57 protein-coding genes and 1 tRNA gene (1 of these 58 only partly in view) are annotated in these 54,837 nt (G+C 73.8%); 31 read left to right on the forward strand and 27 right to left on the reverse strand.

Annotated elements, in window-relative coordinates; translation table 11 throughout:
- Window positions 1–68: 68 nt before the first annotated feature.
- A complete protein-coding gene (locus ACI1MP_RS28605) occupies window positions 69–710 on the forward strand; it encodes an NAD(P)-dependent oxidoreductase (protein WP_380336771.1) in 642 nt (213 codons plus the stop codon).
- A gap of 115 nt (window positions 711–825) precedes the next feature.
- Here the strand turns inward: ACI1MP_RS28605 and ACI1MP_RS28610 are convergent, their stop codons facing one another.
- Window positions 826–1,608 carry a dioxygenase gene (locus ACI1MP_RS28610; RefSeq protein WP_380336768.1) on the reverse strand — a complete coding sequence of 261 codons (783 nt, stop codon included), beginning with the start codon at window positions 1,606–1,608 and terminating at the stop codon, window positions 826–828.
- A gap of 124 nt (window positions 1,609–1,732) precedes the next feature.
- Between ACI1MP_RS28610 and ACI1MP_RS28615 the strand changes: the two genes are divergently transcribed.
- Complete coding sequence (locus ACI1MP_RS28615) at window positions 1,733–2,197, forward strand: MarR family winged helix-turn-helix transcriptional regulator (RefSeq protein ID WP_380336765.1); 465 nt, start codon at window positions 1,733–1,735, stop codon at window positions 2,195–2,197.
- Window positions 2,198–2,224: 27 nt separating this feature from the next.
- Here the strand turns inward: ACI1MP_RS28615 and ACI1MP_RS28620 are convergent, their stop codons facing one another.
- On the reverse strand, window positions 2,225–3,319 hold the full coding sequence (locus ACI1MP_RS28620; RefSeq protein WP_404869784.1) for a WD40/YVTN/BNR-like repeat-containing protein: 1,095 nt from the start codon (window positions 3,317–3,319) through the stop codon (window positions 2,225–2,227).
- Window positions 3,320–3,483: 164 nt separating this feature from the next.
- On the opposite strand from ACI1MP_RS28620, the gene ACI1MP_RS28625 reads away from it, so the two are divergent.
- Complete coding sequence (locus ACI1MP_RS28625) at window positions 3,484–4,239, forward strand: pirin family protein (protein WP_404869785.1); 756 nt, start codon at window positions 3,484–3,486, stop codon at window positions 4,237–4,239.
- 269 nt (window positions 4,240–4,508) lie between these two features.
- On the opposite strand, the gene trxA is transcribed toward ACI1MP_RS28625, so the two are convergent.
- Window positions 4,509–4,889 (reverse strand): thioredoxin, encoded by a 381-nt coding sequence (gene trxA / locus ACI1MP_RS28630; RefSeq protein WP_043913135.1) that lies wholly within the window; start codon window positions 4,887–4,889, stop codon window positions 4,509–4,511.
- Window positions 4,890–5,116: 227 nt separating this feature from the next.
- On the opposite strand from trxA, the gene ACI1MP_RS28635 reads away from it, so the two are divergent.
- The 5 genes from ACI1MP_RS28635 (at window position 5,117) to ACI1MP_RS28655 (ending at window position 7,735) form a co-directional block, all read left to right on the forward strand.
- Entirely contained in the window at window positions 5,117–5,668 is a 552-nt protein-coding gene (locus tag ACI1MP_RS28635) for a hypothetical protein (RefSeq protein WP_380336758.1), read from the forward strand.
- A gap of 339 nt (window positions 5,669–6,007) precedes the next feature.
- Entirely contained in the window at window positions 6,008–6,496 is a 489-nt protein-coding gene (locus tag ACI1MP_RS28640; RefSeq protein WP_198520529.1) for a sigma-70 family RNA polymerase sigma factor, read from the forward strand.
- A complete protein-coding gene (locus ACI1MP_RS28645; RefSeq protein WP_380336755.1) occupies window positions 6,493–7,206 on the forward strand; it encodes an anti-sigma factor family protein in 714 nt (237 codons plus the stop codon). The genes ACI1MP_RS28640 and ACI1MP_RS28645 overlap by 4 nt, the downstream gene beginning before the upstream one ends.
- An 81-nt stretch (window positions 7,207–7,287) precedes the next feature.
- Window positions 7,288–7,458: a hypothetical protein gene (locus ACI1MP_RS28650; protein ID WP_157815602.1), complete on the forward strand. Its 171-nt coding sequence runs from the start codon at window positions 7,288–7,290 to the stop codon at window positions 7,456–7,458.
- 31 nt (window positions 7,459–7,489) lie between these two features.
- Window positions 7,490–7,735, forward strand: a complete 246-nt coding sequence (locus tag ACI1MP_RS28655) for a DUF1876 domain-containing protein (RefSeq protein WP_043913131.1) — start codon at window positions 7,490–7,492, stop codon at window positions 7,733–7,735.
- 29 nt (window positions 7,736–7,764) lie between these two features.
- On the opposite strand, the gene ACI1MP_RS28660 is transcribed toward ACI1MP_RS28655, so the two are convergent.
- Entirely contained in the window at window positions 7,765–8,970 is a 1,206-nt protein-coding gene (locus ACI1MP_RS28660) for an NAD(P)/FAD-dependent oxidoreductase (protein WP_404869786.1), read from the reverse strand.
- Between the two features lie 346 nt (window positions 8,971–9,316).
- Between ACI1MP_RS28660 and ACI1MP_RS28665 the strand changes: the two genes are divergently transcribed.
- Window positions 9,317–10,090, forward strand: coding sequence for a VOC family protein (locus ACI1MP_RS28665; RefSeq protein ID WP_404869787.1), 774 nt, complete (start codon window positions 9,317–9,319; stop codon window positions 10,088–10,090).
- A 111-nt stretch (window positions 10,091–10,201) separates the two neighbouring features.
- On the opposite strand, the gene ACI1MP_RS28670 is transcribed toward ACI1MP_RS28665, so the two are convergent.
- The gene (locus ACI1MP_RS28670; protein WP_404869788.1) at window positions 10,202–10,975 is read right to left on the reverse strand and encodes a DUF2470 domain-containing protein; all 774 of its coding nucleotides are present in this window, start codon (window positions 10,973–10,975) and stop codon (window positions 10,202–10,204) included.
- 77 nt (window positions 10,976–11,052) lie between these two features.
- Window positions 11,053–11,679, reverse strand: a complete 627-nt coding sequence (locus ACI1MP_RS28675; protein ID WP_404869789.1) for a TetR/AcrR family transcriptional regulator — start codon at window positions 11,677–11,679, stop codon at window positions 11,053–11,055.
- Window positions 11,680–11,848: 169 nt separating this feature from the next.
- On the opposite strand from ACI1MP_RS28675, the gene ACI1MP_RS28680 reads away from it, so the two are divergent.
- From ACI1MP_RS28680 to ACI1MP_RS28690, 3 genes are read left to right on the forward strand one after another with little or no spacing between them, the layout of a single operon-like run.
- Entirely contained in the window at window positions 11,849–12,604 is a 756-nt protein-coding gene (locus ACI1MP_RS28680; protein ID WP_100586818.1) for an SDR family oxidoreductase, read from the forward strand.
- Window positions 12,601–13,404: an SDR family oxidoreductase gene (locus tag ACI1MP_RS28685; protein ID WP_404869790.1), complete on the forward strand. Its 804-nt coding sequence runs from the start codon at window positions 12,601–12,603 to the stop codon at window positions 13,402–13,404. The genes ACI1MP_RS28680 and ACI1MP_RS28685 overlap by 4 nt, the downstream gene beginning before the upstream one ends.
- Window positions 13,401–14,369 (forward strand): NADPH:quinone oxidoreductase family protein, encoded by a 969-nt coding sequence (locus ACI1MP_RS28690; protein WP_404869791.1) that lies wholly within the window; start codon window positions 13,401–13,403, stop codon window positions 14,367–14,369. The genes ACI1MP_RS28685 and ACI1MP_RS28690 overlap by 4 nt, the downstream gene beginning before the upstream one ends.
- Window positions 14,370–14,414: 45 nt before the next feature.
- Here ACI1MP_RS28690 and ACI1MP_RS28695 read toward each other — a convergent pair whose 3' ends face one another.
- The 5 genes from ACI1MP_RS28695 to ACI1MP_RS28715 form a co-directional block, all read right to left on the reverse strand.
- Complete coding sequence (locus tag ACI1MP_RS28695) at window positions 14,415–15,644, reverse strand: acyl-CoA dehydrogenase family protein (RefSeq protein ID WP_404869792.1); 1,230 nt, start codon at window positions 15,642–15,644, stop codon at window positions 14,415–14,417.
- Between the two features lie 3 nt (window positions 15,645–15,647).
- Complete coding sequence (locus tag ACI1MP_RS28700) at window positions 15,648–16,667, reverse strand: phosphotransferase family protein (RefSeq protein WP_380336734.1); 1,020 nt, start codon at window positions 16,665–16,667, stop codon at window positions 15,648–15,650.
- 129 nt (window positions 16,668–16,796) lie between these two features.
- A complete protein-coding gene (locus ACI1MP_RS28705; RefSeq protein ID WP_404869793.1) occupies window positions 16,797–18,248 on the reverse strand; it encodes a catalase in 1,452 nt (483 codons plus the stop codon).
- 156 nt (window positions 18,249–18,404) lie between these two features.
- Window positions 18,405–18,929 carry a DUF6529 family protein gene (locus tag ACI1MP_RS28710; RefSeq protein ID WP_380336733.1) on the reverse strand — a complete coding sequence of 175 codons (525 nt, stop codon included), beginning with the start codon at window positions 18,927–18,929 and terminating at the stop codon, window positions 18,405–18,407.
- Between the two features lie 16 nt (window positions 18,930–18,945).
- Complete coding sequence (locus tag ACI1MP_RS28715) at window positions 18,946–20,142, reverse strand: hypothetical protein (RefSeq protein ID WP_404869794.1); 1,197 nt, start codon at window positions 20,140–20,142, stop codon at window positions 18,946–18,948.
- A 229-nt stretch (window positions 20,143–20,371) separates the two neighbouring features.
- Between ACI1MP_RS28715 and ACI1MP_RS28720 the strand changes: the two genes are divergently transcribed.
- Complete coding sequence (locus ACI1MP_RS28720; protein WP_404869795.1) at window positions 20,372–21,337, forward strand: ATP-binding cassette domain-containing protein; 966 nt, start codon at window positions 20,372–20,374, stop codon at window positions 21,335–21,337.
- Window positions 21,334–22,152 (forward strand): ABC transporter permease, encoded by an 819-nt coding sequence (locus tag ACI1MP_RS28725; RefSeq protein WP_100586810.1) that lies wholly within the window; start codon window positions 21,334–21,336, stop codon window positions 22,150–22,152. The genes ACI1MP_RS28720 and ACI1MP_RS28725 overlap by 4 nt, the downstream gene beginning before the upstream one ends.
- A gap of 23 nt (window positions 22,153–22,175) precedes the next feature.
- Here ACI1MP_RS28725 and ACI1MP_RS28730 read toward each other — a convergent pair whose 3' ends face one another.
- Both ACI1MP_RS28730 and ACI1MP_RS28735 read right to left on the reverse strand, forming a co-directional pair.
- Window positions 22,176–22,418, reverse strand: coding sequence for a hypothetical protein (locus ACI1MP_RS28730; protein ID WP_100586809.1), 243 nt, complete (start codon window positions 22,416–22,418; stop codon window positions 22,176–22,178).
- A gap of 103 nt (window positions 22,419–22,521) precedes the next feature.
- Entirely contained in the window at window positions 22,522–22,881 is a 360-nt protein-coding gene (locus tag ACI1MP_RS28735) for a hypothetical protein (protein ID WP_404869796.1), read from the reverse strand.
- A gap of 211 nt (window positions 22,882–23,092) precedes the next feature.
- Here ACI1MP_RS28735 and ACI1MP_RS28740 point away from each other — a divergent pair, with 211 nt between their 5' ends.
- A complete protein-coding gene (locus ACI1MP_RS28740) occupies window positions 23,093–24,418 on the forward strand; it encodes a cytochrome P450 (protein ID WP_404869797.1) in 1,326 nt (441 codons plus the stop codon).
- Here ACI1MP_RS28740 and ACI1MP_RS28745 read toward each other — a convergent pair.
- The 4 genes from ACI1MP_RS28745 to ACI1MP_RS28760 all read right to left on the reverse strand — a co-directional run bounded on the left by ACI1MP_RS28745 (window position 24,399) and on the right by ACI1MP_RS28760 (window position 28,739).
- Window positions 24,399–25,427, reverse strand: coding sequence for an NAD(P)/FAD-dependent oxidoreductase (locus ACI1MP_RS28745; RefSeq protein ID WP_380336953.1), 1,029 nt, complete (start codon window positions 25,425–25,427; stop codon window positions 24,399–24,401). The two genes, ACI1MP_RS28740 and ACI1MP_RS28745, sit on opposite strands and share 20 nt — an antisense overlap.
- Window positions 25,424–25,942: an isoprenylcysteine carboxyl methyltransferase family protein gene (locus ACI1MP_RS28750; protein WP_404870844.1), complete on the reverse strand. Its 519-nt coding sequence runs from the start codon at window positions 25,940–25,942 to the stop codon at window positions 25,424–25,426. The genes ACI1MP_RS28745 and ACI1MP_RS28750 overlap by 4 nt, the downstream gene beginning before the upstream one ends.
- A 5-nt stretch (window positions 25,943–25,947) precedes the next feature.
- Window positions 25,948–27,015, reverse strand: coding sequence for a type III polyketide synthase (locus tag ACI1MP_RS28755; RefSeq protein WP_404869798.1), 1,068 nt, complete (start codon window positions 27,013–27,015; stop codon window positions 25,948–25,950).
- Window positions 27,016–27,098: 83 nt separating this feature from the next.
- Entirely contained in the window at window positions 27,099–28,739 is a 1,641-nt protein-coding gene (locus ACI1MP_RS28760; protein ID WP_404869799.1) for a serine/threonine-protein kinase, read from the reverse strand.
- A 161-nt stretch (window positions 28,740–28,900) separates the two neighbouring features.
- On the opposite strand from ACI1MP_RS28760, the gene ACI1MP_RS28765 reads away from it, so the two are divergent.
- Entirely contained in the window at window positions 28,901–29,719 is an 819-nt protein-coding gene (locus ACI1MP_RS28765) for a UbiA family prenyltransferase (RefSeq protein ID WP_157815600.1), read from the forward strand.
- Between the two features lie 12 nt (window positions 29,720–29,731).
- Here the strand turns inward: ACI1MP_RS28765 and ACI1MP_RS28770 are convergent, their stop codons facing one another.
- The gene (locus ACI1MP_RS28770; RefSeq protein ID WP_100586805.1) at window positions 29,732–30,280 is read right to left on the reverse strand and encodes a GNAT family N-acetyltransferase; all 549 of its coding nucleotides are present in this window, start codon (window positions 30,278–30,280) and stop codon (window positions 29,732–29,734) included.
- Between the two features lie 98 nt (window positions 30,281–30,378).
- On the opposite strand from ACI1MP_RS28770, the gene ACI1MP_RS28775 reads away from it, so the two are divergent.
- Window positions 30,379–31,227 carry an aminoglycoside phosphotransferase family protein gene (locus ACI1MP_RS28775; protein ID WP_380336710.1) on the forward strand — a complete coding sequence of 283 codons (849 nt, stop codon included), beginning with the start codon at window positions 30,379–30,381 and terminating at the stop codon, window positions 31,225–31,227.
- 82 nt (window positions 31,228–31,309) lie between these two features.
- On the opposite strand, the gene ACI1MP_RS28780 is transcribed toward ACI1MP_RS28775, so the two are convergent.
- The 4 genes from ACI1MP_RS28780 to ACI1MP_RS28795 all read right to left on the reverse strand — a co-directional run bounded on the left by ACI1MP_RS28780 (window position 31,310) and on the right by ACI1MP_RS28795 (window position 35,372).
- Window positions 31,310–32,050, reverse strand: a complete 741-nt coding sequence (locus tag ACI1MP_RS28780) for an SDR family NAD(P)-dependent oxidoreductase (RefSeq protein ID WP_404869800.1) — start codon at window positions 32,048–32,050, stop codon at window positions 31,310–31,312.
- Between the two features lie 64 nt (window positions 32,051–32,114).
- The gene (gene hemC / locus ACI1MP_RS28785) at window positions 32,115–33,038 is read right to left on the reverse strand and encodes a hydroxymethylbilane synthase (protein WP_380336706.1); all 924 of its coding nucleotides are present in this window, start codon (window positions 33,036–33,038) and stop codon (window positions 32,115–32,117) included.
- 22 nt (window positions 33,039–33,060) lie between these two features.
- On the reverse strand, window positions 33,061–33,504 hold the full coding sequence (locus ACI1MP_RS28790; RefSeq protein WP_404869801.1) for a hypothetical protein: 444 nt from the start codon (window positions 33,502–33,504) through the stop codon (window positions 33,061–33,063).
- 302 nt (window positions 33,505–33,806) lie between these two features.
- Window positions 33,807–35,372, reverse strand: a complete 1,566-nt coding sequence (locus ACI1MP_RS28795) for an alpha-amylase family glycosyl hydrolase (protein ID WP_404869802.1) — start codon at window positions 35,370–35,372, stop codon at window positions 33,807–33,809.
- A gap of 105 nt (window positions 35,373–35,477) precedes the next feature.
- Here ACI1MP_RS28795 and ACI1MP_RS28800 point away from each other — a divergent pair, with 105 nt between their 5' ends.
- Entirely contained in the window at window positions 35,478–35,612 is a 135-nt protein-coding gene (locus ACI1MP_RS28800) for a BBE domain-containing protein (protein WP_387997386.1), read from the forward strand.
- 70 nt (window positions 35,613–35,682) lie between these two features.
- The gene (gene ddaH / locus ACI1MP_RS28805; protein ID WP_404869803.1) at window positions 35,683–36,492 is read left to right on the forward strand and encodes a dimethylargininase; all 810 of its coding nucleotides are present in this window, start codon (window positions 35,683–35,685) and stop codon (window positions 36,490–36,492) included.
- A 57-nt stretch (window positions 36,493–36,549) separates the two neighbouring features.
- Here ddaH and katG read toward each other — a convergent pair whose 3' ends face one another.
- On the reverse strand, window positions 36,550–38,778 hold the full coding sequence (katG, locus tag ACI1MP_RS28810; protein ID WP_404869804.1) for a catalase/peroxidase HPI: 2,229 nt from the start codon (window positions 38,776–38,778) through the stop codon (window positions 36,550–36,552).
- 191 nt (window positions 38,779–38,969) lie between these two features.
- Between katG and ACI1MP_RS28815 the strand changes: the two genes are divergently transcribed.
- Entirely contained in the window at window positions 38,970–39,392 is a 423-nt protein-coding gene (locus tag ACI1MP_RS28815; RefSeq protein WP_043913093.1) for a Fur family transcriptional regulator, read from the forward strand.
- On the opposite strand, the gene ACI1MP_RS28820 is transcribed toward ACI1MP_RS28815, so the two are convergent.
- A complete protein-coding gene (locus ACI1MP_RS28820) occupies window positions 39,350–40,783 on the reverse strand; it encodes an MFS transporter (protein ID WP_404869805.1) in 1,434 nt (477 codons plus the stop codon). The two genes, ACI1MP_RS28815 and ACI1MP_RS28820, sit on opposite strands and share 43 nt — an antisense overlap.
- Before the next feature lie 92 nt (window positions 40,784–40,875).
- On the opposite strand from ACI1MP_RS28820, the gene ACI1MP_RS28825 reads away from it, so the two are divergent.
- Entirely contained in the window at window positions 40,876–41,226 is a 351-nt protein-coding gene (locus ACI1MP_RS28825) for a MerR family transcriptional regulator (RefSeq protein ID WP_380336689.1), read from the forward strand.
- A gap of 101 nt (window positions 41,227–41,327) precedes the next feature.
- Here ACI1MP_RS28825 and ACI1MP_RS28830 read toward each other — a convergent pair whose 3' ends face one another.
- Window positions 41,328–44,177 (reverse strand): hypothetical protein, encoded by a 2,850-nt coding sequence (locus ACI1MP_RS28830; protein ID WP_404869806.1) that lies wholly within the window; start codon window positions 44,175–44,177, stop codon window positions 41,328–41,330.
- A 651-nt stretch (window positions 44,178–44,828) separates the two neighbouring features.
- Window positions 44,829–44,916: transfer RNA gene (locus tag ACI1MP_RS28835), tRNA-Leu, on the reverse strand.
- 405 nt (window positions 44,917–45,321) lie between these two features.
- On the opposite strand from ACI1MP_RS28835, the gene ACI1MP_RS28840 reads away from it, so the two are divergent.
- Window positions 45,322–45,846, forward strand: a complete 525-nt coding sequence (locus ACI1MP_RS28840; RefSeq protein WP_380336648.1) for an ATP-binding protein — start codon at window positions 45,322–45,324, stop codon at window positions 45,844–45,846.
- A gap of 10 nt (window positions 45,847–45,856) precedes the next feature.
- Here ACI1MP_RS28840 and idi read toward each other — a convergent pair whose 3' ends face one another.
- Complete coding sequence (idi, locus tag ACI1MP_RS28845) at window positions 45,857–46,462, reverse strand: isopentenyl-diphosphate Delta-isomerase (RefSeq protein ID WP_043913068.1); 606 nt, start codon at window positions 46,460–46,462, stop codon at window positions 45,857–45,859.
- Window positions 46,463–46,879: 417 nt separating this feature from the next.
- Between idi and ACI1MP_RS28850 the strand changes: the two genes are divergently transcribed.
- From ACI1MP_RS28850 to hpnE, 9 genes are all read left to right on the forward strand, one after another.
- Window positions 46,880–47,635, forward strand: coding sequence for a sugar phosphate nucleotidyltransferase (locus ACI1MP_RS28850; protein ID WP_100586796.1), 756 nt, complete (start codon window positions 46,880–46,882; stop codon window positions 47,633–47,635).
- Window positions 47,623–48,684 (forward strand): iron-containing alcohol dehydrogenase family protein, encoded by a 1,062-nt coding sequence (locus ACI1MP_RS28855; RefSeq protein ID WP_380336645.1) that lies wholly within the window; start codon window positions 47,623–47,625, stop codon window positions 48,682–48,684. Before ACI1MP_RS28850 ends, ACI1MP_RS28855 begins: the two co-directional genes overlap by 13 nt.
- Window positions 48,662–49,492: a CDP-alcohol phosphatidyltransferase family protein gene (locus ACI1MP_RS28860; RefSeq protein WP_363473219.1), complete on the forward strand. Its 831-nt coding sequence runs from the start codon at window positions 48,662–48,664 to the stop codon at window positions 49,490–49,492. The genes ACI1MP_RS28855 and ACI1MP_RS28860 overlap by 23 nt, the downstream gene beginning before the upstream one ends.
- Complete coding sequence (locus ACI1MP_RS28865) at window positions 49,489–50,373, forward strand: glycosyltransferase family 2 protein (RefSeq protein ID WP_043913064.1); 885 nt, start codon at window positions 49,489–49,491, stop codon at window positions 50,371–50,373. The genes ACI1MP_RS28860 and ACI1MP_RS28865 overlap by 4 nt, the downstream gene beginning before the upstream one ends.
- Before the next feature lie 119 nt (window positions 50,374–50,492).
- Entirely contained in the window at window positions 50,493–51,434 is a 942-nt protein-coding gene (locus tag ACI1MP_RS28870) for an ABC transporter permease (RefSeq protein ID WP_380336641.1), read from the forward strand.
- Window positions 51,427–52,239, forward strand: coding sequence for an ABC transporter ATP-binding protein (locus tag ACI1MP_RS28875; RefSeq protein WP_083462434.1), 813 nt, complete (start codon window positions 51,427–51,429; stop codon window positions 52,237–52,239). Before ACI1MP_RS28870 ends, ACI1MP_RS28875 begins: the two co-directional genes overlap by 8 nt.
- A 189-nt stretch (window positions 52,240–52,428) precedes the next feature.
- Window positions 52,429–53,349, forward strand: coding sequence for a squalene synthase HpnC (gene hpnC / locus ACI1MP_RS28880; RefSeq protein WP_404869807.1), 921 nt, complete (start codon window positions 52,429–52,431; stop codon window positions 53,347–53,349).
- A 41-nt stretch (window positions 53,350–53,390) separates the two neighbouring features.
- Window positions 53,391–54,248, forward strand: a complete 858-nt coding sequence (hpnD, locus tag ACI1MP_RS28885) for a presqualene diphosphate synthase HpnD (protein WP_404870845.1) — start codon at window positions 53,391–53,393, stop codon at window positions 54,246–54,248.
- A 94-nt stretch (window positions 54,249–54,342) separates the two neighbouring features.
- Window positions 54,343–54,837, forward strand: partial view of a hydroxysqualene dehydroxylase HpnE gene (gene hpnE, locus ACI1MP_RS28890; RefSeq protein ID WP_380336635.1) — the start only. It continues 933 nt past the right edge of the window; the window shows 495 of its 1,428 coding nt (coding positions 1–495); its start codon is at window positions 54,343–54,345; the stop codon falls past the right edge of the window.

Raw genomic sequence — 54,837 nt, forward strand, 5'->3', positions numbered from 1 at the left:
GGTGGCTCGGGTCCGGCCGACGTGTTCTGATGAGGCGTCAGGCGGTCGGAGTGGGAGGTCGGTCCGGTATGCGGGTGGTGGTGGTCGGGGCCAACGGGGAGATCGGTCGGTGCGTGGTGACCGAGGCGATGGCGCGGGGGCACCGGGTGACGGCGGTGGTGCGGCGGCCGGAGGAGTACCAGGGGCTGGCGATCAGCGTGGAGCGCGGGGACGTGCTGGAGCCGGCGGACGTGGCGCGGGTCGCGGCGGGGGCCGAGGCGTTGGTGAGTGCGGTCGGCGGCGGGGACGGCCCGGGCCGGGGGCGGCTGATCGAGCCGGCGGCGCACGCGCTGGTCGCGGGGCTGCGTCAACTCGGCGACAGCGCACCGAGGTTGCTGGTGGTCGGAAGCGCGGGCAGCCTGACCACCTCGGCCGGGGCGAGGCTGTGGGACGAGCCGTCGGTGACGCCCCGCCAGCTGGAGGTGATGCGGGCGCACGGCCGCGCACTGGAGTACCTGCGCACCGTCAGCGACCTGGACTGGACGGTGCTCAGCCCGCCGCAGAGCCTGCTGCCGGGCGAGCGCACCGGCGACTACCGCACCGCCGCCGACGAACTGGTCGCCACCCCGGACGGCCTGTCCACCATCTCGCTGCCGGACTTCGCGACCGCCCTGGTGGACGAACTGGAGACGCCCCGCCACCACGGCGAGCGCTTCACCTGCGGCTACTGAAGCCCGGCGGGGCGATGGGCAGCAGGCAGTGGCGCGCCCGGAGCCACGCGGCGTTCGGTCGTCGATCACGGTGCCCCCTCCGGCGAGCCATGATGCCGGAGGGGGTGACGGACCGTCAGCCGAGCTGGATCGAGCGCTTGGCGAGGCCCATCCAGAAGCCGTCGATGACGCTGCGCTGTTCGCCGAGGTCGGCCTCGCCCGCGCCGAGGGTGACGAAGAGCGGGGCGAAGTGCTCGGTGCGGGGGTGGGCGAGGCGGCCGGCGGGGGCCTTGTGCTCGAAGTCGAGCAGGGCGTCGAGGTCGCGGGCCTCCAGGGCGCGGCGGCCCCAGTCGTCGAACTCGGCCATCATGGAGGTGACCCGGCCGTCGGGGGAGAGGGCGCGCAGGTTGTGGGTGAAGAAGCCGGAGCCGACGATCAGCACGCCCTCGTCGCGCAGCGGGGCGAGCTTGCGGCCGATGGCCAGCAGCTGCTCCGGGTCGAGGGTGGGGAGCGAGACCTGCAGGACGGGGATGTCCGCGCCGGGGTACATCTCGACCAGCGGGACGTACGCGCCGTGGTCCAGGCCGCGGTCCGGCACGTCCTGCACGGGGGTTCCGGCGGTGCGCAGCAACTTGCGGACGGAGTCGGCGAGTTCGGGCGCGCCCGGGGCGGCGTACCGCACCTGGTAGTAGTGCTCGGGGAAGCCCCAGAAGTCGTACACCAGGGGGATGGTCCGCACCGCGCCGATCGCCAGCGGGGCCTCCTCCCAGTGCGCGGAGACCATCAGGATCGCCTTGGGGCGGGGCAGGTCGGCGGACCAGGCGGCGAGCTGGCCGGGCCAGATCGGGTCGTCGGCGAGCGGGGGTGCGCCGTGCGAGAGGTAGAGAGCGGGCATGCGCTCGGGGGTGGCGGTGCTCATGGGTCCGTCCTCCTGGCGTGGTCCGGCGTTCCGGTGCGGTCGCAGCCGTGGTTCAAATTTGAACCGAACGCTTTCGACGGTACACCTCGGTTCAAATTTGAACAACCGGAGTAGGATGCGGAGCATGGACGAACCCCGTTGGCTCGACGAGACCGAGATGGCCGCCTGGCGCGGATTCGTCGAGGCCACCAACCTGGTCGCCCGCCGACTGGAGCGCCAGCTCAAGGACGACGCGGGGCTGTCGCACACCCAGTACGAGATCCTGGTGCACCTGTCCGCCGCCCCCGACGGCTCGCTGCGGATGACCGACCTGGCCGACCGGCTGGTCACCTCCAAGAGCGGCCTGACCTACCAGGTCACCCAGCTGGAGAAGGCCGGACTGGTCGGCCGCCGCTCCTGCGCCAGCGACGTGCGCGGCGTGTTCGCCGAACTCACCGAGCAGGGGCGGCAGGCGCTGCGGGCCGCCGCCCCGGGGCACGTCGCCGCCGTCCGCGAGACGCTGATCGACGTGCTCACCCCGGAGCAGCTGGCCGCCCTGGCGGCGAGTCTCGGCGCCGTCGCCGACCGCCTGCGCGCCGCCGACGCCTGAACCGGCCGGCCGCGCCCGAGTGCGGCGTCAGATCGCTGCGGCGCGGACGCAGAGCACGTCCGGCAGGTGCGAGGTGAGCAGTGACCAGCTCTCGCCGCCGTCCGCCGAGCCGTACACCTCGCCGTTGCGGTTGCCGAAGTAGACGCCCGCCGGGTCGGCGTCGTCGGTGCACAGGGCGTCGCGCAGGACGACGCCGTAGTGGTTCTCGTGCGGCAGGCCGGTCTCCAGCGGCTGCCAGGTCTCGCCCGCGTCGGTGGTGCGGAAGACCCGGCAGCGGCGGTCCACGGGCAGCCGGGCGTAGTCGGCGTCCAGCGGGAACAGGTACGCGGTGCCCGAGGTGTGCGGGTGGGCGGCCACGCCGAAGCCGAAGTCGGCGGGCAGGTCGCCGGCGATCGACTTCCAGGTCCGGCCGGCGTCGTCGCTGCGGTACACCCCGCCGTGGTTCTGCAGGTAGAGCCGGTCGGGATCGGTCGCGTCCCGGGCGATCTTGTGCACGCACTGGCCGTACTCGGGGAAGCGGTCCGGCAGGAAGTCGGCCTTGATGCCGGTGTTGGACGGCTCCCAGCTGCGCCCGCCGTCGGCGGTGCGGTAGACGCCGCCGGAGGAGACCGCCACCGTCAGCGCGTCCGGGTCGCGCGGGTCGGTCAGGACGGTGTGCATGCCCTGGCCGCCGAAGCCGGCGCCCCAGTGCTCGCGCTGCGGGTGGTCCCAGAGCGCGTCGACCATGGTGAAGCTCTCGCCGCCGTCGGTGGAGCGGAACAGCGCGGCCGGTTCGGTGCCCGCGTACACCACGCCGGGCGCCTCCGGGCCGGCCGGCTGCAGCTGCCACACCCGCTCCAGCGAGGCGCCCGTCCGCTCGGGGAAGCGCACCGCCGGCTTCGACGGCTCCTGCCACTCGGCGCCCAGGTCGTCGGACCACCACACCGACGGCCCCCAGTGGCTGCTGTCCGCCGCGACCAGCAGCCGGGTCCGCCCGCCCCGGCGGTCGATGCCCACCGAGTAGATCGCGTTCATCTGGAAGTGCGGGCCGCTGAACTCCCACTTCTCGCGGCCCGAACTGCGGCCCAGGAAGAGGCCCTTCTGCGTGCCGACGGCCAGCAGGACATCCCGTACGTCGCTCATCGTGAACCACCCGGAACTCGGTTGTGCGCGGTCCCGCAGCAGTCTCCCCCGGGGGTCGGACGGGTGCACGGCAGCGCGCCGCGACGGCCGGCCGGGGTGTCGGGGAATGCGTGGAGGAGGGTGATGGTTTACAATTCAACAAAGCCCCGACGAAGGAGGACCCGATGGCATCCACGATCGACCTGCGCCGCGCCGACCAGCGCTTCCACACCCGCGCCGGCTGGCTGGACTCCAAGCACTCCTTCTCGTTCTCGCACCACTGGGACCCGGCCAACACCCACTTCGGCCTGCTGCTGGTCTCCAACGACGACATCGTCGCCCCCGGCACCGGCTTCGAGACCCACCCCCACCGGGACATGGAGATCATCACCTGGGTGCTCGACGGCGGCCTGGTCCACCAGGACTCCGAGGGCCACAACGGCGTCATCTACCCCGGGCTCGCCCAGCGGATGAGCGCCGGCACCGGCATCCTGCACAGTGAGAAGAACGACTCCTGGACCATCACCGGCGAGCCGCAGCACCAGGAGCCGGTCCGCTTCATCCAGATGTGGACCATCCCGGACGCCGCCGGCATCGTCCCCGGCTACGAGCAGCTCGACATCAACGACCAGCTCGGCCAAGGCGGTTGGACCACCCTCGCGTCCGGCATGGGCAAGCACTCCAACCAGCGGGCGATCGGCATCCGGCAGAAGCACGCCGCGCTGCACGTCGCACGCATCCGCCCGAACGAGACGCTGGAACTCGCCACCGCCCCGTTCGTCCACCTCTACGTGGCCCGCGGCGAGGCCGCCGTCGAAGGCGCCGGCCTGCTGCACGAGGGCGACGCGCTGCGCATCACCGGCGCCGAGGGCCAGCGGGTGACCGCCGGACCGGACGGGGCCGAGCTGCTCCAGTGGGAGATGAACGCCACCCTCGACTGAGTCGGGACACCCCCCAGGCCCGTCGTGCGGCCTCCGAGCCGCCCGGCGGGCCTCCGTGCTGCCCGGAAACGGTGGCTGTGCGGGAGCGGTGGCTGTGCGGGAGCGGTCGTTGAACGGAAACGGCCGTCGTACGGGTGCGGTCGTCAAGCGGTCGCTGCGCGGGCACGACGGCTGCGCGGGTGCGACGAACGGGCACGACGAAGGGGCACCGGGAGGAATCCCGGTGCCCCTTTCGTGCCGTCATGCCGTCAACCGGCCTGCGGTGCACGTCAGTTCTGCGAGGCCTTCTGGGCCTCGACGCCCGCGTGCACCTCCGCCATGTCGAGCTTGCGGGCCTGGCCGATCAGGTCTTCCAGGGCCGCCTCGGGGAGCGCGCCCGGCTGGGCGAAGACCAGGACGCCCTCGCGAATGATCGCCAGCGTCGGGATCGACCGGATCTCGAACGCGGCCGCCAGCTCCTGCTGCGCCTCGGTGTCGACCTTCGCGAAGGTGATGTCCGTGTGCTTCTCGGCGGCCCGCTCGAAGACCGGCGCGAACTGGCGGCAGGGACCGCACCAGGCCGCCCAGAAATCGATCAGGACGAAGCCCTTGCCGTCCTCACCCTGGACCACCTCGTCGAAGTTGTCCTTGGTCAGTTCCACCGTGCTCATCGCTGCCACCTGCCTTTCACAGCCGGGTATCTCCGGAGCGGGCCCGGTCTCGGACCCACGGCCGTCACAACCCCGCCACCTGGGGAACTATTCCGGGCGCCCGACTTCCACTGAACGTTCCGGACCCGCCGTACGTACCCCCGGGCGAACCGGTCGAACCCCGGGCCCGGAAACCCCGGCATCCCGGTGGTCCGGCCGACCCGCACCCTCCCGGACGGGAGCCCGCCATGACCACCACCGGCCGAACGGCCCCCAACGGCCGCCGCGTCACCATGTTCGCCGCCGGTGCCCTGGCTGCCGCCGCCCTGATCGCCGGCTGCGGCAGCAGCAGCGGCGGCGGCAGCAGTTCGTCCTCCACCATGCACAGCGGCAGCCAGACCCAGGCCACGCTGATGACCGAGCACAACGGCACCCTCGGCACCCTGGTCACCGACGGGCAGGGGTTCACCCTGTACCGCTTCGACCAGGACACCAACAACCCGTCGGCCACGCACTGCACCGGCGACTGCGCCACCCTCTGGCCGCCCGAACTCACCACCGGCAGCGGCGCGCCCGTCCTCAAGGGCATCGACGCCAAGCTGGTCTCCACCGTCACCCGCCCCGACGGCACCCATCAAGTCACCCTGAACGGCTGGCCGTTGTACCGCTACGCCCCCGACACCAAGCCCGGCCAGACCAACGGCCAGGGCGTCGGCGGCACCTGGTGGGCGACCACCCCGACCGGCGACAAGGCGATGGCCGGCACCGCGCCGAGCATGCCGTCCGGCGGCGGCTACTGACCGGCCGCGCGGTGCCGACGGAGCCGGTGCGCCATGGACGAGCGGATGACAGCCGGAGCCGAAGGAGTGCGGCGCGGGCGCCCGCGCCGCACCCCCGCCACGGTTATCGACACCGGCCGGGCCGGACTTGAGAACCCCGGCCCGGCCCGCACCGCACACCGCCGGCCGCGCGCCCCGCAGCCGCGGGCCGCGCACCCGCCGTCCCCGATCGACCCGTGCGCGCACCCGCGCGAGGATGGCGCCGTGGCCGAGCACCCCCGTACCACCGGTCACGACGACGGCGCCGCCACCGCGCCGACCGCCGGACACACCGGCGGCCCCGCCGCCGAGGACCGGCTGATGCGCGCCCTGTACCGGGAGCACGCCCGCCCGCTGTACGGGATGGTGCTGCACCTGGTCGGCGGCGACCGCCAGCGCGCCGAGGACGTCGTCCAGGAGACCCTGGTCCGCGCCTGGCGGCACCTCGACCGGCTCGACACCGACCGCAACAGCCTGCGGCCCTGGCTGGCCACCGTGGCCCGGCGGATCGTCATCGACGACCGGCGCGGCCGGAGCGCCCGGCCCCGCGAAGTCCCCGACGGCGAACTGGAACGGCTCCCCGCCGAGGACGAACTCGACCGCGTGCTGCGGCTGATGACCCTCACCGACGCGCTCGACTCGCTGTCCGAGGCGCACCGCGGCGCGATCACCGAGACCTACCTGCGCGGCCGCACCGCCACCGAGGCCGCCGCCGTCCTCGGCGTCCCGCCCGGCACCGTCCGGTCCCGGCTCTACTACGCCCTGCGAGCCCTCCGGCTCGCCCTGGAGGAACGGGGAGTGACGCCATGACCACCCCCCACGACGACCTCGGTCCGCACGGCGACCTCGCCGCCCACCTGCTCGGCGTGCTCGAACCCGAGCAGGAGGCCCGGTTCGCCGAACACCTCGCCCACTGCCCGCGCTGCACCGCCGAGGCCGCGCGGCTCGCCCCCGTCACCGCGCTGCTCGCCGAACTCGCGCCCGCCGCGAGCCCGCAGGGCGCCACCGCGGTCGCGGAGCCGGACGGGCCGCCGCCCGAACTGCTGGACCGGCTGGCCGGGCAGGTGGTGGCCGAACGGCGGCGCGCCAAGGTGCGGCGGCTGGTGCTGGCCGCGGTGGCGGCGATCCTCGCGCTGGGCGGGCCCGCGGTCACCTGGGCGCTCACCGAAGGGCCGCAAGTGGCCGTCGCGGCGCAGCAGTTCAGCGCCACCGACCGGGCCACCGGAGTGTCCGCCACGGTCGGCGTCGACCCCGCCGCCTGGGGCAGCCGGATCACCGTCGTCGTCGGCCACCTGTCGGGGCCGCAGAGTTGCACCCTGGTCGCCGTCGGCACGGACGGCACGCAGCAGACCGTCACCAGCTGGGCCGTCCCCGCCACCGACTACGGCGGCCACACCGAGCTGCGCACCGGCGGCGGCACCGGACTGGCCCCGTCGGCGATCGCCCGCTTCGAGGTGCGGTCGGGCGCCACGGTCCTGGTCGCCGTGCCCGCCCACCCCGTCCAGCTCGCCCGGCGGTGAGCACTCCGGCGCGGCACACTGGGGGTGAGGAGGCCACGCGGGCCCGGGAGTGACCCGCCGCGGGGCGCGTGGACGGCCGAGATGCACCCGATTCCCCTGCTCTGCCCGCGCTGCGGCCAGCCGCAGCAGGTCATCCACATCGACGACCCGCACCACCCGATCCGGGTGGTGCACACCGAGACCGGCCGCGAGGACTGCGAACCGGCCGCCGGCGACCGAGCCACTGCGGCGAACCAGCCGGAAAGCAGCTGAACACCCAGTACCCACCCGGGAGGTGGTGGCCATGAAGACACTGGTCGGATGGCACATCGAAATGGAGTTCCAGGAGGACGGCAACCGCACCAGAGCCGCCGCCATGGTCCGGCTCGGTGACGGATCGGAGTTGCGCGCACACGGCTACTCCACCCGCCACCACTCCGACAGCCCGCAACTGCGGGTCGGCGAGGAGGTCGCCGGGGCCCGCGCCCTCAACGACCTCGCCATGCAACTGCTCACCAAGGCCCACAAGGAGGTCGGGCAGCCCGACTGACCCGCCTGGACAGTCGACCTGACGGGGCGTCAGATCGCGGTCAACGGCACCGTCGGGTCCGCCAACCGCTCCGGGTCCACCTCGCGCCCGGAGCGGACCAGTTCACGAATGGGGTCGGTCACGTCCCAGACGTTGACGTTCATGCCGGCCAGCACCTTGGCGCCGGACAGCCAGAACGCGATGAACTCCCGCCCCGCGACATCCCCGCGGAACACCACCCGGTCGTAGCCGCCGGGCTCCGCGTAGCCGGTGTACTCCATGCCCAGGTCGTACTGGTCGGTGAAGAAGTACGGCACCCGGTCGTACACGGCGTCCTTGCCGAGCATCGCCGCCGCGGCGACGGCCGGCTGGTTGAGCGCGTTCGCCCAGTGCTCGACCCGGATCGGCTTTCCGAACAGCGGATGGAAAGCGTTTGCCACGTCGCCCGCCGCGAAGACGTCGGGGTGCGAGGTCGCCAGGTGCTGGTCCGTGCGGACGCCGTTCTCGACGGTCAGCCCGGCGTGCTCGGCGAGCGCCGTGTTCGGGCTGATGCCGACACCCACCAGCAGTACGTCGGCGGGCACCGTGCTGCCGTCGCCCAGCCGCACGCCGTCCGGCTTCAGCTCCTCGACCTCGGCGCCGAACCGCAGGTCCACGCCGTGCGCGCGGTGCAGATCCGCGAAGACCTGCGCGACCTCCCGGCCCAGCACGCGCAGCAGCGGCAGCTCGGCGGCCTCCAGCACCGTCACCTCCGCCCCGGCCGTGCGGGCCGCGGCCGCCGCCTCCAGGCCGATCCAGCCCGCCCCGACGATCACCACCCGGGCCCCGGGTCGGAACGCCGCCCGCAACCGCTCACTGTCGCCGACCCGCCGCAAGGTCTGCACGAACTCCCCGTCCCCGCCCGGTACGGGCAGCCGGCGCGGCGAGGATCCGGTGGCCAGCAGCAACTTCGAGTACGGCAGCCGGTCGCCGCCCGCCAGCGCGATGGTGTGCGCGGCCGGGTCGATCGCGGTGGCCGCGACGCCCAGCCGGAGCGTGACCCCGTGCTCCTCGTACCAGCCGGCCGGATGGACGTAGATCTTCTCCCGCTCCTCCTTCCCGAGCAGGTACCCCTTGGAGAGCGGCGGCCGCTCGTACGGCCGCTCGTGCTCGTCCCCGACCAGGGTGATCGGCCCCGCGTAGCCCTCCGCGCGCAGCGCCTCGGCCGCCTTCGCCCCGGCCAGACTCGCTCCGACAACCACGATTCCGGTGTCCATGCCCAATCTCCTTCCCGCCGTCCGACTCCCCCAGACCATGGCACCGCGACGCCTCCGGCAGGGGGACCCGCGCCGGTGGTGGCTGTGGTTGGGCTGGGGTGGGGAGTCGGCAGGAGGGGAGTGAATTGAGGGGGTGACAGAGCGATTGGGCTTCCGGACCACGGCATCGCTCCGCTCCCGGCAGGGGACCCGCGCCGGTGGTGGTTGCGGTTCGGCCGGGCGCGGGGGAGTCGCAGGTCGTGGGGGTTCGTCCGCGAGGCGCAACGGGGTTCGGGTGGGGGGTCGGCCTAGGCTGGGTCGCGGGTCCGGCCGGGCGGTCGGGGCAGTGGTGAAGGGAGTCCGAGGGATGGTGGTGGAGCGGACGGCCACGGTGCGGTGCGTGCCGGCGGTGCCGTGCTGGGCGGGGCTGACGGTCCGTGACATGGACGCCGCGCAGGGGTTCTACGGGCCGCTGCTGGGTTGGGAGTTCGTCCCGGGGCCGGACCGCTGGGGCCCGTACGTGCGGGCCACCGTCGACGGCGTCGAGGTCGCCGGGCTCAGCCAGTTGGACGCCGCCTGGGAACGCCCGGTCGCCTGGACCACCTACTTCGGGATCGAGAGCGCCGACCGCGCCGCCGACGGCGTCCGCGAACGCGGCGGCACGCTCGCGGTCGGCCCGCTGGCGTTCGACGCGGGCCGGGTGGCGCTGGCCGCCGACCCGTTCGGGGCGACCTTCGGCATCTGGGAGGGCGAGCCCGGCGAGGACACCTGGATGACCGCCCCCGGTGCGCCCGCCTGGATCGAGCTGCGCACCGCCGACCCGTTCGCCGCCGCGCTGTTCTACGGCGAGGTGTTCCGCTGGGACGGTCGCGACCCGTCGGAGTTCGAGGTCCGCTACGAGGACGAACGCGTCGTGCTGCGCTCCGGGGGCCACAGCGTGGCCGCCCTCCGGCTCGCCCACGACCTCGCCCCGCACTGGGAGGTCTTCTTCGCGGTCGCCGACGCCGACGCCGCCGCCCACCGCGTCACCGCCCTCGGCGGCCGCGTCCTCGACGGCCCCGCCGACTCCCCGTACGGTCGCGTCGCCCGCCTCGCCGACCCCGAGGGCGGGCGGTTCTCGATCCTGACCGCGCCTCGCTGACGGCGGGGGAGCGGGCGCCGGTCCGGACGAACCCGCAGCGGAGGACCGGGCCGGGTACGTCGGCGCACCGCCCTTGCGGGGGACGCCCTCCATCCGGACGCCCGAGCGCCTTCAGCGGTCGGTGACGCGGGTGGCGGGCGCGGTGGCGTGGGCGAACAGGCGGTGCATGGCTTCGGGGAGGTCGTCGGGGCGGTCGACGGGGTGGTGGAAGTCGAAGCGGGCGTCGAGCACGGCGGCGGGGTCGGCGCCGAGCAGGCGCAGGCGCAGCCCGCGGCGGTCGAGGGCGATCGGGCGGGCGTCGCGGAGCCGCCCGGCGGGGAACGGCGGGCCGTCGGGGCGGTCCAGGGCCCGGGTGCCGAGCAGCAGGAGCTGGTCGGTGTGGGCGGTGGCCAGGTGCTGGAGCAGCCGGGTCTCCTCGGCGGCGACCGGGTCGGCGTCGGCGGCGGCCAGCTCGGCCGGGTCGAGGCAGCACTCGGCGCCCCAGAGGTCGTCCAGCGCCAGGTGGTCGATGTCCAGGCGGAGCAGCACGCCCTCGCCGGTGGGCGGGGTCTCGCCGAGGGCGCGGGTGAGCAGGCCCTGTGCCTGGAGCCGGCCGCGGATGCGGTGCAGCACGGCGACGGGGGCGACGTCCACGCAGTCGAGTTCGGCGGTGAGGGGGGTGCGGGCCAGGGCGGCGATCCGGTGCAGGGCGGACTCGCGGCCGACCAGGACGGCCACCGAGCCGTCCGGCCGCAGCGTGCAGCGGACCTGCGGGGGCAGGCCGGGGCGGGCGGTGAGGTCGGCGCCGCGGATGTCCAGGACGGCGGAGGAGCCGAACTCCAGCAGGGTGCGGGCCCGTTCGGCGGCGGTGGGGGAGGGCGAGCGGCGGGCGGGCTGGGGCAGCACGGAGAGCCTCCTGATTGACTTAGGTGAGGCTAACCTAAGTCAATCGGAGGTCGAGCGTCCAGCGGGCGCGCGGCGGCTCAGCCGTCGATCGCGGCGGCCGGCGCGCCCAGCATGCGCAGCACCAGCTGCCCGTAGCGGCGGCCCAGTTCCTCCGGGGACTCGCTGCTGCGCTCGGTGTACCAGCGCGAGACGTCGATGCCCAGCGAGGTGACGGCGCGGGCCGCGGTCCGCTGGTCGGGCACCTGGAAGACGTTTTCCGCCACCCCGCGCGCGATGATCCGCAGCACCGTCTCCTCGATCCGGATGCGCAGTTCGGCAACGGCCGCGAAGTCCTCCTCGGGCAGTGCGTGCAGCTCGTGGTTGACGATCCGTCCGACCGTGTGGCCGCGGGCGTGCCAGGTGGTGAACGACTCGGCCAGGGTGCGCATCTGCGCGACCGGGTCGGCGGCGGAGGCCTCGGCCTGCTCCACCAGGTCCAGCGTCGCCCGGTGGCCGGTGCGGGAGATCTCGGCGAGCAGGGCGGCCTTGGAGGGGTAGTGGATGTACAGCGCGGCGGGGCTCATGCCGGCGGCGGTGGCGATGTCCCGGGTGGTGGTGGCGTGGTAGCCGCGGCGGGCGAAGGAGTCCACGGCGGCCAGCAGCAGCCGCCGCGCTGCCTCGGTGCGCTCCCCGGGCCACAGTGCGGCGGTCGCTGGGTCGTTCATGGGGGCAATCCTCGCAGACGGTTCGGGCCGGTCCGGGCGGGTGGGCTGTTGACAGTGTCGCCCGCCGCCAAGATGCTAAGCAAGCGCTTAGTCATCCCCCTCGACGCGGGGTGGCGGCGGCGCGAGGCAAGCGGAACCATCCCTGGCAGCACATCCGAGAGGTACGGCGATGACAGTGTCGTTCAAGGGCAAGGTGGCGGTGGTCACCGGAGCGAGCCGCGGCATCGGCCTCGGCATCGCGCGCGAACTGGTGCAGCGCGGCGCCAAGGTCTGCATCACCGCCCGCACGCAGCAGACCCTGGACGAGGCGGTGCGCGAACTCGGCGGCCCCGACCACGCGTTGGCGGTGGCCGGCAAGTCCGACGACGCCGCGCACCAGGAGGAGACCGTCACCCGGGTGATGGAGACCTTCGGCCGGTTCGACCTGCTGGTCAACAACACCGGCATCAACCCGATCTACGGCCCGATCCTGGACACCGACCCGGTCGCCGCCGCGAAGATCCTCGCCGTCAACGTGCTCGCCCCGCTGGCCTGGACCCGCCGCGCGCACGCCGCCTGGATGGCCGAGCACGGCGGCGCGGTGGTCAACGTCGCCTCCATCGCGGGCATCCGCGCCTCCAACGGCATCGGCATGTACGGCGTCTCCAAGGCCGCGCTGATGCGGCTCACCATGGAACTCGCCTCCGAACTCGGCCCCGACATCCGGGTCAACGCGGTCGCCCCCGGCGTGGTCAAGACCCGTTTCGCCGAAGCCCTGTTCGAGGGCCGCGAGGAGAAGGTCGCCCGCGCCTACCCGCTCGGCCGCCTCGGCCTGCCCGAGGACGTGTCGGGTGCGGTCGCCTTCCTGCTCTCCGAGGACGCCGGCTGGATCACCGGCCAGACCCTGGTGGTGGACGGCGGCGTCACCCTCGGCGGCGGGCTGTGACGGACGGCCGACCCGCCTTCGACGCGGCCGGCATCGGCGCGGTCGTCACCGGCGCCGGCCACGGCATCGGCGCGGCGCTCGCCCGGGCGCTGACCGAGGCCGGCGCCCGGGTCGTGGTCAACGACCTCGACCCGGACGCCGCGCACGCCGTCGCCGCCGAACTCGGCGCGCACGCCGTCCCCGGCGACGCCGCGAGCGCCGAGGGCGTCGCCGCGTTGATCGGCGCCGCCCGCGCCCACCTCGGCGCCGTCGACCTGTACTGCGCCAACGCGGGCGTCGCCACCACCGGCGGCCCCGACGCCGCGCCGGCCGCCTGGGAACAGGCCTGGCAGGTCAACGTGCTCGGCCACGTCCGGGCGAGCGAACTGCTGCTCCCCGACTGGCTGGAGCGCGGCAGCGGCCGGTTCCTGGCCACCGTCTCCGCCGCCGGGCTGCTCACCATGCTCGGCTCCGCTCCGTACGCCGTCACCAAGCACGCTGCGCTGGCCTACGCCGAGTGGCTGTCCGCGACGTACCGGCACCGCGGCGTCCAGGTGCACGCGCTGTGCCCGCAGGGCGTGCGGACCAGGATGCTGGACGACACCGGCGAGCACGGGCAGGTGCTGCTCGCGCCCACCGCGATCGAGCCCGCCGAGGTGGCCGAGGCCGCCCTGCGCGGCATGGCGGCGGGCGAGTTCCTGATCCTGCCGCACCCCGAGGTCGCCGACTACTACGCGGCCCGCGCCACCGCCCCCGACCGCTGGCTGCACGGCATGAACCGGCTCCAGCGGCAGATCGAGGCCCGACAGGAGACCCGATGAGAGCCTGGCAGATCGCCGAACTCGGCGCCCCGCTGGACGTGATGAAGCTCGTGGAGGATGCCGACCGCCCCGTCCCGGGCGAGGGGCAGCTGCTGGTCCGAGTCCGGGCCGCGGCCGTCAACTTCCCGGACGCGCTGATGGCGGCGGGCCGCTACCAGGTGCGCCCGCCGCTGCCGTACACGCCGGGCGTGGAGCTCTGCGGCGAGGTGGTCGAGGGCCCGCGCGCCGGTGAACGCCTGATCGGCACCGCCGCGTTGCCCGCCGGGGCGTTCGCCGAGTACGCGCTGACGGACGCCGCCGGCGCACAGCCCGCCCCCGACAGCCTGGACGACGCCGAGGCGGCCGCCCTGCTGATCGCCTACCAGACTGCCTGGTTCGCGCTGCACCGCCGGGCCCGCCTGGCGTCCGGCGAGACGCTGCTGGTGCACGCCGCGGCCGGCGGCGTCGGCAGCGCGGCCGTGCAACTCGGCAAGGCCGCCGGGGCGTTCGTGATCGCCGTGGTCGGCGGCGCAGAAAAGGCCGACGTGGCGCGGAAGTTGGGAGCCGACCTGGTGGTCGACCGGAAGTCCGAGGACTTCGCGGCCGCGGTCAGGGCCGCCACCGGGGGCCGCGGCGCCGACGTGGTCTTCGACCCGGTCGGCGGCAGCGCCTACACCGGCTCCACCAAGTGCATCGCCTTCGAGGGCCGGATCGTGGTGGTCGGCTTCGCCTCCGGTGAGATCCCCGCCCCGCAGCTGGGCCACGCCCTGGTGAAGAACTACTCGGTGCTGGGCCTGCATTGGGGCCTGTACGTGGCCAAGGACCCGGGGGCCGTCCGGGACTGCCACGACGCGCTGACCGCCCTGGCCGCCGCCGGGGTGGTCCGCCCGCTGATCTCCGACCGCGTTCCGCTGTCCGGCGCCGCCGACGCCGTCCACCGGGTCGCCACCGGCGCCAGCACCGGCCGGATCGTCGTCGTGCCGTGACTGCCGGGAAGGGGCGGCCCGAGCGGGCCGCCCCTTCCTACGTGCTCAGCGGTACTTCTTCAGCTCCCGCCGCGCCAGCGAGCGCCGGTGGACCTCGTCCGGCCCGTCGGCCAGGCGCAAGGTGCGGTTGCCGGCCCAGAGTTGGGCGAGGACGGTGTCCTGGCTGACGCCGGCCGCGCCGTGCGCCTGGACGGCCTTGTCGAGGATCCACTCGACGGTGGACGGGACGGCGATCTTGATGGCCTGGATCTCGGTGTGGGCGCCCCGGTTGCCGACGGTGTCCATCAGCCAGGCGGTCTTCAGCACCAGCAGCCGGGCCTGCTCGATCCGCACCCGGGCCTCGGCGATCCAGTCCTGCACCACGCCCTGGTCGGCCAGCGGACGACCGAACGCCACCCGCGAGTCGACCCGGCGGCAGGTCAGTTCCAGGGCCCGTTCGGCGATGCCGATGGCCCGCATGCAGTGGTGGATCCGACCCGGGCCGAGCCGGGCCTGGGCGATGGCGAAGCCGGAGCCCTCCTCGCCGAGCAGGTTGGCCGCCGGGACCCGGACGTCCTCGAAGAGGATCTCGGCGTGCCCGCCGTGGTCGGCGTCCTCGTAGCCGAACACCCGCATGCCGCGCAGGACGTGGACGCCCGGGGTGTCACGCGGCACCAGGACCATCGACTGCTGGCGGTGCACCTCGGCGTCCGGGTCGGTCTTGCCCATCACGATGAGGAGCCGGCAGTTCGGGTTCATCGCCCCGGTGATGTACCACTTGCGGCCGTTGACGACGTACTCGTCGCCGTCCCGCTCGATCCGGGTGGTGATGTTGGTGGCGTCCGAGGAGGCGACGTCCGGCTCGGTCATCGCGAACGCCGAGCGGATATCCCCGTCCAGCAGCGGCCGCAGCCACCGCTCGCGCTGCTCGGCGGAGCCGAACTGGGCGAGCAGTTCCATGTTGCCGGTGTCGGGGGCCGCGCAGTTGACCGCGGCCGGGGCCAACAGGACGGAGCGGCCGGTGAGTTCGGCCAGCGGCGCGTACTGGACGTTGGTCAGGCCGGCGCCGTGCTCACCGGGCAGGCCGTGCTTGTCCACGAAGAACAGATTCCACAGGCCGCGGGCCTTCGCTGCTGCCCGGAGCTCGCCGACCACCGGCGGGATCGCCCACGGCTCGCGCTTCGGGTCCGCCAGCTGCGCGGCCAGCACCTCCTCGGCCGGGTAGACGAACTCGTCCATGAACGCGCCGAGTTCACCCAGCAGGTGGACCGTCCTGGCGTCGTATCCGAAGTCCATTGCTCAGCCCTCCACCGACGTGCGTCCGAACTCCACGAAGAGCGGCACCAGTTCGCCGACCCGGTCGAACCCGGCGCCGACCGTGCCGCCCTGGGTCCAGCGGAAGTGGATGCCCTCCAGCACCACCGCCAGCTTGAACGAGGCGAAGCCCACGTACCAGCCCAGGCCGGAGACGTCCCGGCCGGACGACTCGGCGTAGCGGCGCACCAGTTCGTCGGTTTCGGGGAAGCCGGGGGCGAGCGCGGCGCCGGGCAGCACGCCGTCGAAGCGGCGGGCCAGTTCGGTGTACATCACCAGCAGGCCCAGGTCGGTGAGCGGGTCGCCGACGGTGGACATCTCCCAGTCCAGCACCGCGGTGATCCGGTCGTCCGGGCCGACCAGCACGTTGTCCAGGCGGTAGTCGCCGTGCACCAGCGCGGGGGCGGGGGAGTCGGGCAGGGTGTCCGCCAGCCGCCGGTGCAGCTCGTCGACGCCCGGCACCTCGCGGCTCCGGGATGCGTCCAACTGCTTGCCCCAGCGCCGCAGTTGGCGCTCCAGGAAGCCTTCGGGGCGACCGAACCCGGCCAGGCCGAGCGCGACCGGGTCCAGCGCGTGCAGGGCGACCAGGGTGTCCACCAGCCGCTCGCCGAGGCCGTGCACCCGCTGCTCGCCGAGCGCGGCCAGCGTCCCGGCGTCCCGGTGGGCGACGCCTTCGACGTACTCCATCAGGTAGAACGGCGCGCCGATCACCGCCTCGTCCTCGACCAGCAGCACCGGGTCCGGCACCGGCACCGCGGTCGGGGCCAGCGCAGCCAGCACCCGGTACTCGCGGGCCATGTCGTGCGCCGTGGCCAGCACGTGCCCGAGCGGCGGCCGGCGCAGCACCCAGCGGGAGGCGCCGTCCTCGACCAGGTAGGTCAGGTTCGACCGGCCGCCCTCGAACCGGCGGGCCGTCAGCGGACCGGCGGTGGGGGAGGGCAGCGCGACGTCCAGGTGGGCGCGCAGCCTCTCCAGGTCGAGTCCGGGCGGAGCGGCGGTGGTCATCGGGGGCACCTCGCAGGGGAACGTGGGCTGACTAAGCGCTTGCTTAGGATTGCCCCGGGGGCCCGAGTTGTCAACGAGCGCCGCCCGCCAGGCAGGGGAAGCCGGGCGGGCGGCGGAGGCGGAGGAGGGTCAGTGGGCGACGGCGGCGGACACCCGGTCGCCGAGCGAACGGTCCACGTTGCGCCAGTACTGGAGAGCGCGTTCCAGCACCGGCGCGGAGACGCCGTCCTGCAGGTGCCCGGCGATGTTGGCTACCAGGCGGTCGCGCGCCGCGTCGTCCAGCACCTCGCGCACCAGCGTCCCGGCCTGCCCCCAGTCGTCGTCCTCCCGGTGCAGCGGGTACGCCTCGCGGACCATCTTCCCGGCCACGTCCCACCCCAGTGGCGCGCCCCACAGCTCCGGGTCGGCGGCCGGCCCGCCGTACGAGTTGGGCGCGTACGGGCGGGCGGTGCGGGCGGCGTCGAACCGCATCGGGCCGTCCTTGCTGTACGAGTGCACCGGCACGTGCGAGCGGTTCGGCGGCAGCTGCGCGTAGTTCGGGCCGATCCGGTGCCGGTGGGTGTCCGGGTAGGAGAAGATCCGGCCCAGCAGCATCTTGTCCGGGGAGACGCCGACGCCCGGCACCAGGTTGGACGGCTCGAACGCGGCCTGCTCGATGTGGACGAAGTGGTCCTCCGGGTTGCGGTTCAGGGTGAACCGGCCGACCTCGATCAGCGGATAGTCGCCGTGCGGCCACACCTTGGTCAGGTCGAACGGGTTGAACCGGTAGTCCCACGCCTCGTCGAACGGCATCACCTGGACGTGCAGCGTCCACGACGGGAAGTCGCCTCCCTCGATCGCCTCGAACAGGTCCCGTCGGTGGACGTCGCCGTCCGCGCCGGCCAGCCGGTCCGCCTCCGCCTGGGTCAGGAAGTCGTTGCCCTGGTCGGTCCTGAAGTGGTATTTCACCCAGAACCGCTCGCCGGCCGCGTTCACCCAGCTGTAGGTGTGCGAGGAGAAGCCGTCCATGTGCCGCCAGTTCTTCGGGATGCCCCGGTCGCCCATCAGCCAGGTCACCTGGTGCGCGGACTCCGGGGAGAGCGTCCAGAAGTCCCACTGCATGTCGTGGTCGCGCAGGCCGTTGTCCGGGCGGCGCTTCTGCGAGCGGATGAAGTCCTGGAACTTGCTCGGGTCGCGGACGAAGAAGACCGGCGTGTTGTTGCCGACCAGGTCGTAGTTGCCCTGCTCGGTGTAGAACTTCAGCGCGAAGCCGCGCGGGTCGCGCCAGGTGTCCGGCGAGCCCAGCTCGCCCGCCACCGTGGAGAACCGGGCCAGCATGTCGCAGCGTTTGCCCGGCTGGAACAGGTCCGCCCTGGTGAACCGGCTGATGTCCTGGGTCACCTCGAAGGTGCCGTACGCGCCGCTGCCCTTCGCGTGCACCACCCGCTCCGGCACCCGCTCCCGGTTGAACTGGGCCATCTTCTCGATCAGGTAGTGGTCGTGCAGCAGGATCGGGCCGACCGGGCCCGCCGTCAGCGAATGCTCGTCGCTCTCGACCGGGACACCCGCGTTGTTCGTGGTGAACGGGACGTGCTGGGACATCGGGAGAACTCCTCCTCGGGCACCCGCCGGGCGCCGTAGCCGCGCGGCGGCGAGGGTCGTCCACCGCGACTTCCTACCACTCGAACACCGGCCCGGGCCGCCCACAACCGCAGCCCGCCGGCCGTCACTCCGTTCGCGCCCAGAGGTGACGCGACGTCAGAAACCGGGCACGGAGTACCCGTTCAGGAACCACAGTGCCGCCGACCACCACAGCAGCCCGATCGCGCAGAACAGCGCCCCGCCGGCCGCCGGCAGCGCCCAGCCCGGCAGCCGCCCGTGCTGCACCAGCAGCACCTTCGCCGCGAACGCCCCGTAAAGGATGCAACCCGACACCGAGTGCACCGCCACCCGCGCGTCGGTGAACCGCACCCCGTATGCCAGCAGGCAGTGCTGGGCGATCGGCAGAGACAGCGCGAACGCCGCCGCCCCGCCCACCCGGTGCCAGATCCGCACCCGGGGCGCCCGGTGACCGCCCCGGTACATCCACAGCGCCAGCAGCACCTGCACCAGCGCCAGGCCGAACAGCGCCGACCCGAGCTGCGACTTCAGCCGCAGCGCGTCCACCCCGGCCGCGCCGAACAGGCTGCGGCCCGGCTGGGGTGTGTGCACCCGCCCGAACCAGAACAGCCCCGCGACGACCGCCACCGGCGCCAGCACCGCGAGCACGGTCGGCCAGGACACCTCCGCGCGCCGCACCTCAGCCGTCCTGCGCGCCGTCGTCGGTGCTGGTGCTGGTGCTGGTGCTGGTGCTGGTGCTGGTGCCGGTGTCCGCGCCGATGTCCGTGCCGGTGTTGGTGTTGGTGCTGGTGCCCGTGCCCGTGCCGATGTCCGTGCCGGTGTTGGTGCTGGTGTCCGTGCCGGTGTCCCCGGTATTGGTGCCCGTGCCCGTGCCGGTGTCCGCGTCGGTGCTCGGATCGCCCGCACTTTCCGCACTCGTTCCCGGGCCCGAGCCTGCGCTCGTACCCGAACCCGTACCCGAGCCCGTATCCGTACCCGGGCCCGTATCCGTACCCGTACCCGAGCCCGTACCCGAGCCCGAGCCCGTGCCCGAGCCCGTATCCGTACCCGGGTCGGCCGGATTCCCGCCGGAGCCCGCGCCCGCGCCCGCGCCCGGGTCCGTCCCGGTGTCGCGGGGCGGCTGCACCACGGCGGGCGCGGTCGGGGCCGGCGGCACGTACGGGACCACGGGAGTGGAGGGCACCGCCGGGACGGTGGACGTGGCCGGCGCGGACGGGGACCCGGTCGCACCCGTGGCCGCCGGGTCCGTCGCGCCGGCGCTCGCGCCCGCCGAGGCCGCACCCGACGCCGCACCCGACGCCGCACCCGACGGCGCGCCCCCGGTCCCGCGCAGCGTCGAGATGTCCACGCCCACCGGGTCGCCCAGCGAGGTCACCGCGTAGAAGGTGCCGTGCGGGTCCGCCACCGTGTGCCCGGTGGCCTGGCCCGGCCCGTGGTCGCCCGTGTACCGGTACAGCGGGTGGCCCTTGTACAGCACCTGCGCCGTCCCGTCGGCGAGCGCCGCCGCGCCCAGCAGCCCGTCGTCCACGCCCGGCCCGGCCAGCGGGAAGCCCGGCGTGGTCACCGGCGGCCAGGACTTCGCGCACTCGTCCAGGCAACTGCCGTGCACCGACTTGTCCGCGCCGTACAGGTACAGGGCGCGGCCCTGCGCGTCCACCAGGATCGGGCCGAGACTGCCCACGCTCGCCAGCCCCACCGTGACGCCCACCGAGGTGGCGAACGCCGGCCCTCCCGACGGGCTCGCGGCGGCCGGCGCGGCGGCCGGCGCGGACCCGGTGGCCGGAGGGGCGCTCGGGGCGGGATCCGCGCCGCAACCGGCGGCCGCGAACACGGACAGGGACAGTACTGTGGCGGCGACACGGCAGGTACGGGGCATCACGACTCCTGGGGCCGGAGCGGCGGGGGCTGGTCACCATCCATCCCCGCCGCCCGCCGCCCGGCCACCCCAGAGCGGGCCCCGTCCGCACCAGGGGGTACCCCGTTGCCCTGGACGGCCCACCGTCCGCACCCGCCGCCCGTCGACGCCGCCGCCCGGCAGCCGCTCTGCGCGCCCCACCCGGACGGGCGGACACTGGAGAGGTACGACCACGCCCGAGGGGGCGCCCATGACCACCCAGCACAGCACCGCACCGGCGATCCGGGTCCGGAAGCTCGGCAAGCGATTCAAGGACCTCGTCGCCCTCGACGACGTCGACTTCGAGGTACCGCCCGGCAGCGTCTTCGGACTGCTCGGGCCGAACGGGGCGGGCAAGACCACCGCCATCCGCATCCTCACCACCATCATCCAGCCCACCAGCGGCCGGGCCGAAGTGCTCGGCACCGACGTGGTCGCCCACCCGGGCGCGGTGCGCCGGATGATCGGACTGGCCGGCCAGTACGCCGCCGTCGACCCGAACCTGACAGCCCGTGAGAACCTCCGCCTGATCGGCCGGCTCACCCAACTGCCCCGCGGCCGAAGATCCCCGCGCGCCGCCGACCTGCTGGCCCGGTTCGATCTGACCCGGGCCGCCGACCGGCCCGTCCGCACCTTCTCCGGCGGCATGCGCCGCCGGCTCGACGTCGCCGCCGCCCTGGTTCCCGAACCACCCGTGCTGTTCCTCGACGAACCCACCACCGGACTCGACCCGCAGAGCCGCACCGCGCTGTGGGAACTCATCCGGGAACTCGTCGCCGACGGCACCACCGTGCTGCTCACCACCCAGTACCTGGAGGAGGCCGACCGGCTCGCCCACCGGGTCGCCGTCCTCGCCGAGGGCCGGGTGGTCGCCGACGACACCCCGCACGCCCTCAAGGCCCGCCTCGGCACCACCGTGCTGGAACTCGGCATGGGCGAGGACCCGCGCGCCGTCCGAGCCGCCGCCCTGATCGCCGACAAGCTCCGACACGCCTCCGAACGCGACGGCGCCCTGCTGCGCCTGCCCAGCCCGGACGGGTCACTGCTGCTGATGGACGTCCTGCACGCGCTGGAGTCCGAACAGCTCACCCCGCGCACCATCGCCGTCCGCGAATCCAGCCTGGACGACGTCTACCTCGCCCTCACCGGCCACCGCACCTCCGGAGGCCCGAAATGACCGCCGTCACCGCCACCGACCTCGCCCCCGCGCCCGGCCTGTCCGGACGCCTGCTGGCCCCCGTCCGGGACGGCCTGGCCGTCTGCGGGCGCAACCTGATCGCGCTGCGCCGGGTGCCCCGGCTGCTGATCTTCTCCACGGTGCAGCCGGTCGTGTTCGTGCTGCTGTTCCGCTACGTGTTCGGCGGGGTGGTCGGCGCGGCCCTGCACGGGGTGAGCTACGTCGACTACCTGATGCCGGGCGTGTTCGTGCAGGTGGTCGTGTTCGGCGCGGTCAACACCGCGATCGGCCTGGCCACCGACCTGCAGACCGGCCTGATGGAGCGGTTCCGGTCGCTGCCGATGGCCCGCTCCGCGGTGCTCTCCGGGCGGACGGCCGCCGACCTGGTCCGGAACGTGTTCGTGGTGGCGCTGATCAGCGGCGTCGGCTTCCTGGTCGGCTTCCGGGTGCACAGCGACGTCTGGGGGTTCCTGGCCGGGGCGCTGCTGGTGGTGGCGTTCGGCTTCGCGATGTCCTGGGTGTTCGCCGTGGTCGGACTGGCCGTCGGCGACCCGGAGACCGCGACCGCCGCGGCCTTCCCGGTGCTGGCCCCGCTGGTCTTCGCGTCGTCCGCGTTCGTCCCGACCTCGACCATGCCCGGCTGGCTCCAGGTGTTCGCCAACCACCAGCCGGTGACCATCACCGCCAACGCGGTCCGCGCCCTGATGCTGGGCACGCCGGTCGGCTCGCAGGTCTGGCAGGCCCTCGCCTGGGACGTCGGCATCGTCGCGGCGTTCGCGCCGCTCGGCGTCTGGCTGTACCGCAGGGCGGTCTGAGCGACCGAACGATCGGACTGACGTCAGGTCGCCTGCTCGGGCGGCGCCCACACGGTGCGGTCGCCGCCGCGCCAGGCGACCAGCTCGGGGTCGTCCAGGTCCGGTTCGTCCACGCCCGCGCGGCGGACGAACTCCGCCACGTCCTCCGCCGAGGTGGCCCGCCCCACCGTCCGTCCGTAGATCTCCACCCGCCGGTACGGCCGCGCCCCGCGGGTCGGCGGGCGGACCACCACCGGCGGGTGGAATATGTCTCCGGTCTCGCTCATACCCCCAGTGTCGCGCGCCCCGAGCGGACCGGCATCGGTGCAGGTCACGGGGCAGCGGCGGAGCGTGTGCGGCCCGTCGCGGACCGTGCGGCGGCGAGCGGGCTCAGCCGGCGAACAGACGGCGCAGCACGTCCAGACCGCCCGGCACCAGCGGGTGGTAGCGGCCGGCCAGCAGCTCGGCGGGCGGGACGAAACCGCACCAGTCGACCTCGGCCGGGTCCGGGTCCGGCGGGCGGTCCGTCAGCAGTCGGCGCACCACCAGGAAGCCGCTCGCCAACCGGACGGTCGGGTGCAGGCATTGGCGTGCCGCGCCCGCCAGGACGTCGTAGTGGCCGGGGTGGACGGGGGTCGATCCGGTGCGCCGGTACAGCAGCACCCGGCCGGCCGGGTCGACGTGCACCGTGGCGGTGAGGCGGCGCCGGACGGCGCCGGGGCCGGACCGGGCGGTGGTGGGGGCATCCATCGGTGCGGGAGTGGAGGGCACAGGCATCCCGTCTGTCGCTGGGCCGGGGCCGCAGCCGGCACCGGGCCGGAGGCGAGAGCCTCGCCTGACGCATCATCACCACCCGGATGCGGCACGATTGTTGCACATCGTGGTCGAACAGTGACGTATCGTGTGCGCCAATCGCGTCCCCGTGTGCGCCATCCGCGTCCCGTCACCGAATCGAGGGCCCGTGCACCCCGCCACCGCCCCCGGCGGCCTCCCGCTGCTGGGCCACCTCCCGGCCATGCTCGCCCGCCCGCTCGCCTTCCTCGACACCCTGCCCGCGCACGGCGACCTGGTCCGGGTCCGGGTCGGCCCGCGCGAGCTGTACATGGTCGGCGCACCGGAGTTGATCCGGCGGGTGCTCACCGACCGGGCCGACTTCGACCGCACCGGCCCGCTCTACGCGAAGATCCGCACCTTCCTCGGCAACGGCCTCGCCTCCTGCCCGCACGCCGACCACCAGCGGCTCCGCAGGATCGTCCAACCCGCTTTCCGGCACGCCCTGTTGCCGCGCTACGCCGAGGCGATGACGGCCGAAACGGCCGCGCTCACCGCCCGTTGGCAGGCCGGGCGGACGGTCGACGTCACCCGTGAGGCCTTCACCCTCACCACTGCCGTCGCCGTCCGCACCCTGTTCTCGGCCGGTCTGACCGCCGAGGCCGCCGAACGGCTGCGCCACGCGCTGGACGTGCTGCTGCGCGGCCTGTACCTGCGGGTCGTGCTGCCCGCCGCCGACCTGCTGCCCACCCCCGCCCGCCGCGAGTACCGCCGGGCGCTGCGGGCCTGGCACGCCGGAGTGGCCGCCATCGTCGCCGACTACCGGGCCCGCGGCGTCGACCACGGGGACGTACTGTCGCTGCTGCTGGCCGCCCGCGACGAGGCCGGACGCCCGCTGGCGGAGCGCGAACTCGCCGACCAGGTCGCCACCTTGGTGCTGGCCGGGGCCGAGACCACCTCCTCCGCGCTGGCCTGGTCGCTCCGCCTGGTCGCCGAACACCCGGAAGTGGAGCGGAAGTTGCACGCCGAGCTGGACGCCGGCCCGGCCGGCGGACCCGCCCGCTGGCAGCACCTCGCCCAACTCCCCTACACCGCCCAGGTGGTGAGCGAGGCCTTGCGGCTCTACCCGCCCGCCTGGGCGGTCAGCCGCACCACCACCCGCCCGCTCGAACTCGGCGGCGCCCGGCTGCCCGCCGGTGCGTTGGTGGTCTGCTGCCTGTACCTGCTCCAGCGCCGCCCCGAGCTGTTCCCCGACCCCACCCGCTTCGACCCCGACCGCTTCGCGCCCGGCGCCGTCCACCGGGACGCCTACCTGCCGTTCGGCCTCGGCGCCACCCGCTGCCCGGGCGACCGCTTCGGCACCGTCGAGGCCACCCTGGCCCTGGCCACCATCGCCGGCCGCTGGCGGCTCCGCCCCGCCGTCGAGGGGCCGGTGCGGCCGCAGCCCGGGCTGGTGCTCTCGCCGGGCCCGCAGCCGATGACGCCGACCGATCGGATCACCGGGCCAGCAGGTTGACGCCGCCCCGGAACAGCGGCGGTGCCACGGCCGCCAGTCGGACGATCCTGGGCCCGACCAGGGGGTGGTGGCGGGCGGTCAGGAGCGCCGTGGTGAGCAGCCGGTAGGGCCGGGTGGCGCGCCGCCAGGCGCGTTCGTACCCGGCGGGCCGGTCGGCGGTCAGGCAGCGGACGGCCGCCTCGGCGGAGGCCAGGGCGATCGCGATCCCCTCGCCGGTGAGGGCGTCCAGGTAGCCGGCGGCATCCCCGACCAGCAGCACCCGACCGTGCACCCGCGCACCGGCGTGCTGCCGCAGCGGACCGGCGCCGCGGACCGGCCCGGCCGCCGCGCCGCCGATCCGCGCCAACAGGGCCGGGAACTGGTCGAGTTGCCGATCGAACGGCAGGCGCTGCGAGCCGAGCACCGCCACCCCGACCGTCCCCTCGGACACCGGCGTGACGTACGCCTCCGCGTGTCGCGACCAGTACACCTCCACCAGGTCGCTCCACGGCCGCACCGCGAAGTGCCGCCGCTGCCCGTACCGGGCCGGCCGGCGGGCGTCGGTCGGCCGGTGCAGTCCGAGCGCGCGGCGCACGGGGGAGTGCAGGCCGTCGGCGGCGACCAGGTGCCGGGCCGTCAAATCGCCTACCGTCACCGCCCGTTCGGTGATGGTCAGACCCTCCGCGCGGCCGGTGGTGCGCCGGACGCCCGACTGCTCGGCGCTGGCCGCGAGCGCCGCGTGCAGGACGGTGCGGCGCACGCCCAGGCCGTGGCCGGTGCGGAAGCGGGCCTCGGCGGCGCGTGAGCCGTCGGCCTCCAGATAGCGGATGCCGTGGAACGGCCGCCCCTCGACCGCGACGCCGAGCCGGGCCAACGCCCGTACCGCGCCCGGCATCAGGCCCTCGCCGCAGGCCTTGTCGACCGGCGTCGGGCGCGGCTCCAGCACGGTGGTGGACAGCCCCGCGCGGGCGGCGTGGATCGCGGTGGCCAACCCGGCCGGGCCGCCGCCGATCACCAGCAGGTCGATCACGCGGCGGCCCGGCACAGCGTCAGCGCCGCCTCCTCGCAGCGCAGCCGAGTGGCCAGCAGCAGGGAGTTGAGCACGGTGAAGCCGAGCGCCGTGACCCACGCCGTGTGCACCAGCGGCAGCGCGAAGCCCTCCACCACCACCGCCAGGTAGTTGGGGTGCCGAAGCCACCGGTACGGACCGCCGGCGACCAGCGGCAGGCCCGGCACCACGATCACCCGGGTGTTCCAGTGCGGCCCCAGCGCCCCGATGCACCACCAGCGCAGCCCCTGCGCGGCGAGCGCCAGCACCAGCATCGGCCACCCCGGGCCCGGCAGGAACGGCCGCTCCGCCCACCGGACTTCCAGCAGGCAGCCCACCAGCAGCCCCGTGTGCAGGGCCACCATCGGCGGATAGTGCCCCTGCCCGTACTCCACCCCGCCCCGGGCCAGGCTCCAGGCGGCGTTCCGGCGGGCGACCAGCAGCTCCGCCAGCCGCTCCACGGCGACCAGCGCGATCAGCACGGTGTAGGCGACCACGTCGATCACCAGCGCAGCAGGACGAGTTCGGAGGCGAAGCCCGGACCGAGGGCGAGCATCAGCCCGAACGAGCCGGGCGGCGGCGGGCCTTGGTCGATCACGTCGCGCAGAATGTGCAGCACCGACGCCGAGGACAGGTTGCCGCAGCGCGCCAGCGACTCCCGGCTCGGCGCCAACGCGCCTTCCGACAGCCCGAGTTCCTCACCCAGCACCTCCAACACCCGCGGCCCGCCCGGATGGCACACCCAACTGCCCACATCGCCCGGCTTCAGATCGTGCGCCGCCAGGAACGACGCCACCTCCTCGCCCACGTGCAGCCGTACCAGCTCCGGCAGTTCGGGCCCCAGCAGAATGCCGAACCCGGAGTCGCCCACCTGCCAGCCGAGCAGCCGTTCCGTCCCCGGATACAGCCGACTCCGGGTCGCCACCACCGTCGGCCCGGCCGCCGCCGTCGCCGCCGGATGCCCGTCGCCGACCGCGAGCAGCGCGCCCGCGCCGTCCCCGAACAGCGCGGTGGCCAGCAGGTTCGCCGCCGAGGTGTCCGTCCGCTGCAGGGTCAGCGAACACAGCTCGGTGGCCAGTAGCAGAGCCGCGCCGTTGCCGTGACGCCCTGTCAACAAGTCGTCCACGACCGCCAGTCCGCCGGCGCCGCCCGCGCACCCCAGGCCGAACAGCGGCACCCGGCGCACGTCCTCGCGCAGGCCGAGCCGGGACGCGATCCGCGCCTCCAGCGAGGGCACCGCGATGCCGGTGACGGTGGTGGAGACCACCGCATCGACCTGCTCGGCGGCCATCCCGGCCGCGGCCAGCACCGACTCGGCGGCCCGGAGGGCGAGTTCGGACGCGGCCTCCAGCCAGGCGTCGTTCGCCTGCCCGAACCCGTCGAACCCGCCGTAGCGCTCCAACGGGAACGCCAGTCGCCGGGACTCCACTCCCGCGCTCGCGAAGAACCGCTCCGACAGGGCCCGTTCGTCCCCCGACCCGCCGCGCAGCAAGGCCAGCCCGGCCGCCAACTCGCCCTGCCGGTACTGATGGGGCGGAAGGACCCCGCACACTGCCGCGATCCGCGTCACCGACCCAGGATAGGGACCGAACCCACCCGAACCGGGCAATCCTCCCGTGCCCGGCGCGTCTGCGCCGACGCCTGCGGATGCCGTCAGAGGCGCAGGGTGCTCCAACCGCGGGTGATCTCGTCGCGGACGTCGGCGCCGCCGTCGGGTCGGCGAGACGTCAGCAGGGCGAGCAGGGCGGCGCCGTCGCCCGGCCGGGCCGCCGGGTCGGGGGTGAGGGCGTGGGCGACCACGGCGGCGAGCGCCGGGTCCAGGGCGTGGACGGCGGCCAGGGCGGCCCGGTCCGGGCCGGTGTCGACGATCCGGCGGATCACCGCGCCGGTGCTGGTGGCCGCGAACGGACTGGCCCCGTGCGCGGCGCACACCACGCAGCACGCCCACGCCCAGATGTCGGCGGCCGTACCCACCCGCTCCTCGCCGAACTGCTCCGGCGCCATGTAGGTGAGCGTGCCCGGCCCCGCGCCCGTCATGGTCAGCCGGGTGCCGTCCACCAGGGCGGCGATGCCGAAGTCGAGCAGCCGCGGCCCGGCCGAGGTCAGCATGATGTTCGACGGCTTGAGATCGCGGTGCACCAGGCCGAGCCGGTGGACGCCCGACAGCGCCACCGCGAGCGCCAGGGCGAGCGCGCGCAGCGCCTCCGGGGAGCGCACCGGCCCGTTCTCCCGCAGGTGGGCGTCGAGCGGCCGCCCGTCCAGCAACTCCATGGCCAGGAACGGCCGTCCCGCGTCCACCCCGGTGTCCAGCACCCGTGCGGTGTACGCCCCCGGCACCATCGCCAGCACCTCGGACTCCCGCTGGAAGCGACGCAACAGGTCCGGATCGTCCAGCAGCTCCACGTTGATGGTCTTCAACGCGACCTGGGTGGCCGCGCCCGCACGACGCGCCAGGTACACCGTCCCCATGCCGCCGGCGCCGATCCGGCCGAGCAGCTGGTAGCCCCCGATGCTGCGCGGCTCGTGCCCGCCCAGCGCCTGATGCGGCACCTGGGCGGGCGGAGGCGGGGGAACGACGGGCGGGGCAGCCGGGGGCGGGGCGGTGGCGAGTGCCGTCGCGGGGGCGGTGACCGGAGCGAAGGGCGGGGCGAAGGGCGGGGCGACCGGCGGGGCGGGCGTCGGCCAGGCTGCGGCGGGGGAACCGAGCGGCGCGGTGGGCGCCAGTGCGGGGTGACGGCGGGCGGTGATCAGCGCCACCGCCTGGAACGCCACCGCACCGAGCACCACGCCCAGCGGCAGCGCCACCACCGCGAGAACGGCGAGCAGCCCGAGCACGCCGAGACCCCGCCGCCGGAGCCGCCCGTCCGCAGCCACCTCCGGCGGCATGCCGACGGTCAGCAGCGCCCGGTCGACCAGGTGGGTGAGCAGCAGCAACGCGGCCACCAGCACCGCCGTGAAGCCCGTCAGCCAGAGCTGCGGACCGACGTGGGTCAGCCGGAGCGCCGCCACGAGCGCGCGGTCGTTCACGAAGACCGCCGGGCTGTGCAGGACGTCGAAGCCGGTGTTCCTGATGAGGGTCATCAGGGCTTCGAGCGCACCCGCGAGCACCACGAACACCGCCAACTCGCCCACCACCGGCCCGATCCCGGGCGGCGCGGCTCCCGTCACGGCGGCCACGGACCGCGCCCGGATCGTGCGCTGGGAGCGCCGCAGCAGCGGCAGTGACAGCAGTCGCACCACCAGCGCCGGCAGCAGCACGATCAACAGATCAACGGTGAGATTGATGTCCAGCACCGTCGGATTCCCCCTGGTCGGCCGGTGAGCAGGAACCGGGATCATATGTGCGGAACGCCGGCTCCGGCAGTCGACAACTCGGCCTCTTCTCCGCATGCGTGACATGCCGTCACTTCCGCCGGTCCCGCGCCGCCGGTCCGCGGGCGGCTAGCGTGGCCGGGGTGAGCGATGCGGCAGTGGCGTCCCGGGGACTGATCGGGGGACTGGCGCGGGCCTGCCATCCGGTGCCCGCCGCGGCGGTGACCGTGCTGGCCGCGGCGATGGCCGTCGGGGCCGGGCGCGGACCGGTCGGGACGCTGCTCACCGGCGGTGCGGTCGCGGCCGGGCAGCTGTCGATCGGCTGGAGCAACGACCTGGTCGACCGACGGCGGGACGAGGCGGCCGGGCGCTCCGACAAGCCGCTCGCCGTCGGCGAGGTGACGGGCCGCCGGGTCGCCGCGTCGACCTGCTGGGCGGTGGCCTGCTGCGTGCTGCTGTCGGCGGCGTGCGGGGTCGCGGCGGCGACCGTGCACCTGGTGGCGGTGGCCGCCGGCTGGGCGTACAACCTGCGACTGAAGGCCACCTGGTGGTCCTGGCTGCCCTACGCGCTGGCGTTCGCGCTCCTGCCGGCCTTCGTCACCCTCGCGCTGCCGGGCCGGCCTTGGCCCGCCGCACCCGTCCTCGGCGCGGGCGCGCTGCTCGGCGTCGCGGCCCACTTCGCCAACGTCCTGCCGGACTTGGCCGCCGACCGCGCCGCGAACATCCGCGGCCTGCCCCAACGCGCCGGCGCCCGCGCCTCGGCCCTGACCGCCGTCCTCGCCGCGACCGCCGCCGCACTCCTCCTCGCCCCCGGCTGGCCCGTCCTCGCCGTCACCGCTCCGCCCGCCCTCGCCGCCCTGCTCGCCCCGCGCGGCCGCCTCCCGTTCCTGGCGGTCATCGCCGCCACGGCGGTCGCGCTGGGGCTGCTGCTGCTCAACGGCGGTCTGCGCAACGGCTCCTGAGCGGGGGCGCCGTCACACGGAGCTCTCCCACTCCTCGCGGAGCATCCCGAAGAGCACGGTGTCGTAGCGCTTCCCCTCCAGCAGTACGGCCGACCGGCGGCGGCCCTCCTCCCGGAAACCCAGCCCCGTGAAGGCCCGTACTGCACGCTCGTTGCCGCTCCAGGTGTCCAGCTCCAGCCGACCGAGCCGATACGCACCGAACAGGTGGTTCACGAGCACCCGCACCGCGTCACGGCCGTGGCCCCGGCCCCAGAACTCCCGCTCCCCGATGGTCACCCCCAGGGTGGCCACCCCCGCGTACGGGTCCAGGTCCCGGTAATCGGCCATGCCGATCACCCTCCCGCCCGCCAGTTCCTCGATCGTGAACACGGCCGACTCCCGGGGGTTCAGCCGCAGCATGGTCTCGAACCCGCGGGCCACCGCCTCCGCCGTCACCGGCCCGAAGCCGGGATCGCCGGCCGTCGCCCACCGCGCCACCTCCGGATCGTTCCGCCACCGGAGATGGTGCGCCGCATCCTCGGCGCGCAGCGCACGGAGGCTTACCAGGTTTCCTTCGAACATTGCGCCACTTTAATCAGGCGCGCGGTGCCGGTGCCGACGATTATTTTGCACAGGTTCGTCATGGGCGCGCGGAGGCGGCCGAGGCCGGGGGGTTGTTGGTGACGGTGATCGACGGCGGGTTGGCCAGGCGGCTGGTGGATGCGCAGTTTCCGCAGTGGGCCGGGCTGCCGCTGGCGGCGGTGGAGCCGGGCGGGTCGGACCATGTGATCTTCAGGCTGGGCGAGGAGTTGGCTGTTCGGCTGCCCCGGCATGCGGATGCGGTCGGGCAGGCGGAGCGGGAGCTGGAGTGGCTGCCGCGGCTCGCGCCGTGGTTGCCGTTGGCGGTGCCCGTGCCGGTGGCGGTGGGCGAGCCGGGGTTCGGGTATCCGTGGCGGTGGGGGGTGTCGCGCTGGCTGGACGGCGAGCCGGCCGGCGTGGCGGCGTTGGGCGGGTCCGCGGCGGCCGCCGTCCAACTGGCCGGGTTTCTCAGGGCACTTCAGGGGTGCGAGCCTGCGGGCGCCGTTCGGGAGGAGTCGCTGGCGGAGCGGGACGAGGAGACCCGGGCCGCCGTCGCGGCGCTCGACGGGGTGTTCGACGGTGCGGCGATGACGGCGCTGTGGGAGGCGGCACTGGGCGCGCCGGCGTGGGGGCGGGCGCCGGTCTGGGTGCACGGGGACTTCCACACCGGCAATCTGCTGACGGTCGACGGCCGGCTCGGCGCGGTCATCGACTTCGGCGGGCTCGGCCTCGGCGACCCGGCCTGCGACCTGACCATCGCCTTCACCCTGCTGTCGGCCGGGACCCGGACCGCCTTCCGGACCGCGCTCGGCGTGGACGAGGCCACCTGGCTGCGAGGCCGCGGCTGGGCCCTGGCAACCGGCCTGAACGCCTACACCCACTACGCCGCCGTCAACCCGCGGGTGGCCGCCCAGACCACCCGTCAGATCGCCGAGGCCCTGCGCGGCTGAGCCGTCCGCAGTGCGCCCGGCGCCCCGCCGCGGTGAGCAGCGGGGCGCCGGTGGCCGGGTCAGGGGCGGAGTGCAGCAGCGGTCAGGCGGAGAAGCCGCCGTCGACGGAGATCACCGAACCGGTGATGTAGCGGGCGTCGGGGCCCGCCAGGTGGGCGACGGTGGCGGCGATCTCCGCGGGGGCGGCGTAGCGGCCGAGGGCGGTGAGGCCGGCGATGGCTTCGGCGTTCGGGCCGGCGGCGGGGTTGGCGTCGGTGTCGGTGGGGCCGGGGTGGACGAGGTTGACGGTGATGGCGCGCGGGCCGAGTTCGCGGGCCAGGCCCTTGGTGAGGCCGATCAGGGCGGTCTTGCTCATCGCGTACAGGGCGAGGCCGGGGAACGGGGCCCGTTCGGCGATGTTGCTGCCGATGTTGATGATCCGCCCGCCGTCGGTCATGTGCCGGGACGCGGCCCGGGCGAGCTGGTACGGGGCGCGGACGTTGACGGCGAGCGTGGCGTCGATCTCGGTGGGGCCCAGCTGGTCCAGCGGGCCGACCAGGAAGACGCCCGCGTTGTTCACCAGGACGTCCAGCCGGCCGAGGGTCTCGACAGTCCGTTCCACGGCGGCGTCCAGCGCGGCGGCGTCGGCGCCGTCGGCCCGGACGGCCAGCGCCCGGCGGCCCAGTCCCTCGATCTGCTCGACGATCTTCTGTGCGGGTGCTTCGCCCGCGCGGTAGGTCAGGGCGACGTCGGCGCCCTCCTCGGCCAGGCGGAGCGCGACGGCCGCGCCGATGCCGCGGCTGCCGCCGGTGACCAGGGCGACGTTTCCTTCAAGTCGGTTCATGTGATCGATACTTGTCGGGGCGCGGGGTCGGCGCTGGCGGGAATCCGACCCGGCGTTACCGGTGTCAGGCGAGCGCGCGGGCCTCCGCCAGGATGCGGTCGGCGTCCTGGTCGAGCAGGAGGCCGGCCACCGCGAGGCCGAGCTTCTCGGGCGCGGCGGCGCTGCCGGACAGCCGGGCCTCGACCTGGCGGGCGCCGTCCACCGAGGTGACCTGGCCGTGCAGGGTGAGGACGCCGCCGGCGGCGGTGGTGGCGAACGCGCCGACCGGGACGGAGCAGCCGCCGTGCAGTTCGGCGAGCATCGCGCGTTCCGCGCGCACCTCGGCGTCGGTGTTCAGGTCGCCGGTGTGGTCGAGGAGTTCGCGGGCCAGCGCGTGGTCCTCGCGGACCTGGATGCCGAGCGCGCCCTGGCCGGGGCTGGGCGGGAAGAGCCCGACGGGCAGGAGCTCGCCGATCTCCTCGGCCCGGTCGATGCGGTGCAGCCCCGCGGCGGCGACCACCACGGCGTCCAGGGTCCTGAGCCGGGCGAGCCTGGTCGGCACGTTGCCTCGGATCCGTTCGGGGCGAAGATCGGGCCGGGCGTGCAGGAGCTGGGCGATCCGGCGGGCGGCGGAGGTGCCGACCCGGGCGCCGGTCGGCAGGGCGTTCAGCGTTCCGCCGCACAGCGCGTCGCGGACGTCCGCGCGGGGCGGCGGCGGGAGCAGGGTCAGGCCGTCCGGGTTCTCGGTGGGCAGGTCCTTGAGCGAGTGGACGATGACGTCCGCCTCGCGGTTCAGCAGCGCCGCGACCTGGTTGGTGGAGAACGCCGAACCGCCGCCGCGTTCCGAGACCTCCCGCAGGGCGGCCTTCCGGTCCAGGTCGCCGTCCTCCAGGATCACCCGGTGGCGGATCACCAGGTCCGGGTAGCGCTCCCGGACCGGCGCGAGGAACTCCCGGACCTGGGCCCGCGCCAGCTGGCTGGCCCGCGATCCCACCACCAGTTCGACCATCGTCAACTCCCGCTGCTGTCCGTCACCCTGACGGCATGCTAGACCCTGGTGGGCGTTCCGGATTCCGACGGAATGTCGGAAAAGGGCTGGTGAGGCGCTCCAGGAGGAGGAAGGCGGGGACGGCGGCCGGCGGAACGGCCGGCAGGAACAGCCACGGCCAGGCCGGGCCGTGGACGAACAGCAAGGTCAACAGGCCGGGAGCCAGTGCCTGGCCGATGCTCCAGGAGAGTTGGTCGACCGCCGGACAGCGGCCGCGGCGCGCCGACTGGGCGAGTGCCACGCCCAACTCCTCGCGGCCGGGCGTGGCGACCGTCCCGGCCAGGCTGTACACCGGCATGGCGGCCACCGACCCGGTGCCGACCGGCGGGCCGGGCAGCGCCGCGAACCCGGCGAAGGCGAGCGCGTTCAGCGCCGAACCGGCGGCCACCGCCCGGGTCGGTCGGACGCCCTCCAGCAGCCGCGACACCGAACCCGCCCTGGCAGCCCGGCCTGGTCCATCCACCGTACGGCGTCGCCACGCGGTGGGAGACCGACGCCGGCGCCACCCCCGACGGTCCTGCCCGGGTGCTCGGCCGGGCCCGCGCCCGGCTGCTCGCCGAACTCGACGCCCCCGCCACCACCACCGAACTCGCCGCCCGCACCGGGCCTGTCCGCCCCCACCGTCTCGCACCACCTGCACGCCCTGCACGACGCCGGCCTCGCCGCCCGCCACCGTGCTCCACCTGCGCACGGCGGCGGCCGAACTGCTCTGCGGCGAGCGGTAGTCGGTCAGAGGCCGAAGACGGCGTACCCGAAGCCGTCCGCGTGCAGCGCCGAGTGCGTCAGCGACACGCCCCGGCCGAACAGCAGCCGCCCGGGCAGCTCCCGCTCCACCGGCAGGTGCGCGGGCGTGCGGCGCGGGTTGACCACCACCAGGCAGCGGTCGCCGCGCAGGTACGCCAACGGGTAACCGGTGTGCAGGAGTTCGACCGGCGCGTCCGGGCCGAGCGCCGGGTGGGCACGGCGCAGCGCGATCAACTGCCGTACCTGGTGCAGCAGGGATGCCTGGTCGGCGCGCTGGGAGGCGACGTCCGGGCGGCCGGGGGAGGGGTCCAGCGGCAGGTAGAAGCGGTCGGCGGGCGCGGAGGAGAAGCCGGCGTCCGGCGTCGCGTCCCACTGCATCGGGGTGCGGCAGCCGGCCCGGTTGTAGCGCGGGCCCAGCACGCTGCCCTCGGTGTCCGGCAGGCCCGGCACGAAGCGCATGCCGATCTCGTCGCCGTAGTAGATCGCCGGGGTGGTCGGCCAGGTCAGCTGGAAGGTGAACGCCGCGGCCAACTGCTCGCGGGTGCGCGGGCCGCAGGCCAGCCGTGAGTAGTCGTGGTTCGCGGTCGGCAGCGAGGCGAAGCCCTGGCCGTCCATGGCCCGCGCGGTGCGCTCCCACTCGGTGACGAACGGCTGCATCGAGCCCTGGCCCTCGGCGTCGAAGTAGCAGGGCCGCTGCGGCCAGTGCTCGTGCACCGTGCCCGTGCCGTTGTCCCACAGCGAGCGCAGCGCGGCGCCGTCGGCCGGGCCGCCGAACTGGAGGAAGAAGTCGCCGTGGAAACCCATCGGGACGGAACGCGCCGGGTCGCCCCACTCGGCGAGGATCACCCGGTCGGGGTGGTGGGCGTCCATCCAGGCCCGGGTCTCCCGCCACAGCCTGCCGGTCTCCACGAAGCCCGGGTCGTCCTTCACCAGCGAGGACGCCATGTCCACCCGGAAGCCGGACACGCCCAGGCCGAACCAGTGCGTCATGATCTCCCGCAGCGCCGCCCGGTTCTCCCGCGGGCCGTCCGCGTCCACCGGCTGCCGCCAGGGCTCCGCCGGATCCCGCTGCGCGTAGCCGAAGTTGAGGGCCGGCTGGAAGTCGAAGAAGTTCGGCCGGTACCAGCCCGGCCGGCTGCCGGGGGAGGCCACGTACCCGGGCGCGGGCCGGTCCGCCCAGATGTACCGGTGGTCGTCCGGGTCCGCGGCGGAGCGGACGAACCAGGGGTGCCGGTTCGAGGTGTGACCCGCCACCAGGTCCAGCAGCACCCGGATGCCCGCTCTGCGGGCCGCGTCCGTGAACTTCGCCAGGTCCTCCGGCGCGCCGTAGCGCGGCGCGGTGGTCAGGAAGTCTGCGACGTCGTACCCGGCGTCCCCGAACGGCGAGGCGAAGCACGGGTTCAGCCACACCGCGTCCACCCCCAGCCACTGCAGGTACTCCAGCCGTTCCGTCAGCCCCGCGAAGTCCCCGATCCCGTCGCCGTTCCCGTCCGCGAAGCTCTGCGGATAGATCTGGTACAGCACCGCACCCCGCGCCCAGTCCGTCCCCACACCCGTCCCCTCTCGTTCCGACCGTCGCACCGTTGTCCGTTCGGCCGGGCCCGCCCCGCCCGGCCCGACCACCTGGTCGCCGCGTACACGACCGAAGGCGCCCACCTGAACTTCACCGATCCGGACCTGCGAGGCTGCCGGGCCGCCCACTACGGTGCGAACTACCCTCGGCTGGTGGCCGTAAAGCACCGCCATGACCCGGACGGACTGTTCACCGTCCCGCAGCCCGTCGACAGTTGAACCACGCCTGTACGGAGTCCCGCTGACCGACCGTCAGCAACCCTGATCCGCCCTGGAGGGAGACACCACCGTGTCGCCGCGAACCGCCCGTCCGCGCCGCTACCTGATGTGCCGGCCCACGCACTTCACCGTCGACTACTCCATCAACCCGTGGATGGATCCGGCCAAGCCCACCGACACCGGCACCGCCCTCGCCCAGTGGGAGGAGCTCCACGCGCTCTTCCAACGCCTCGGCCACACCGTGGAGTTGATCGACCCGCTGCCCGGCCTGCCGGACATGGTGTTCGCCGCCAACGGCGCCACCGCGGTCGACGGCAAGGTGCTGGGCGCCCGCTTCCGGTACCCGGAGCGCCTCGCCGAGGGCCCGGCGTACGCCGACTGGTTCCGCGAGCGCGGCTGGCAGGTCCGGGACGCCGAGTACGTCAACGAGGGCGAGGGCGACCTCCTGGTGGCCGGCGGGCGCGTCCTGGCCGGCACCGGCTTCCGCACCGAGACCGCCGCGCACGCCGAGGCCGCGGCCTTCCTCGGCCGCGAGGTGGTCACCCTGCGGCTGGTCGACCCGCGCTACTACCACCTGGACACCGCGCTCGCCGTCCTCGACGACGACGAGATCATGTACCACCCGCCGGCCTTCGACGCCGAGTCCCGGGCCGTGCTGGAGCGCCTCTACCCGGACGCGATCCTGGCCGGCGAGGACGACGCCCGGGTGTTCGGCCTGAACGCCGTCTCCGACGGCGCCAACGTCATCCTCCCCGAGGCCGCCACCGGCCTGGCCGGGCAGCTGCGCGACCGCGGCTTCACCCCGATCGGCATCGACCTCACCGAACTGCTCAGGGCCGGCGGCGCCGTCAAGTGCTGCACTCTGGAGCTGCGCCGCTGACCGCGGACGCCCGGAGGCCCGGCCCCGCGCGAGCGGAACCGGGCCTCCGGGGGTGCGTCAGGCGCGCGCCAGGTCGTAGCGGTCCAGGTCCATCACCTTCGTCCAGGCGGCGGCGAAGTCCTTGACGAACTTCTCCTTGGCGTCGTCCGAGGCGTAAACCTCGGCCACCGCGCGCAGCTCCGAGTTGGAGCCGAACACCAGGTCGGCGCGGGTGCCGGTCCACTTGACCGCACCGGCGGCGTCCCGGCCCTCGAACAGGGTGCTGTCGGAGGCGACCGGCGCCCAGGCGGTGCCCATGTCGAGCAGGTTGACGAAGAAGTCGTTGCTCAGGGTGCCCGGACGGTCGGTGAACACGCCGTGCTGCGAGCCGCCGTGGTTGGCGCCCAGCACGCGCAGGCCGCCGACCAGCACCGTCAGCTCCGGGGCGGACAGGTTCAGCAGGTTCGCCTTGTCCACCAGCAGGTACTCGGCCGGGAGCCGGGTGCCCTTGCCCAGGTAGTTGCGGAAGCCGTCGGCCTTGGGCTCCAGCGCCGAGAACGACTCCACGTCGGTCTTCTCCTGGACGGCGTCCACCCGGCCCGGGTGGAAGGCCACCTCGACGTCCACGCCGCCGGCCTGCGCGGCCCGCTCGACCGCGGCGGTGCCGGCCAGCACGATCAGGTCGGCCAGCGAGACCTGGTGGCCGCCCTCCGCGTTGAACGCCGACTGGACGCCCTCCAGCACCCGCAGCACCTGCGCCAGCCGCTCCGGGTCGTTGACCTCCCAGCCGCGCTGCGGCTCCAGGCGGATCCGGGCGCCGTTCGCGCCGCCGCGCTTGTCGCTGCCGCGGAACGAGGACGCCGCCGCCCAAGCGGTGGACACCAGCTCGGCGGTGGTCAGCCCGGAGGCCAGCACCCGCTCCTTCAGCACGGCGACGTCCGCCGCGTCGATCGGCACGCCCTGCGCCTGCGGCAGCGGGTCCTGCCAGAGCAGCTCCTCGGCGGGCACCTCGGGGCCGAGGTAGCGGGCGATCGGGCCCATGTCGCGGTGCGTCAGCTTGTACCAGGCGCGGGCGAAGGCGTCCGCGAACGCCGCCGGGTCGTCCCGGAAGCGGCGGGAGATCGGCTCGTACACCGGGTCGAAGCGCAGCGACAGGTCGGTGGTGAGCATCTGCGGGGCGTGCTTCTTCTCCGGGTCGAAGGCGTCCGGCACGGTGCCCTCGCCGGCGCCGTCCTTCGGCTTCCACTGGTGCGCGCCGGCCGGGGACTTGGTCAGCTCCCACTCGTAGCCGAACAGGATCTCGAAGAAGGAGTTGTCCCAGGTGGTCGGGGTGTTCGTCCAGGTGACCTCCAGGCCGGAGGTGATCGCGTCACCGGCCTTGCCGGAGCCGTAGGTGCTCTTCCAGCCGAGGCCCATCTCCTCCAGGCCCGCGCCCTCGGGGGCCTCGCCGACGTTGTCCGCCGGGCCGGCGCCGTGGGTCTTGCCGAAGGTGTGGCCGCCGGCGATCAGCGCGACGGTCTCCTCGTCGTTCATCGCCATCCGGCGGAAGGTCTCGCGGATGTCGCGGGCCGCGGCGATCGGGTCCGGGTTGCCGTTGGGGCCCTCCGGGTTGACGTAGATCAGGCCCATCTGGACGGCGCCCAGCGGGTCCTCCAGGTCACGGTCGCCGGTGTAGCGCTCGTCGCCCAGCCAGGTGGTCTCGGGGCCCCAGTAGACGTCCTCGTCGGCCTCCCAGACGTCCGGCCGGCCGCCGGCGAAGCCGAAGGTGTCGAAGCCCATCGACTCCAGCGCCACGTTGCCCGACAGGATCAGCAGGTCGGCCCAGGACAGGCTCTTGCCGTACTTCTGCTTGACCGGCCACAGCACCCGGCGGGCCTTGTCCAGGTTGGCGTTGTCCGGCCACGAGTTCAGCGGGGCGAAGCGCTGCTGGCCGGCGCCCGCGCCGCCGCGGCCGTCGGAGATTCGGTAGGTGCCGGCGCTGTGCCAGGCCATCCGGATGATCAGCGGGCCGTAGTGGCCGAAGTCGGCCGGCCACCAGTCCTGCGAGGTGGTGAGCGCCTGCTCGATGTCCCGCTTCACCGCGGGCAGGTCGAGGCTGTTGAACGCCTCGGCGTAGTCGAAGTCGCCGCCCAGCGGGTTCGCCACCGCCGGGTTCTTCGCCAGGATCTTCAGGTTCAACCGGTTCGGCCACCACTGCTGGTTGCCGCCGCCCTGGGTCGGATGGGGCGCGCGGCCGTGCGCGACCGGGCAACCGCCCGCACCCTCGGACTTGGGGTCGCTGACGATGGCGTCGTCGTTCTGGGGCATGGGAAGTCCCTCCGGGTCGGGCGGATCGCAACTCTTCACTGACACCTTGGCTGTTCGCCGGAGTCGATCCTAAGATAGACACAGTCTAAGTCAAGAACACCGTCAATCGGGTGGTGATCTCCGCTCGAATCGGGCCGCGCCGCCGAGCCCCTGTACAGTTCGGGCGTCTGTTGAGCTGAATGGATGAACACATGAGTGACCTGCTCGATCGGCTGCGTGACCGGGGCTGGCGGCTGACCTCCCAGCGCAGGGTGGTCGCCGAGGTCCTGGACGGCGACCACGTCCACCTGACCGCGGACGAGGTCCACGCGCGCGCCGCCGAACGCCTCCCCGAGATCTCCCGCGCCACCGTGTACAACACCCTCGGCGAACTCGTCACCCTCGGCGAAATCCTCGAAGTCGCCACCGACGGCCGCGCCAAGCGCTACGACCCCAACGCGCACCGGCCGCACCAGCACCTGGTCTGCTTCGCCTGCGGCACCATCCGCGACGTCCACCCCACCGGCGACCCGCTCGCCGCCCTCCCCGCCGCCGAACGCTTCGGATTCACCATCACCGCCGCCGAGGTCACCTACCGCGGACTCTGCGCGGACTGCGCCCGCCGCTCCGGCTGACGCCCCGCCCCGCGCCCGACCGACCGGCGGCCCGACCCCGCCGCGCCGAGCGCCGCGATCAGCACGCCCGCCGCCACCAGCAGCCACCAGACCCCGTGCGCCGCCCCGGTGAACGCCGGACCCCCGGCCGCCACCCCGCCCGCGAGCACCGTGCCCGCCACCGCCACCCCCACCGCGGAACCCGTCTGCCGCGCCGCCGACGCCAACGCGGAGGCCAGCGCCACCATCGACCCCGGCATCCCCGTCACCGCCGTACTGGTCACCGGCGGATTCACCGTCCCCTGGAACACCCCCACCACCGCGAAAGGCGCCACCAGCGCCGGCACCGGCGTCCCCGGACCCATCAGCAGCAACAGGCCGCCCGCCGACGCCAGCGCCGTCCCCGACACCACCAGCGGCAGCCGCGGCCCCCGCCGTCCCACCACCCGGCCCGTCCACGGCGACAGCAGCACGATCAGCACCCCCACCGGAGCCAGGCACAACCCCGCCCGCAGCGCCGACATCCCGCGCACCCCCTGCAGGTACAGCGTCACCGCGAACAGGAACGCCCCGAACGCGCACAGCGCCGCGAACGCCATCACCAGCGCCGACACCATCGGGACGCTGCGCAGCAGGCCCACCTCCAGCAGTGGATCCGCCCGCCGGGCCTCCCACCACCCCAGCAGCGGCACCGTCACCGCCGCCACCGTGAGCGGCCCCCACACCACCGGCGCCGACCAGCCGTCCCGGCCCGCCCCGATCAGGCCGAACACCGTCCCGCCGAGCAGCGCCACCACCAGCAGCTGCCCCACCGGGTCGAACCGCCGGGCCCGCGCTCCGCGCGACTCCGGCACCCAGCGCGCCGCCCCCGCCAGGCCGGCCGCCACCACCGGCAGGTTCACCCAGAACACCGCCCGCCAGCCCCACGCGTCCACCAGCGCCCCGCCCAGCACCGGGCCCAGCGCCAACGACAATCCCGACACCGACCCGAACACCCCGATCGCCCGGGCCCGCTCCTCGCGCCCCGGAAAAGTCGTCGCCACGATCGCCATCGCCACCGGGTTCAACATCGTCCCGCCCGCCGCCTGCACCGCCCGCGCCCCCACCAGCGCCCCCGCCCCCGGCGCCAGCGCGCACAACGCCGACCCCAGCCCGAACAGCGCCAGCCCCGCCATGAACACCCGCCGCCGCCCCCACCGGTCCGCCGCCGCGCCCGCCGGCAGCAGGAACGCCGCCAGCACCAGCGTGTACGCGTCCACCGTCCACTGCAGCGCCTCCACCGACGCGCCCCACTCCCGTCGGACGGACGGCAGCGCGACGTTCACCACCGTGATGTCCAGCACCACCATCACCATGCTCACGCAGCACACCGTGAGCACCAACCGCCTGCGCCGGTCGTCCAGTTCGGGCACCTGATCCCCCTCGATCCGTGTCCGGACCGGGAATTGACGCACCGTCAGTTCACTCCGGGCCGGTCCTCCGCACCGACGCTACGATTTCGAGCGTGCTCGAAATCAAGCCCCGACCCGCGCTCCCCGCCCAGGGGTTGACCATCGCGGAAGCCGCTGGACGCACCGGCGTCAGCGTCCACACGCTGCGCTACTACGAACGGGCCGGCCTGGTCGTCACCCCCGTCGACCGCACCCCCGGCGGCCGCCGCCGCTACCACCGCCGCGACCTCGAATGGATCGACCTCTGCACCCGCTTGCGCGCCACCGGCATGCCGATCCGCACCATCCGCCGCTACGCCGAACTCGTCACCGCCGGCCCCGGCAACGAACCCGACCGCCTCGCCCTCCTCGAATCCCACCGCACCGAGGTCGCCGCCCGACTCGCCGAACTCCGGTCCCACTGACCCGCATCGACCACAAGGTCGACACCTACCGGTCCCGCCTCACCGCCGGCCGCGCCGAAGGCTTCTGGGCGCCGGGCGAGTGAGGGCCCGCGCGGTCGGACTCATCCGGAGTCCGGGTTCTCGGCGAGCTGTTCATCGGCCACGGCCTGCACGACCGACGGCGCCATGGACGCCATGCCGGCCAGCGACTCGGCCCAGCTGGTCGTGCCGAGAACGCGGGCGAGGAGGCGTTTGGCGTGGGGATCGGGTACCTGCTGGGCGAGTTCGAGGAACACGGCGACCCGTTGCTGGGGGTCCGGGATCCGACAGGCGGCCTGTTCGGCGCGCTCGGGCCGGCCGAGGTGGGCGAGGAGCCGCGCCAGGTCCACCAGCGGGCGTGACCGCCTGTTGTCCGGCAGCCCGTCGATCCCGGCCTCGATCTCGGGCAGCAGGTCGAGAGCACGGTTGGTGACCCCGGCGTCGGCCCAGGCCCGGGCGACCCTCAGCAAGGTCAGGGCCCGCCGGCGTGGTTCGGGGACCTCACGGGCGAGGCTGCTCGCCCAGGTGAGGTCGGAGGCGGCCATGGCCAGTTCGAGCAACTCGGCCCGAATCTTCGCCCCTTCCTCCTCCAGCCCGTGCTCCAGGGCCAGACCTTCGGCCAGGCTCCCCAGCTCCCTCGCCCGTTTGGCGTCGCCCATCGCGGTCATCGCCCGGGCGAGGTTGAGCATGGCGCGACTCTGGTGGACCACCTGGCCGGTGAAGTCGCGCAGGTGCGACTGGGCCGCGTCAGCCGTTCGGCGGGCCTGCTCGGTACGGCCCAGCGACACGTCGAGCAGCGCCAGTGCGGTCATGACCTCGACCTGCTCCTGCCGGTCGGTGAGCGACCGGCTCAGTTCGGAGACCTCGACCCCGAGCCGATCGGCGCGTTCGTGGGCGCCGTCGGCCGCGTACCTCCGGGCCAGCCGGACCAGGAGGTGGAGTCGGGTGGCGGGAGTGTGGATCCGTTCGGCGACGGCCTCGGCCAGGTCCGGCTGCCGCAACCCCAGCGCCGCCCGCCAGACGAGGGCGATGAGCGGGCCTTCGCGAATGTCGTCCCCCTCCACGAGAGGGAGCTCGGCCAGGCATTCCGAAGCGGTGACGGCCCCGCCGTCGACGAGGTTCAGCAGCGCCATGATCCGCTTGTCGGGGGTGGCGATGCTCCGGGTCAGCAGCCGGGCCAGTTCAGGATCTCCGGTGGCCACGAGGGCGGCGATCAGCGAAACGAGTGCGGCCGTCCGCTCGGCCGGATCCTTCACCTTCTCCAGGGACTCGGCAGCGTCCCGGGCGAGAACTCTGGCGTGCGCCCGCTGGTCGATCTGGGCGGCGGTGCGGGCGAGCGCCGCCAGGTGTTTCACCCGCGCCACCGGTTGGGTCAGCGCACGGGCCGTGCTCTCGGCTTCGGTGGAGAGAAGCCGCCACCGGTCGTGGTCCCCGGCCTTCGCCGCGTCGGCGGCCAGTGTGCTGAGGGTGTACACGCGGTGGATCGGCTCGGGGGTCAGTCGAGCCAGGCCGACAGCCCGATCGTGGTCGTTCAGTTGCGCGTACAGCACCGACACGTTCCTGATGGCGGAAGCCCGGCGGCTGGGGTTGGCGACGGTCAGGGCGTGCGCCTGTGCGCATGCCGCCAGCCGTTCGGCCTCGGCCGGATTCCCGGCGTCCATCGCCGCCTTGATCGCACTGCCGAGTGCGGCGACCCGGTACTGCGGGTCCTCGATCAGGGCCGTCACCTCCTCGGCGGCGGCGAGGTCGCCCGTTCCGCACCGGCCGGCGACCACCATCGCCAGGGCCTGGGAGCGAATCTCCGGCCGCAGCGCCGAATCGGCCAGCGTCCGGGCGCGGTCGAATTCGCCGGCCGCCAGCAGGGCCTCCACCAGCGCGAGCAGCGCCCGGCCGTGACGGGCGGGCGCGGTGATGCCGCTCAGCACGGATTCGGCCCGGTCGACGGCGCCCAGAGCTGCCCAGAGCGACGGCAGGGCGACGGGCGCGTTGTCGCTCCGCGCCCGCAGCCGGTCGCGGTGGATCGCCAGGCGGGCCATCGCCAGGAGGTCCGGGGTGTCCTGGCCGAGCAGCAGTTCCTGGGCGGCGTTGATCTCGGCGAGGCCGGCGGCATCGCTGCCGGTGACCTGGAGCATGCGGTCGTGGCGGGCGTAGTCGGTCGCCTGCGCGACCGCCCTGGGCAGGTCGTGGGTGAGCTGGAGGGTCCGGAAGTAGCCGTGCAGGAGGTACTCGGGCGTCCGGGCCGGCCACCCCTCGTCGCGGTAGTCCTCGGCCCACCGGTGCAGCCGCTCCCGGTGCCCGGCGACGTCGCTGCCGCTCAGCACCTGCAGGGCGGAGGTGCGGAGCTCGTCGTGGCCGAGGACGTACACCTCCTCCCTGGTCCAGGGGCTCAGCAGTGTGGTGAAGGTCCGGCCGGCGACGGTGCCGAGGTGGCGGCCGAGCGTGAAGACCGAGGTGCCCGTGAGCTCGGCGAGGTCCTGCGTGGTCAGTCCGCCGTCCGCGGCGGTGACGAGGCCGAGGATCTCGCGTTCCAGCTTCGGGGCGGCGGCGAGCCGTTGGAGCTCCCGCTCGGCATCCGCCCGTACCGCCTGGGCGTGCGGGGAGACGGACAGCTCCCGGACGACGCGCGGTTCACGGAGCGGGTGGTCGTCGGGGACGTCGGAGGGGACCGGCGGACGGAGCCTGCTGGTGACGATCACCCGGAGCCCGGCCCGGGGGCGCGACGGGAGCAGGGCCGCGATGCTGTACGACTCCGGCCGGGCGGTGACGCCCTGGTCCTCGTCCAGCCCGTCCACGAGCAGCACCAGACGGGTGCCGTTCTCCGCGCACACGTCGGCGGCCTCGTGGATCAGGCTGAGCACGTGGCCGTCGCAGGTGGCGTCGGTCATCCGGGCCGGCACGGGCCTGCCGAGGAAGGCGGACAGCTGTTCCGTCACGACTTCGCAGAAGCCCAGCCGGTCGTTCTGCCCGGCGAAGCGGCCGGTGACGAAGAACGGGACCAGCTGGACGCCGGCCGGTGGATTCAGCGCGAACCAGGACAGCAGCGCGGACTTCCCGGCCCAGGGCCGGACCCCGGAGCCACCGGTACGGGTACTCGGAGGGGCCCGTGCAGAAGGCGGCCAGCTCGGCCAGCTCCTCGGCGCGGTCCCGGAGCTCCGGCGGAGCGATGCGGCGGATCTGCTCCAGGTAGCCGGTGTGCGCCGGCTGGACCGGGGGGCCCGCCACCAGGTCGCCGTCCACGATCAGGTTGCCCGAGACCGCCACCCCGCCGCTCGCCTGCGCCTGCCCGGTCCCGGCCGCCCTCACCCGTGGCAGCCGCCACCTGGATCCCATGCCGGTCACCGCACCGTCCTCGTCAGCGATCGCGGACCCGGCGGTCGCCGTCACGGGTCCGGTGACGAAGGATCCTGCCAGGGGACGGCCCTCCGCGGAGGGGATTTGGCGGTCATCGAGCGATCCGTGGTGCGGAAGGACGGGAGCTGAGCACCCCTGCGTGGTTCGTGACCGGGGACGACGGTCCGGCCGGGCAGGCCCCGGGGCGGGCCGCAAACGCAGAAGAGGCCCCAGTTCGACTGGAGCCTCTTCGTTGGTGTCCGAGGGGGGACTTGAACCCCCACGCCCGATAAAGGGCACTAGCACCTCAAGCTAGCGCGTCTGCCATTCCGCCACCCGGACCAGGTGTCTCGCCTGCGGGCTTCCTTTCGGCTGCCCCCTGGCGACAAAGAGAACATTACCAGGCTTCCGGAGTGCTTCTCACCTGCGTTTTCGAGGTGTGGGGGCGGTCGGGTGGGGCAATTCGGGCACAAGGGGGGCAAGGTGGGCGGAGGTCGGGGTGAAACTGCTGGTGGTGGGGGTTCGGGCGGGTGTTCTGGCGGCAGACCTGGCGGTGCGGGCGGCCAGGAGGGGGCAGGTCGCGCACCGAATCGGTCGGGAAGCTTCACGACACGCGTGAATCCTGTCCCGGTGCGGGTCGCCGGGGGCTGCTCTCCTAGCCTCGGGTCATCAGGAGCCCCGCGCGGAACGCCCGAAGTCCCGACAGCTGCCGCCGGCTCCCGTTCACCGCGTGAAGGGCGGCGTGCAGTGGAAGAGACGCAGAAGGCGGTCACGGACGCGGCCACCTGGCGCTCCGGACGGGAGCCGGGGCCGGGGGTGTGGCGGTTCACCGCGGAGCCGCAGGAGTCCTCGGTGCCGCGGACCAGGCACGCGGTGCGGGACCGGCTGCTGGCCCAGGGGATGGCGGGGGAGCGGTACCAGGAGCTGGTGGACGATCTGCTGCTGATCGTCTCGGAGCTGGTGTCGAACGCGGTCACGCACGCCGCGGCGCTCTCCCCGCAGGTGCACTGCGAGCTGACGATCGCCCCGGAGCGGGTGCGGATCTCGGTGCTCGACGGCCACCCGTACCGCCCCCGGGCGCAGGAGAACGACCCGGTCCGTCCGGGCGGGCGCGGGCTGCTGCTGGTGAAGAGCGTCACCCTGCAGGCGGGCGGCGAGTGCGACGTGGAGCGGACCGAGGACGGCGGCAAGGTGATCTGGGCCAGCCTGCCGCTGCCCGCACCGGGGCCCGCCGGGACGGGGGACGGCCCCGACGAGGACCCGGACTACTGACGGGCCGAGGTCACCAGTCGTTGCCGGCGATCTCCCGGATCCCCGGCAGCGCGGCCTCGAAGACCGTCTCGAACCACACCGAGAACGGCTTCTCGGCCCGCAGCGCGCGCAGCTCGGCGGCGGTGACGAACCGGGTGTCCTCGACCTCCTCCGGGGCCGGGTCCGGCTCGGCGGTGATCAGGCCGACGAACAGGTGGTTCCACTCCCGCTCGATCAGCCCGGTGCTCTCGTCCGGCAGGTCGTAGCGGACGGTGCCGGCCTCGCAGAGCAGCGCGGGGGCCGCACCCAGCTCCTCGGCGGTGCGGCGGGCGGCCGCCACGAACGGCAGCTCGCCGGGGTAGGGGTGGCCGCAGCAGGTGTTCGACCAGACGCCCGGTGAGTGGTACTTGCCGAGCGCCCGGCGCTGCAGCAGCATCCGTCCCTGCCGGTCGAACAGGAACACCGAGAAGGCGCGGTGGAGCCGGCCCGGCTGCTGGTGGGCCCAGTGCTTCTCCCCGGTCCCGATGGTCACGCCGTGGTCGTCGACCAGCTCCAGCAGGATCTCACCGGGTGCGGCCGCGGACGGGACGGCGAGCTCGGGGGAGAGGTCGTCGGTCGGGCTGACAGCAGGACTCATGGGCGCAATGCCCCTTTCGGCACGTGGACCGGGGGCGGCCCCGGGGCCGCCCACCCCGGTCCTGAGGTCGGCTGCGCGCACGTCGGGACCGGACCGGTCCGCCGACGGCGTCGGGGCCCAAGTCTGCCGCATGCCCCGGCGGGCTCGGGGCCGCGACGCACACCGCCAGGGCGGCGGACCGGATGTTCGACGGAACTGTTCGATCCGCGATCATCGGCCGTCGCCGGGCGTTCACGTCGCACCCGTAGTTGATCGGTCGGCCCGCCCGGGGCGCGTTCTGGCAGGTGGTCGGGGTCGCCTACCATCAGTGAGACCGGGCGGTCCGCAAGGCGCGCCCGTACGGCGCGCCGCAGCCGCGGCCGCGTCCCGGCGCCCGACCCGCACCGCGCCGGACCACCCGAGACCCTGGAGTCCCGCATGATCGGCCTCGTCCTGGCCGCCGGCGCAGGCCGCCGGCTTCGTCCGTACACCGACACCCTGCCCAAGGCGCTGGTGCCGGTCGACGGGGAGCGGACGGTGCTCGACCTGACCCTGGGGAACTTCGCCGAGGTCGGCCTGCGGGAGGCCGCGATCGTCGTCGGCTACCGCAAGGAAGCGGTGTACGACCGCAAGCAGGCGCTGGAGCAGAAGTACGGCGTGAAGCTCACCCTGGTCGAGAACGACAAGGCCGAGGAGTGGAACAACGCCTACTCCCTGTGGTGCGCCCGCGACCTGTTCGGCGAGGGCCTGCTGCTGGCCAACGGCGACACCGTCCACCCGGCGTCGGTGCAGCGCACCATGCTGGACGGCAACGACCGGCGGATCAAGGAGGGCAGGGCCCCCGGCATCCTGCTGGCGCTGGACACCGTGAAGAAGCTCGCCGACGAGGAGATGAAGGTCGTCGTCGACCCGGAGCTCGGGGTGCGCCGGATCACCAAGCTGATGGACCCGCTGGACGCCACCGGCGAGTACATCGGCGTCACGGTGATCAACCCGTCCGCCGGCCCGGCGCTGGCCGACGCCCTCAAGGCGGTCTTCGAGCGCGACCCGCAGCTGTACTACGAGGACGGCTACCAGGAGATGGTCGACCGCGGCCTGATCGTGGACGTCCAGCCGATCGGCGAGGTCTCCTGGGTCGAGGTCGACAACCACGACGACCTGGCCAAGGCCCGGGAGATCGCGTGCCGGTACTGACCCGACTGGTGCCCTCGCCGGTGTTCGTCGAGGTGCGGGCCGGCGCGCTGGACGCGCTCGGCGGCATCCTCGCCGACCAGCGGCTGTCCCCGGCGGGCCGGATCGCGGTGGCGATCAGCGGCGGCTCCGGCATGCTGCTGCGCGAGCGCCTGGAGCCGGCGCTGCCGGGCGCGGACTGGTACCAGGTCGACGACGGCACGCTGGACAGCGCGGTCCGACTGACCGACGAGATCCGCCGCGGCCACTACGACGCACTGGTGGGCCTCGGCGGCGGCAAGATCATCGACGTGGCCAAGTACGCCGCCGCCCGGGTCGGCCTGCCGGTGGTCGCGGTCGCCACCAACCTCGCCCACGACGGCATCTGCTCCCCGGTCTCCACCCTCGACAACGACGCCGGCCGCGGCTCCTACGGGGTGCCCGGGCCGATCGGCATCGTGGTCGACCTGGACGTCATCGCCAAGGCGCCGAAGCGGTTCGTGGCGGCCGGGATCGGCGACGCCGTCTCCAACATCTCGGCCTGCGCGGACTGGGAGCTCTCGCACACCGTCACCGGCGAGCCGGTCGACGGCCTGGCGGTGGCGATGGCCCGGGCGGCCGGCGAGAACCTGCTGCGGCACCCGGGCACCCTGGAGGACCCGGACCTGCTGACCACGCTCGCGGAAGCCCTGGTACTGTCCGGCATCGCGATGAACATCGCGGGCAGCACCCGGCCCAGTTCGGGCGCCTGCCACGAGATCTCGCACGCCCTGGACGTGCTGTACCCCAAGCGGTCCGCCCAGCACGGCGAGCAGGTCGGCCTCGGCGCGGCCTTCGCCTGCTTCCTGCGGGGCGAGCGGGACCTGTCCGGACTGATCGTGGAACGCCTGCGCTTCCACGGCCTGCCGGTGACGGCCGATCAGATCGGCTTCACCGAGGCGGAGTTCACCGAAGCGGTGCACTACGCTCCGAACACCAGACCGGGGCGCTTCACCATCCTCGAACACCTCGACCTCTCCGCCACAGACATCAGGGACGCGTACGCCGACTATGTCCAAGCCGTCAACAGCTGAACGCCCGCCGGTTGACCTCACCCGCCGCCCGTCGATCGAGGAGCTCCGGGCGGTCATCCACCCGGAGGGCATGCTCCAGCGACGCAGCGCCGAGCACTGGGCCGGCCGCCTCTACATGCGGAAGATCTCGCTGCGGATCACCCGCATCCTGTCGACCGTGACCGTGATCACGCCCAACGGCCTGACCTACCTGATGATGCTCACCGGGATCCTGGCGGGCATCGCCCTGGTGGTCCCGGGCCTCACCGGCGCGATCCTCGGGGCCCTGCTGATCCAGGTCTACCTGCTGCTGGACTGCGTGGACGGCGAGGTCGCCCGCTGGCGCCGGCAGACCTCGCTCACCGGCGTCTACCTGGACCGGGTCGGCCACTACATGTCCGAGGCGGCGCTGCTCACCGGCCTCGGCCTGCGGGCCACCGACCTGCTGCACCGCGAGGGCTCGCACTCCGCCTGGCAGTGGGCGTTCCTCGGCACGCTGGCCGCGCTCGGCGCGATCCTGATCAAGTCCGAGACCGACCTGGTCGACGTCGCCCGGGCCCGCTCCGGGATGACCGCCGTCCTGGACGAGGCCTCGGTGCCGCGGTCGAACGCGGTCGCCAAGGCCCGCCGGGCCGCCTCGCTGCTGAAGTTCCACCGCCTGGTCGGCGCCGTCGAGGCCTCGCTGTTCATCCTGGCCGCCGGCATCGCCGACGCGGTCCGCGGCGACCTGTTCTTCACCCGCCTCGCCGTGGTGGTGCTGGCCGCCATCGCGATGCTGCAGACCGTCCTGCACCTGCTGTCCATCGTGCTCTCCAGCAGGCTGCGATGAGTGACGACTTCCGCCTCGGCGCGGTCATCATCACGATGGGCAACCGGCCCGCCGAGCTGAACGCGCTGATCGAGTCGGTGCGGGCCCAGCAGGGCCCGCCGGTCGAGCTCGCCGTGGTCGGCAACGGCGCCCCGCTGCCGCCGCTGCCCGCAGGCGTGCGCACCGCCGAACTGCCCGAGAACCTGGGCATCCCGGGCGGCCGCAACGTCGGTATCGAGCTGTTCGGCCCGGACGGCCGCGACGTCGACGCGGTGCTGTTCCTGGACGACGACGGCCTGCTGCCGAACACCGACTCCGCCGAGCTGCTCCGGCAGGCGTTCACCGCCGACCCGTCACTGGGCATCGTCTCGTTCCGGATCGCCGACCCGGAGACGGGCACCACGCAGCGCCGGCACGTGCCCCGGCTGCGCGCCAGCGACCCGATGCACGGCTCCCGGGTCACCACCTTCCTGGGCGGCGCCAGCGCGGTGCGCAGCGCGGTCTTCCCGCAGGCCGGGCAGCTGCCCGCGGAGTTCTTCTACGCGCACGAGGAGACCGACCTGGCCTGGCGGGCGCTGGACGCCGGCTGGTCGATCGACTACCGCCCGGACGTGGTGCTGTACCACCCGGCGACCTCCCCGGCCCGGCACGCGGCGTACTTCCACAACATCGCCCGCAACCGGGTCTGGCTGGCCCGACGGAACCTTCCGGCCCCTCTGGTGCCTCTCTACCTGGGAACCTGGTTCCTGCTGACGGTCGCCCGCCGCCCCTCCGGGTCGGCGCTGAAGGCGTGGCTCGGCGGGTTCCGGGCAGGCTGGAGCGAGTCCTGCGGCCCGCGCCGGCCGATGAAGTGGTCCACCGTCTGGCGCTTGACCAGGCTCGGCAGACCGCCAATCATCTGATCGCAACCGGTCGGCGTTTCCCCACGCCGGCCGCGCGCAAACCCGAGCTCCTCGTGGTACGCCCCGGTTCCGCGTCCCGTCCCCCCGGGCGCGGGATTTCGACCCCCTGAAGGACGAATGTGTCGACACTGAGTGACCCGGTCAACCTCTCCGCACCGAGGGGCGCCGACGCGGGTCTGACCCCGAAGCAACTGGCGGACAAGTACGGGCTGTCCGTCAGCGGCAAGCGGCCGAGTCTGCCGAAGTACATCCGCCAGCTGTGGGCCCGGCGCGCCTTCATCAGCGCGTTCGCGACCGCCCGCCTGGTCGCGCAGTACACCACCGCGAAGCTCGGCCAGCTCTGGCAGGTGCTCACCCCGCTGCTCAACTGCGCGGTGTTCTACCTGGTCTTCGGTGTGATCATGCAGAGCCGGGACTCGGTCCCGGTGTACATCGCCTGGCTGTGCGTCGGCGTCTTCGTCTTCCAGTTCTCGCAGAGCGCGATCCAGGCCGGCACCCGGTCGATCTCCGACAACCTCGGCCTGATCCGGGCGCTGCACTTCCCGCGCGCCGCGCTGCCGATCGCCTTCACCGTGATCCAGCTCCAGCAGCTGCTGATCTCGATGGTGGTGCTGGTCGCCATCGTGCTGCTGAACCACGTCACGCCCACCATGACCTGGCTGCTGATCGTCCCGGCGCTGCTGCTGCAGTCGCTGTTCAACACCGGCCTGGCCATGGTGATGGCCCGGGTCGGCGCCAAGACCTCGGACATCTCGCAGCTGATGCCGTTCCTGCTGCGCACCTGGATGTACGTCTCCGGCGTGATGTACAGCGTCTCCGGCTACATCAAGAACTGGCCGGAGATCTGGCAGACGGTCTACTCCTGGAACCCGGCGACGGTCTACATGGACCTGATGCGCTACGCGTTCATGCCGGACAGCTTCGACCCGGCGGTCTACGGGAGCAAGGCGCTGGTCCTTCCCCACCACATCTGGATCATGGCCGGCACCTGGGCGGTCGTCGCCTTCGTCATCGGCTTCGTGTTCTTCTGGAAGTCCGAGGAGGAGTACGGCCGTGGCTGACGCAGCGATCGACACCCTGAAGGAGACCACCGCGGTGGACAACCAGGCCCGGGTCCCCACCGTGGTGGCGGACGACGTCCACATCATCTACAAGGTGCACGGCGCGGGCGCCGGCAAGGGCAGCGCCACCTCGGCGCTGAGCCGGATGATCACCCGCAAGAAGTCGCCCGCGATCCGCGAGGTGCACGCGGTGCGCGGCATCAGCTTCACCGCGTACAAGGGCGAGGCGGTCGGTCTGATCGGCTCCAACGGCTCCGGCAAGTCGACCATGCTGGCGGCCATCGCCGGCCTGCTGCCGACCGCCAAGGGCGCCATCTACACCAACGGCCAGCCCTCGCTGCTGGGCGTGAACGCGGCGTTGATGAACGACCTGACCGGCGAGCGCAACGTGGTGCTGGGCTGCCTGGCGATGGGGATGTCCCCGGCCCAGGTGCGCGAGCGCTACCAGAGCATCGTCGACTTCTCGGGCATCAACGAGAAGGGCGACTTCATCTCGCTGCCGATGCGCACGTACTCCTCCGGCATGGGCGCCCGCCTGCGGTTCTCCATCGCGGCGGCGAAGACCCACGACGTGCTGCTGATCGACGAGGCCCTCGCCACCGGCGACCAGGGCTTCCAGCAGCGCTCCAAGGCCCGGATCAACGAGCTGCGCAAGGAGGCCGGCACGGTCTTCCTGGTCAGCCACGACAACAACGCGATCCGTGAAACCTGCGAGCGCACCATCTGGATCGAGCACGGCGAGCTGATCATGGACGGGCACACCGACGAGGTGGTCCGGCGGTACGAGAAGGGCGAGCGCCCCTGACCGGGGCGCGGCCGACGGTCGCAGGGCCGGTGCACGGGGAACCTCCCCGGCACCGGCCCTGTGCCGTGCGGCGGGTGAAGGCGTGGCGACGGAAGCGTGTCCGAGGCGCGATGGCGGCCGGGACCGGTGTAGAACGGGGGAGTGACGGCAGTGTCGGCTTCAACCAAATCCGATAACCAGACAGCGGCGGTGACGCTGGACAAGGCGGACCTGGAGAACTTCCCGGTCGCCCCCGCCTTCCTGCCCGCCGCCTGGCGCGGCGACCTGATGGCGGTCTACGGCTTCGCCCGGCTGATCGACGACGCCGGCGACGGCGACCTCGCCGACGCCGCCTCCGTCGCCCAGCTGCTGGACGTCCCCGGCGCCCCCGAGGACGAGGGCTTCCGGCTCGCCCTGCTGGACGGCCTGGAGCAGGACCTCGACCGGGCCTTCGCCACCGCCCTCGGCGACGACCGGGCCCAGGGCGGCACCGTGCTCGGCACCGCCGCCGGCGAGCCCCGGCACCCGCTGATCCGCGGCCTGGTCCCGATGATCGAACGGCACGCCGTCACCCCCGAGCCGTTCCGCCGCCTGATCGACGCCAACCGGGTCGACCAGGCCGTCACCCGCTACCCGACCTGGGACGACCTGCGGCACTACTGCACGCTGTCCGCCGACCCGGTCGGCCGCCTGGTGCTCGCCCTGGCCGGCCGCGCCACCCCCGCACGCATCGAGATGTCCGACGACATCTGCACCGCGCTGCAGATCGTCGAACACCTGCAGGACGTCGTCGAGGACCTCGGCCGCGGCCGGATCTACCTCCCGCAGGAGGACCTCGCGACCTTCGGCGTCACCGCCCAGGACCTGGCCGCCCCCGCCGCCTCGCGCGAGGTGCGGCAGCTGATCGCCTGGGAGGCGAGCCGGGCCCGGACCCTGCTCGATCGCGGCGCGCCGCTGGTAGGTACGGTTCACGGGAGGCTTCGACTGCTGCTGGCGGGATTCACCGCCGGCGGGTACGCGGCCCTGGACGCCATCGCGGCGGCCGGGTACGACGTGCTCGCGCACCGGGCGAAGCCGGACAAGCGCCGCCTGGCCGGCCGGGCGGCGGCACTTTTCGCGAAGGGAAGGTGAGCGCCCGCGTGGGGGCATCACCACTGGCGTCCGCGCCGGTCATGGCGGCCTACCGGTACTGCGAGGCGGTCACCGCCCTGCAGGCCCGCAACTTCAGCTACGGCATCCGGCTGCTGCCCGAGGCCAAGCGGCTGGCGATGTCCGCGCTGTACGCGCTGGCCCGCCGGGTCGACGACATCGGCGACGGCGAGCTGCCCGCCGAGCAGAAGACCGAGGCGCTGGCCCGCACCCGGGCGCTGCTGGACGAGATCCGGGAGGGCGTGGTCGGCGAGGAGGACACCGACCCGATCAAGGTCGCGCTGGCCGACGCCGCCCGCCGCTTCCCGATCCCGCTCGGCGGCTTCGACGAGCTGATCGACGGCGTCGAGATGGACCTCAAGGGCGTCGAGTACCGGACCTTCGACGAGCTGAAGGTGTACTGCCGCTGCGTGGCCGGCTCGATCGGCCGGCTCTCGCTCGGCGTGTACGGCTGCGACGACTGGGAGCGCGGCGCCGAGTACGCCGACACCCTGGGCCTGGCCCTGCAGCTCACCAACATCCTGCGCGACCTGCGCGAGGACGCCCTGAACGGCCGCACCTACCTGCCCGCCGAGGACCTCGCCCGGTTCGGCTGCCAGCAGGGCTTCGCCCTCCCGCAGCTCCCGGTGGGCGCCGACTTCACCGGCCTGGTCGCCTTCGAGGCCGAGCGCGCCCAGCAGGCCTTCACCGAGGGCCTGCAACTGCTGCCGATGCTCGACCGCCGCAGCCGCGCCGCCACCGCCGCGATGGCCGGCATCTACCACCGCCTGCTCGGCCGGATCGCCGCCGACCCGCACTCGGTGCTCCGCGGCCGGGTCTCGCTGCCCGGCTGGGAGAAGGCGTACGTGGCACTGTCCGGGCTCGCCGGAGGGCGTTCTTGATTCTCACGCCAGTTATGTCACGCTGTGTCAACAGGGAATCGCGACGCGTGCGCACGTTGTTGTGCCCTCAGTCCACTGCTGCCGGGGAGGACCGATGAGCACGCCGACGCCGCAGCGGCAGCGCACCGCCGTGGTGATCGGCGGCGGCCTGGCCGGCATCACCGCCGCGCTCCGCCTCGCCGACGCCGGCGTGCGCACCACCCTGGTCGAGGCCCGCCCGCGGCTCGGCGGCCTGGCCTTCTCCTTCAAGCGCGGCGACCTGACGGTCGACAACGGCCAGCACGTGTACCTGCGCTGCTGCACCGCCTACCGCGGCCTGATCGACCGGCTCGGCGCGCACGCCCTCACCGACCTGCAGGACCGGCTCGACGTCCCGGTGCTAGGCCTGGCCGCCGACGGCACCCGCAGCCTCGGCCGGCTGCGCCGCGCCGCGCTGCCCGTCCCGCTGCACCTGGCCGGCAGCCTCGCCACCTACCGTCACCTGGGCCCGGCCGACCGGCTGCGGGTGGTGCGCGGCGCGCTCGCCCTCAAGGGCCTGGACCTGGACGACCCGGCGCTCGACGAGATCTCCTTCGGCGAGTGGCTGCGC

The organism is Kitasatospora griseola (genome assembly GCF_044999035.1).
GTDB classification, from domain to species: Bacteria; Actinomycetota; Actinomycetes; order Streptomycetales; family Streptomycetaceae; genus Kitasatospora; species Kitasatospora griseola.

Coding starts and splice junctions, on each gene's coding strand:
- ACI1MP_RS28605 (WP_380336771.1), top strand. CDS start 69: ATGCGGGTGGTGGTGGTCGGGGCCAACGGGGAGATCGGTCGGTGCGTG.
- ACI1MP_RS28610 (WP_380336768.1), bottom strand. CDS start 1,608: ATGAGCACCGCCACCCCCGAGCGCATGCCCGCTCTCTACCTCTCGCAC.
- ACI1MP_RS28615 (WP_380336765.1), top strand. CDS start 1,733: ATGGACGAACCCCGTTGGCTCGACGAGACCGAGATGGCCGCCTGGCGC.
- ACI1MP_RS28620 (WP_404869784.1), bottom strand. CDS start 3,319: ATGAGCGACGTACGGGATGTCCTGCTGGCCGTCGGCACGCAGAAGGGC.
- ACI1MP_RS28625 (WP_404869785.1), top strand. CDS start 3,484: ATGGCATCCACGATCGACCTGCGCCGCGCCGACCAGCGCTTCCACACC.
- trxA (WP_043913135.1), bottom strand. CDS start 4,889: ATGAGCACGGTGGAACTGACCAAGGACAACTTCGACGAGGTGGTCCAG.
- ACI1MP_RS28635 (WP_380336758.1), top strand. CDS start 5,117: ATGACCACCACCGGCCGAACGGCCCCCAACGGCCGCCGCGTCACCATG.
- ACI1MP_RS28640 (WP_198520529.1), top strand. CDS start 6,008: ATGCGCGCCCTGTACCGGGAGCACGCCCGCCCGCTGTACGGGATGGTG.
- ACI1MP_RS28645 (WP_380336755.1), top strand. CDS start 6,493: ATGACCACCCCCCACGACGACCTCGGTCCGCACGGCGACCTCGCCGCC.
- ACI1MP_RS28650 (WP_157815602.1), top strand. CDS start 7,288: ATGCACCCGATTCCCCTGCTCTGCCCGCGCTGCGGCCAGCCGCAGCAG.
- ACI1MP_RS28655 (WP_043913131.1), top strand. CDS start 7,490: ATGAAGACACTGGTCGGATGGCACATCGAAATGGAGTTCCAGGAGGAC.
- ACI1MP_RS28660 (WP_404869786.1), bottom strand. CDS start 8,970: ATGGACACCGGAATCGTGGTTGTCGGAGCGAGTCTGGCCGGGGCGAAG.
- ACI1MP_RS28665 (WP_404869787.1), top strand. CDS start 9,317: ATGGTGGTGGAGCGGACGGCCACGGTGCGGTGCGTGCCGGCGGTGCCG.
- ACI1MP_RS28675 (WP_404869789.1), bottom strand. CDS start 11,679: ATGAACGACCCAGCGACCGCCGCACTGTGGCCCGGGGAGCGCACCGAG.
- ACI1MP_RS28680 (WP_100586818.1), top strand. CDS start 11,849: ATGACAGTGTCGTTCAAGGGCAAGGTGGCGGTGGTCACCGGAGCGAGC.
- ACI1MP_RS28690 (WP_404869791.1), top strand. CDS start 13,401: ATGAGAGCCTGGCAGATCGCCGAACTCGGCGCCCCGCTGGACGTGATG.
- ACI1MP_RS28695 (WP_404869792.1), bottom strand. CDS start 15,644: ATGGACTTCGGATACGACGCCAGGACGGTCCACCTGCTGGGTGAACTC.
- ACI1MP_RS28700 (WP_380336734.1), bottom strand. CDS start 16,667: ATGACCACCGCCGCTCCGCCCGGACTCGACCTGGAGAGGCTGCGCGCC.
- ACI1MP_RS28705 (WP_404869793.1), bottom strand. CDS start 18,248: ATGTCCCAGCACGTCCCGTTCACCACGAACAACGCGGGTGTCCCGGTC.
- ACI1MP_RS28715 (WP_404869794.1), bottom strand. CDS start 20,142: ATGCCCCGTACCTGCCGTGTCGCCGCCACAGTACTGTCCCTGTCCGTG.
- ACI1MP_RS28720 (WP_404869795.1), top strand. CDS start 20,372: ATGACCACCCAGCACAGCACCGCACCGGCGATCCGGGTCCGGAAGCTC.
- ACI1MP_RS28725 (WP_100586810.1), top strand. CDS start 21,334: ATGACCGCCGTCACCGCCACCGACCTCGCCCCCGCGCCCGGCCTGTCC.
- ACI1MP_RS28730 (WP_100586809.1), bottom strand. CDS start 22,418: ATGAGCGAGACCGGAGACATATTCCACCCGCCGGTGGTGGTCCGCCCG.
- ACI1MP_RS28735 (WP_404869796.1), bottom strand. CDS start 22,881: ATGGATGCCCCCACCACCGCCCGGTCCGGCCCCGGCGCCGTCCGGCGC.
- ACI1MP_RS28770 (WP_100586805.1), bottom strand. CDS start 30,280: ATGTTCGAAGGAAACCTGGTAAGCCTCCGTGCGCTGCGCGCCGAGGAT.
- ACI1MP_RS28780 (WP_404869800.1), bottom strand. CDS start 32,050: ATGAACCGACTTGAAGGAAACGTCGCCCTGGTCACCGGCGGCAGCCGC.
- hemC (WP_380336706.1), bottom strand. CDS start 33,038: ATGGTCGAACTGGTGGTGGGATCGCGGGCCAGCCAGCTGGCGCGGGCC.
- katG (WP_404869804.1), bottom strand. CDS start 38,778: ATGCCCCAGAACGACGACGCCATCGTCAGCGACCCCAAGTCCGAGGGT.
- ACI1MP_RS28815 (WP_043913093.1), top strand. CDS start 38,970: ATGAGTGACCTGCTCGATCGGCTGCGTGACCGGGGCTGGCGGCTGACC.
- idi (WP_043913068.1), bottom strand. CDS start 46,462: ATGAGTCCTGCTGTCAGCCCGACCGACGACCTCTCCCCCGAGCTCGCC.
- ACI1MP_RS28850 (WP_100586796.1), top strand. CDS start 46,880: ATGATCGGCCTCGTCCTGGCCGCCGGCGCAGGCCGCCGGCTTCGTCCG.
- ACI1MP_RS28860 (WP_363473219.1), top strand. CDS start 48,662: ATGTCCAAGCCGTCAACAGCTGAACGCCCGCCGGTTGACCTCACCCGC.
- ACI1MP_RS28865 (WP_043913064.1), top strand. CDS start 49,489: ATGAGTGACGACTTCCGCCTCGGCGCGGTCATCATCACGATGGGCAAC.
- hpnD (WP_404870845.1), top strand. CDS start 53,391: ATGGCGGCCTACCGGTACTGCGAGGCGGTCACCGCCCTGCAGGCCCGC.